This window comes from Carnobacterium sp. FSL E2-0243, assembly GCF_038003605.1.
Classification (GTDB): Bacteria; Bacillota; Bacilli; order Lactobacillales; family Carnobacteriaceae; genus Carnobacterium; species Carnobacterium maltaromaticum.
The window spans coordinates 576,715-634,385 of sequence record NZ_JBBOPM010000001.1 but is presented as its reverse complement, the minus strand read 5'-3'; the positions used below and the strand labels follow the sequence as shown (position 1 = coordinate 634,385).

General features: G+C 34.9%; 51 protein-coding genes (2 of these 51 only partly in view). 12 read left to right on the top strand and 39 right to left on the bottom strand.

From position 1 onward, the window contains the following. Both MHI00_RS02860 and MHI00_RS02855 read left to right on the top strand, forming a co-directional pair. Window positions 1-377, top strand: the final stretch of a protein-coding gene (locus tag MHI00_RS02860) for a helix-turn-helix domain-containing protein (protein ID WP_015077414.1). 1,135 nt of this gene lie to the left of the window's left edge; only the last 377 of its 1,512 coding nucleotides appear in the window; the start codon falls outside the window, past its left edge; the stop codon is at window positions 375-377. Between the two features lie 318 nt (window positions 378-695). Then, window positions 696-2,300 (top strand): IS1634 family transposase, encoded by a 1,605-nt coding sequence (locus MHI00_RS02855; RefSeq protein WP_034558278.1) that lies wholly within the window; start codon window positions 696-698, stop codon window positions 2,298-2,300. A 185-nt stretch (window positions 2,301-2,485) separates the two neighbouring features. Here MHI00_RS02855 and MHI00_RS02850 read toward each other — a convergent pair whose 3' ends face one another. Next, window positions 2,486-3,436: an EndoS/ChiA family endoglycosidase gene (locus MHI00_RS02850; protein WP_015077415.1), complete on the bottom strand. Its 951-nt coding sequence runs from the start codon at window positions 3,434-3,436 to the stop codon at window positions 2,486-2,488. Between the two features lie 343 nt (window positions 3,437-3,779). Here MHI00_RS02850 and MHI00_RS02845 point away from each other — a divergent pair, with 343 nt between their 5' ends. Genes MHI00_RS02845 through MHI00_RS02835 form a run of 3 tightly spaced genes read left to right on the top strand, consistent with a single transcriptional unit; the run spans window position 3,780 to window position 7,137 of the window. Beyond that, complete coding sequence (locus MHI00_RS02845) at window positions 3,780-5,000, top strand: GNAT family N-acetyltransferase (protein WP_010054560.1); 1,221 nt, start codon at window positions 3,780-3,782, stop codon at window positions 4,998-5,000. 26 nt (window positions 5,001-5,026) lie between these two features. After that, window positions 5,027-5,845 carry a glutamate 5-kinase gene (gene proB / locus MHI00_RS02840; protein WP_010054559.1) on the top strand — a complete coding sequence of 273 codons (819 nt, stop codon included), beginning with the start codon at window positions 5,027-5,029 and terminating at the stop codon, window positions 5,843-5,845. Between the two features lie 47 nt (window positions 5,846-5,892). After that, window positions 5,893-7,137, top strand: coding sequence for a glutamate-5-semialdehyde dehydrogenase (locus MHI00_RS02835; RefSeq protein WP_341110922.1), 1,245 nt, complete (start codon window positions 5,893-5,895; stop codon window positions 7,135-7,137). Window positions 7,138-7,178: 41 nt separating this feature from the next. Here the strand turns inward: MHI00_RS02835 and MHI00_RS02830 are convergent, their stop codons facing one another. From MHI00_RS02830 to MHI00_RS02735, 20 genes are all read right to left on the bottom strand, one after another. Continuing rightward, window positions 7,179-8,798: a hypothetical protein gene (locus MHI00_RS02830; RefSeq protein WP_341110920.1), complete on the bottom strand. Its 1,620-nt coding sequence runs from the start codon at window positions 8,796-8,798 to the stop codon at window positions 7,179-7,181. A 174-nt stretch (window positions 8,799-8,972) separates the two neighbouring features. Next, window positions 8,973-9,254, bottom strand: coding sequence for a hypothetical protein (locus MHI00_RS02825; protein WP_010054555.1), 282 nt, complete (start codon window positions 9,252-9,254; stop codon window positions 8,973-8,975). A 21-nt stretch (window positions 9,255-9,275) separates the two neighbouring features. Then, window positions 9,276-10,217 (bottom strand): MBL fold metallo-hydrolase, encoded by a 942-nt coding sequence (locus tag MHI00_RS02820; protein ID WP_016356613.1) that lies wholly within the window; start codon window positions 10,215-10,217, stop codon window positions 9,276-9,278. 303 nt (window positions 10,218-10,520) lie between these two features. Continuing rightward, window positions 10,521-11,816 (bottom strand): sensor histidine kinase, encoded by a 1,296-nt coding sequence (locus MHI00_RS02815; protein WP_341110916.1) that lies wholly within the window; start codon window positions 11,814-11,816, stop codon window positions 10,521-10,523. After that, window positions 11,813-12,496 carry a response regulator transcription factor gene (locus tag MHI00_RS02810; RefSeq protein WP_317913088.1) on the bottom strand — a complete coding sequence of 228 codons (684 nt, stop codon included), beginning with the start codon at window positions 12,494-12,496 and terminating at the stop codon, window positions 11,813-11,815. Before MHI00_RS02810 ends, MHI00_RS02815 begins: the two co-directional genes overlap by 4 nt. Window positions 12,497-12,654: 158 nt before the next feature. Further along, window positions 12,655-13,668, bottom strand: coding sequence for a sugar kinase (locus tag MHI00_RS02805; protein WP_229251689.1), 1,014 nt, complete (start codon window positions 13,666-13,668; stop codon window positions 12,655-12,657). A gap of 104 nt (window positions 13,669-13,772) precedes the next feature. Further along, window positions 13,773-14,513, bottom strand: a complete 741-nt coding sequence (dagF, locus tag MHI00_RS02800) for a 2-dehydro-3-deoxy-phosphogluconate aldolase (RefSeq protein WP_010054550.1) — start codon at window positions 14,511-14,513, stop codon at window positions 13,773-13,775. 68 nt (window positions 14,514-14,581) lie between these two features. Continuing rightward, a complete protein-coding gene (locus tag MHI00_RS02795) occupies window positions 14,582-15,679 on the bottom strand; it encodes a DgaE family pyridoxal phosphate-dependent ammonia lyase (RefSeq protein ID WP_341110913.1) in 1,098 nt (365 codons plus the stop codon). Between the two features lie 44 nt (window positions 15,680-15,723). Then, window positions 15,724-16,830 carry an amidohydrolase/deacetylase family metallohydrolase gene (locus tag MHI00_RS02790; RefSeq protein ID WP_341110911.1) on the bottom strand — a complete coding sequence of 369 codons (1,107 nt, stop codon included), beginning with the start codon at window positions 16,828-16,830 and terminating at the stop codon, window positions 15,724-15,726. 10 nt (window positions 16,831-16,840) lie between these two features. After that, window positions 16,841-17,929 (bottom strand): DUF871 domain-containing protein, encoded by a 1,089-nt coding sequence (locus MHI00_RS02785; protein ID WP_341110909.1) that lies wholly within the window; start codon window positions 17,927-17,929, stop codon window positions 16,841-16,843. Beyond that, the gene (locus tag MHI00_RS02780; protein ID WP_015077427.1) at window positions 17,926-18,087 is read right to left on the bottom strand and encodes a hypothetical protein; all 162 of its coding nucleotides are present in this window, start codon (window positions 18,085-18,087) and stop codon (window positions 17,926-17,928) included. The genes MHI00_RS02785 and MHI00_RS02780 overlap by 4 nt, the downstream gene beginning before the upstream one ends. A 192-nt stretch (window positions 18,088-18,279) precedes the next feature. Next, a complete protein-coding gene (locus tag MHI00_RS02775) occupies window positions 18,280-19,587 on the bottom strand; it encodes a PTS sugar transporter subunit IIC (protein WP_010054544.1) in 1,308 nt (435 codons plus the stop codon). Between the two features lie 147 nt (window positions 19,588-19,734). Then, window positions 19,735-20,388: a DUF4310 family protein gene (locus tag MHI00_RS02770; RefSeq protein ID WP_015077430.1), complete on the bottom strand. Its 654-nt coding sequence runs from the start codon at window positions 20,386-20,388 to the stop codon at window positions 19,735-19,737. Between the two features lie 20 nt (window positions 20,389-20,408). After that, a complete protein-coding gene (locus MHI00_RS02765; RefSeq protein ID WP_016356615.1) occupies window positions 20,409-21,191 on the bottom strand; it encodes a DUF4311 domain-containing protein in 783 nt (260 codons plus the stop codon). Further along, a complete protein-coding gene (locus tag MHI00_RS02760) occupies window positions 21,192-21,566 on the bottom strand; it encodes a DUF4312 family protein (RefSeq protein WP_015077433.1) in 375 nt (124 codons plus the stop codon). It lies immediately after the preceding gene. A 39-nt stretch (window positions 21,567-21,605) separates the two neighbouring features. Next, window positions 21,606-21,959 carry a glycine-rich SFCGS family protein gene (locus MHI00_RS02755; protein WP_010054539.1) on the bottom strand — a complete coding sequence of 118 codons (354 nt, stop codon included), beginning with the start codon at window positions 21,957-21,959 and terminating at the stop codon, window positions 21,606-21,608. A 19-nt stretch (window positions 21,960-21,978) separates the two neighbouring features. Then, window positions 21,979-22,323 carry a transcriptional regulator gene (locus tag MHI00_RS02750; protein ID WP_318589818.1) on the bottom strand — a complete coding sequence of 115 codons (345 nt, stop codon included), beginning with the start codon at window positions 22,321-22,323 and terminating at the stop codon, window positions 21,979-21,981. 377 nt (window positions 22,324-22,700) lie between these two features. Beyond that, a complete protein-coding gene (locus MHI00_RS02745) occupies window positions 22,701-24,572 on the bottom strand; it encodes a BglG family transcription antiterminator (protein ID WP_318589819.1) in 1,872 nt (623 codons plus the stop codon). 394 nt (window positions 24,573-24,966) lie between these two features. Further along, window positions 24,967-25,671 carry a GntR family transcriptional regulator gene (locus MHI00_RS02740; RefSeq protein WP_015077437.1) on the bottom strand — a complete coding sequence of 235 codons (705 nt, stop codon included), beginning with the start codon at window positions 25,669-25,671 and terminating at the stop codon, window positions 24,967-24,969. 67 nt (window positions 25,672-25,738) lie between these two features. After that, entirely contained in the window at window positions 25,739-26,509 is a 771-nt protein-coding gene (locus tag MHI00_RS02735) for a MurR/RpiR family transcriptional regulator (RefSeq protein ID WP_201731447.1), read from the bottom strand. Window positions 26,510-26,714: 205 nt separating this feature from the next. Here MHI00_RS02735 and MHI00_RS02730 point away from each other — a divergent pair, with 205 nt between their 5' ends. The 3 genes from MHI00_RS02730 to MHI00_RS02720 are packed head-to-tail and all read left to right on the top strand — an operon-like array spanning window position 26,715 to window position 29,740. After that, on the top strand, window positions 26,715-28,100 hold the full coding sequence (locus tag MHI00_RS02730) for a glycoside hydrolase family 1 protein (RefSeq protein ID WP_341110895.1): 1,386 nt from the start codon (window positions 26,715-26,717) through the stop codon (window positions 28,098-28,100). 53 nt (window positions 28,101-28,153) lie between these two features. Next, on the top strand, window positions 28,154-29,473 hold the full coding sequence (locus MHI00_RS02725; RefSeq protein WP_010054667.1) for a PTS sugar transporter subunit IIC: 1,320 nt from the start codon (window positions 28,154-28,156) through the stop codon (window positions 29,471-29,473). 6 nt (window positions 29,474-29,479) lie between these two features. After that, entirely contained in the window at window positions 29,480-29,740 is a 261-nt protein-coding gene (locus MHI00_RS02720; RefSeq protein WP_057001429.1) for a hypothetical protein, read from the top strand. Window positions 29,741-29,864: 124 nt separating this feature from the next. Here MHI00_RS02720 and MHI00_RS02715 read toward each other — a convergent pair whose 3' ends face one another. Next, window positions 29,865-32,012 (bottom strand): InlB B-repeat-containing protein, encoded by a 2,148-nt coding sequence (locus tag MHI00_RS02715; protein ID WP_341110890.1) that lies wholly within the window; start codon window positions 32,010-32,012, stop codon window positions 29,865-29,867. 379 nt (window positions 32,013-32,391) lie between these two features. Continuing rightward, window positions 32,392-33,750 (bottom strand): FAD-dependent oxidoreductase, encoded by a 1,359-nt coding sequence (locus MHI00_RS02710; protein WP_332631459.1) that lies wholly within the window; start codon window positions 33,748-33,750, stop codon window positions 32,392-32,394. Window positions 33,751-34,227: 477 nt separating this feature from the next. Here MHI00_RS02710 and MHI00_RS02705 point away from each other — a divergent pair, with 477 nt between their 5' ends. Continuing rightward, window positions 34,228-35,133, top strand: coding sequence for an Rgg/GadR/MutR family transcriptional regulator (locus MHI00_RS02705; protein WP_341110886.1), 906 nt, complete (start codon window positions 34,228-34,230; stop codon window positions 35,131-35,133). Between the two features lie 118 nt (window positions 35,134-35,251). On the opposite strand, the gene MHI00_RS02700 is transcribed toward MHI00_RS02705, so the two are convergent. The 4 genes from MHI00_RS02700 to MHI00_RS02685 form a co-directional block, all read right to left on the bottom strand. Next, a complete protein-coding gene (locus tag MHI00_RS02700; protein WP_057000008.1) occupies window positions 35,252-35,524 on the bottom strand; it encodes a hypothetical protein in 273 nt (90 codons plus the stop codon). Window positions 35,525-35,719: 195 nt separating this feature from the next. Next, entirely contained in the window at window positions 35,720-35,965 is a 246-nt protein-coding gene (locus MHI00_RS02695) for a hypothetical protein (RefSeq protein WP_057000009.1), read from the bottom strand. Between the two features lie 346 nt (window positions 35,966-36,311). Next, window positions 36,312-36,581 carry a zinc ribbon domain-containing protein gene (locus MHI00_RS02690; protein WP_057000010.1) on the bottom strand — a complete coding sequence of 90 codons (270 nt, stop codon included), beginning with the start codon at window positions 36,579-36,581 and terminating at the stop codon, window positions 36,312-36,314. 188 nt (window positions 36,582-36,769) lie between these two features. Beyond that, window positions 36,770-38,779: a KUP/HAK/KT family potassium transporter gene (locus MHI00_RS02685; RefSeq protein WP_010054651.1), complete on the bottom strand. Its 2,010-nt coding sequence runs from the start codon at window positions 38,777-38,779 to the stop codon at window positions 36,770-36,772. 414 nt (window positions 38,780-39,193) lie between these two features. Between MHI00_RS02685 and MHI00_RS02680 the strand changes: the two genes are divergently transcribed. After that, window positions 39,194-41,383, top strand: a complete 2,190-nt coding sequence (locus tag MHI00_RS02680) for a GH92 family glycosyl hydrolase (protein WP_341110880.1) — start codon at window positions 39,194-39,196, stop codon at window positions 41,381-41,383. Window positions 41,384-41,668: 285 nt separating this feature from the next. Here MHI00_RS02680 and MHI00_RS02675 read toward each other — a convergent pair whose 3' ends face one another. The 3 genes from MHI00_RS02675 to MHI00_RS02665 form a co-directional block, all read right to left on the bottom strand. After that, complete coding sequence (locus MHI00_RS02675; protein WP_341110878.1) at window positions 41,669-42,544, bottom strand: ROK family protein; 876 nt, start codon at window positions 42,542-42,544, stop codon at window positions 41,669-41,671. A gap of 242 nt (window positions 42,545-42,786) precedes the next feature. Continuing rightward, a complete protein-coding gene (locus MHI00_RS02670) occupies window positions 42,787-45,465 on the bottom strand; it encodes an alpha-mannosidase (protein WP_341110876.1) in 2,679 nt (892 codons plus the stop codon). A gap of 15 nt (window positions 45,466-45,480) precedes the next feature. After that, a complete protein-coding gene (locus MHI00_RS02665) occupies window positions 45,481-46,767 on the bottom strand; it encodes a glycoside hydrolase family 125 protein (RefSeq protein WP_341110874.1) in 1,287 nt (428 codons plus the stop codon). 497 nt (window positions 46,768-47,264) lie between these two features. Here MHI00_RS02665 and MHI00_RS02660 point away from each other — a divergent pair, with 497 nt between their 5' ends. Further along, entirely contained in the window at window positions 47,265-48,350 is a 1,086-nt protein-coding gene (locus MHI00_RS02660) for a GntR family transcriptional regulator (protein WP_141299763.1), read from the top strand. Between the two features lie 348 nt (window positions 48,351-48,698). On the opposite strand, the gene MHI00_RS02655 is transcribed toward MHI00_RS02660, so the two are convergent. Then, window positions 48,699-48,923: a hypothetical protein gene (locus tag MHI00_RS02655; protein ID WP_332572321.1), complete on the bottom strand. Its 225-nt coding sequence runs from the start codon at window positions 48,921-48,923 to the stop codon at window positions 48,699-48,701. A 153-nt stretch (window positions 48,924-49,076) separates the two neighbouring features. Here MHI00_RS02655 and MHI00_RS02650 point away from each other — a divergent pair, with 153 nt between their 5' ends. Continuing rightward, the gene (locus tag MHI00_RS02650; protein ID WP_317946408.1) at window positions 49,077-50,210 is read left to right on the top strand and encodes a C47 family peptidase; all 1,134 of its coding nucleotides are present in this window, start codon (window positions 49,077-49,079) and stop codon (window positions 50,208-50,210) included. 54 nt (window positions 50,211-50,264) lie between these two features. On the opposite strand, the gene MHI00_RS02645 is transcribed toward MHI00_RS02650, so the two are convergent. The 8 genes from MHI00_RS02645 to MHI00_RS02610 form a co-directional block, all read right to left on the bottom strand. Further along, on the bottom strand, window positions 50,265-50,675 hold the full coding sequence (locus MHI00_RS02645; RefSeq protein ID WP_341110865.1) for a hypothetical protein: 411 nt from the start codon (window positions 50,673-50,675) through the stop codon (window positions 50,265-50,267). A gap of 67 nt (window positions 50,676-50,742) precedes the next feature. Continuing rightward, window positions 50,743-50,913, bottom strand: a complete 171-nt coding sequence (locus MHI00_RS02640) for a hypothetical protein (RefSeq protein WP_317946404.1) — start codon at window positions 50,911-50,913, stop codon at window positions 50,743-50,745. Between the two features lie 233 nt (window positions 50,914-51,146). Then, window positions 51,147-51,446 carry a hypothetical protein gene (locus MHI00_RS02635; protein ID WP_322809024.1) on the bottom strand — a complete coding sequence of 100 codons (300 nt, stop codon included), beginning with the start codon at window positions 51,444-51,446 and terminating at the stop codon, window positions 51,147-51,149. Between the two features lie 148 nt (window positions 51,447-51,594). Next, the gene (locus MHI00_RS02630) at window positions 51,595-51,846 is read right to left on the bottom strand and encodes a helix-turn-helix domain-containing protein (RefSeq protein WP_341110854.1); all 252 of its coding nucleotides are present in this window, start codon (window positions 51,844-51,846) and stop codon (window positions 51,595-51,597) included. A gap of 547 nt (window positions 51,847-52,393) precedes the next feature. After that, window positions 52,394-54,043 (bottom strand): protein O-GlcNAcase, encoded by a 1,650-nt coding sequence (locus MHI00_RS02625; RefSeq protein ID WP_341110852.1) that lies wholly within the window; start codon window positions 54,041-54,043, stop codon window positions 52,394-52,396. Window positions 54,044-54,247: 204 nt separating this feature from the next. Then, the gene (locus MHI00_RS02620; RefSeq protein WP_201730723.1) at window positions 54,248-54,961 is read right to left on the bottom strand and encodes a GntR family transcriptional regulator; all 714 of its coding nucleotides are present in this window, start codon (window positions 54,959-54,961) and stop codon (window positions 54,248-54,250) included. Between the two features lie 91 nt (window positions 54,962-55,052). Beyond that, entirely contained in the window at window positions 55,053-56,480 is a 1,428-nt protein-coding gene (locus MHI00_RS02615) for a 6-phospho-beta-glucosidase (RefSeq protein WP_341110850.1), read from the bottom strand. A 270-nt stretch (window positions 56,481-56,750) separates the two neighbouring features. Then, on the bottom strand, window positions 56,751-57,671 hold the 3' portion of the coding sequence (locus MHI00_RS02610; RefSeq protein WP_201730721.1) for a PTS sugar transporter subunit IIC. It continues 375 nt past the right edge of the window; only the last 921 of its 1,296 coding nucleotides appear in the window; the start codon falls outside the window, past its right edge; its stop codon occupies window positions 56,751-56,753.

Genomic DNA, 57,671 nt, shown 5'->3' with positions numbered 1-57,671 from the left:
CTGAACAAAATTTTGAGAACGGAAAATATCTTCTTTATCGATATACCTTATTATTTAGTATAGTGGAAAAACAAGTTTTTTTTGAACCACCAATTTACCTAAAGTTCATTACAGATCAATCCATGGTTGTCCAAAATTTAGTATGTTCGAAAATAAATTCAATCTTTTCTCATGAATTTAATCTTATTTTTTTATCCTCTTCAGACACTACTCAGGCAGATATCAGTATTTCAACCTCCGTTATTCCTGACCTATTTAACTATTTGGATCGTTTTGAAGCTACTTACATTAGTAATGAGCTATCTTCTAGTGATATTCAAATTCTTCGTACAAAGTTCAACGGGATAGTCTCATCAAAAATGAGTCCGAATAACTAATTTACGTATTAAAACTTATTATATTAGAACACTCTAACCAACTTCGATATTATTCTTTTGGAGACAAAATCAATATAACCACTTATTTAAAAATTAATACTTATTCGATCAAAAAATGAGTTGATTAAACTGCTCTTTTTGACTCACTATGGTTTACTAAGTATGACTTTTTGGGAATTTTACTGTGATATCAAACCTGCATTCCCGAATTGTGTAACGATAATCACTCGAAAAACCGCTATAACGATTGATATATAGCGGTTTTTTTGTAGACTTATAACTCGTTATATAATATAATGTATAACGAGGAGTGTTGATATGGCAGTTATTTTTCAGACAAACAAGAAAACGGGCATTACTTATGCCTATCAGAATGAACCCTACTGGGATAAGGAAAAGCAACAATCACGCGCTAAGAGGACACTGATTGGAAAAGTCGATCCGGTTACAGGTGAAATCGTCCCAACACGTTCGTACAAAAAGAAACCGGCCCCGACTTCATCGGAAGTTAAGCCAGGGCCGATTCCAATGACACAAGTCCGAAGAATCTTCTATGGGGCAGGTTATCTGCTCGATCAAATTGGCAAGCAGACAGGCGTATACGCGGACCTTAAGGCCATCTTCCCGGAGCATTATAAGCAAATTCTGTCGATCGCCTATTACTTGATTCTCGAAGAGAATAACGCCTTGAGTCGTTTTTCCCATTGGCAAAAACTGCATCATCACCCGTATTGCCAGGATATTCCTTCACAACGAAGCAGCGACCTATTCCAAGCAATCGATGAGGAAGGCCGGATGGCCTTCTTTCAGAAACAAGGCAACCGCCGGATGGAAAAGGAGTATTGGGCATTTGACACTACGTCGATATCGAGTTACTCAGAGGTCTTATCGCAAGTGAAGAAGGGACGAAACAAGGAACACGACCGCTTGCCACAAATCAACTTGGCACTCTTGTTTGGGGCGCAATCCGGACTGCCCTTTTATTACCGCAAGCTCTCCGGAAATATCACCGATGTTAAAACGGTTCGGCAACTCATGAAGGAATTTGATGTAATGGGCTACAAAAAGGTCAACGTGATATTTGATCGAGGTTTTTACAGCAAGGATAATATCAACGCCTTGTATAAACACCACCAGAAATTCGTGATAGGAGTGCAACTCAAACTCAAATATGTCAAGGGTGTGTTGGAAGCGGAACGTGAGAACTTGAAACTTTGGTCAAACTTCGAAACACAGTTCACCACCTACGGTGTATGTCGCACAATAAACTGGGAATACGAACAGGAACGTCCGTATAAAGGTGATGTGATAAAATTGGAAAAGCGCGCGTATCTGCATCTGTTCTACAATCCTGAAAAAGCGATTAAAGATCAGGTAGACATGAACGACTATCTGACAGCCCTTCACCAAGATCTGAAGGAAAATACACTAAAAGATTATCGTATGAAAGATTATGATAAGTACTTCGAAGTTACTGAGACACCTAAACGAGGGAAGAAAATCACGCCTAAAGAAGAGGCGATGCGCAATGCGGTTAGAAATTATGGTTACTTCGCCTTGCTTTCTAATGAGGTCAATGATCCGTTTGAAGCGTTGTCTCTTTATCGCAGCAAGGATGTTGTTGAAAAAGCCTTCGGCAATTTAAAAGAGCGCCTCAACTTCAGAAGAATGCAAGTTTCATCCGAATTGTCCCTGAATGGGAAGCTTTTTGTGGAATTCATCGCCTTAATCTACTTATCCTACGTGAAAAAGAAGATGCAGGATGCCGAGCTATTTAACCAATGGACCCTTCAAGGTGTACTGGACGAACTGGACATGATTGAATTATTTGAGGCCCCCGGGCACGGTCGCGTGTTGGGAGAGGTTACGACGAAGCAGAAGGAATTATACGAGGCGTTAGGCGTTGCCCTTCCCTCGTTATAAATTCCGGGAATTCAGGATCAAATGGACAAGGAGATCAAACCTATGGGTATTTTCTTTTTTATGAATTATAAAAGCCTACCATAATGTTTTATGGTAGGCTTTTCTCTATATCTGGAGTCAATAGTTCTTAATAATAGATTGTGCAAAAATAAAATCCTTATCACAATTTAAATTGATTTTCATTGTTATTCTTTCATTGTATCCGTCAAACGTTTCGTCCAACTAAAATCGGTCTTCGTGATTGTATCGTCACCAAATTTCTTACCATCTCGATCAATAGCATAAACAAACATGCCACCTTTTGGTCCCTCTTTTGGATTCCATTTTGCATAAGAATAGGCTCTGCTTGTTTCGTAAGGTTCGATTGTATCATCCCAACGATTCTTATCTTGCTCTTCTGGGAATGAAACTCCTGGTAAAAATTGTTGCGGGCTAATTGTATTTTTATAGGTATCCCAGGTTTTATCTAATAAACTAGGATTTCTGCCATAAGCTTGTAAGAATAGATAATCAGTGTATTGGGCAACTTTTTTATATAAGGAATGGTTGTCTTTATTTGTATCGTAAATCAATAATTTTCCTGTGCCAGAGGTTGGTCCTAATTTCTTGCCTAGCGCTTTAAAGACGCCAGCAGCCATTTCTTCTTGGCTACTCGTTAAAGTCGATTCCATATCAACATCAAGTCCATCTAAATTCCAAGGTGTTAAATTAGTGGCAATCAATTCATCTGCATAACGATCATATTCAGCTTCCGTTGGCTTGGCTCCCACATGTGGGACTTTCAACAGTTCGCTAATATCAATGGTTCGCACGACTTGCGTTCCTCTTTGATGCAATGTTGGCACATAGGTGTCTCTTAGTGTGTTCCAAAATTTCATTTGATCCGTACCTGGTTTTACATAATGAAAGACTGAGACAATATCAAGATTTTCTGGAATATCTGTCATTGCCGTAACATTTGCATCTGGGAGATTAGAATTGGCATCATGTGGCATTGTTACATCGCGCCACGTCCGATAATAGGCCATCATAATTGGTTCTTGTTGGTTGCTTTCGGCTTTTGCACCAATAGGAAAAATAAGACAACTGAATAAAAGTAGACTTGCTAATAATAAAACGTTTGCTTTTTTCGTCATATAAAAGCTCCTTTTTAATTATATTTGTTCGTCTTACAGTTAAAGATAACGCTTTCTAAAAACTCACCACGTTTCACCTTATATAGAACCACCTCCGACTATTTGCCTATGTCTTACTTCAATTTCATTTAAACAAAATTAACTTTAAATGTAAAGGAATATCACAAGAAATCTAATTGTTTTATAATTTTTATTTTTAAAAATGTAAAGAACAAACTTGATTGTGAATCTAGCGTAAAGGATAGTTTTTTCGGATAGAAACTGCTAAAATAGGTATAATAAACTTAGGTATGAAAAAACTGGGAAACTTCCAGGTTTTAACTAAAAAGAGCGAGGGATTTTTATGTCATTAGAGGACCAGACAAAACAATTTAAAATGAAGTCAGTCGATATGCAGCATTTAGAACAATTTAATGAACTTTTGCGTTACGTATTTCAAGTGACGAACCAAGATTTACAGGAAGTTGGCTATGAAGATGATGATTTAGTCAAAGCTAAACGACCCGTATTAAGAAAAGCCGATGTCATTGGCTGGTTTGATGATGAAAAATTAATTTCACAACTAGCTATTTATCCTTGCGAAGTAAATATTCGTGGAAAAATTTTTAAAATGGGCGGACTTACTGGTGTGGGAACATATCCTGAATATGCCAATTTGGGTTTAATGCATCATTTAATGAAAGAAAGTTTAGAAATGATGCGCAAAAATGGACAATGGATTTCTTATCTATTCCCCTACTCTATCCCTTATTATCGTCGTAAGGGTTGGGAAATCATTTCAGATAAAATGACCTTTACTTTTAAAGATACGCAACTTCCCAAAACGGTTCCTGTCACAGGTTATGTTGAGAGACTGGAATTAGATCATCCAGATGTGATTGCGGTTTATGATGCTTTCGCGCGTATTACTCATGGTGCTCTTATTCGTGATGAGTTGGCATGGGAAGAATATTGGCGTTGGGAGAATGAAGGCGAACGAATTGCTGCTGTTTACTATGATGAAAACGACGAGCCAACAGGTTGCCTTTTTTACTGGATTGCAGAAGATGTCTTCCATATGAAAGAAATGTTTTATATTAATCAAGAAGCGCGTAAAGGTCTTTGGAATTTTATCACGGCTCACTTTTCGATGATTGATAAAATTGAAGGACATCTGTACAAGAATGAACCGATTGCTTTTATTTTAGAAGATAGTGAGATTGTAGAGACGATCCAACCTAATTTTATGGCACGAATTGTGGATGTCGCTGAATTTATTAAAGAGTATCCATTTGAAATGGTTTATGTTCCTGATTTTCATTTTGTAGTCGAAGATCCGATGCTCGAATGGAATCAAGGAGTATTTGGGCTTTCCTTTAATGAAGAAGGTTCCTTAACCTTAACAAGTGAGCCAATTGGCAGTCCGGTTAAACTTGATATTCAAACTTTAACGACAATGTTAATGGGTTATCGTCGTCCTTCTTATTTAGCTCGTTTGGAGCGAATAGATACAGATAGCCGCACGTTACGAAGTTTGGAGCAAGTGATTCCACAAGGCGAGCCTTATTTTTCAGATTATTTCTGATCATCAATTACTGGAGGAAACAAATCATGGTTGAACTGAGCCGAGCTCATTTAAATACACTAAAAAGAATTGTGATTAAGGTTGGAACCAGTACGTTAATGTACCCGACTGGCGCGATTAATTTACAACGCATTGAAAAATTAGCTTTTGTTTTAACTGATTTAAAAAATCAAGGAAAAGAAGTTATTTTAGTTTCTTCTGGAGCAATTGGAGTTGGTTGCCACCGTTTAAAATTAACGGAGCGACCAACTACTATTCCCCAACAACAAGCTGTTGCTGCCGTTGGACAAAGTGAATTAATGAGTCTCTATAGTAACTTTTTTAATAATTACAGCCAAGTTGTCGGGCAAGTATTGCTGACGCGAGATGTCATTGAATTTCCAGAAAGTCGTACCAATGTTACCAATACCTTTAATCAATTACTAGCAATGGATATTATTCCGATTGTTAATGAGAATGATACGGTTGCAGTAGATGAGTTAGAGCATCAAACAAAATTTGGTGACAATGATAGCCTTTCAGCATTAGTAACCGAGTTAACACAAGCTGATTTATTGATTATGTTATCCGATATAGATGGTTTTTACGATAAGAACCCGACTGTCCATCAAGATGCCTGCTTGTTTTCTGAGATTAACGAAATCACAGCTGACTTGCTGTCACTTGCTGGTGGAAACGGATCAAAATTCGGAACAGGCGGAATGATTACAAAATTAAATGCTGCAGAACACGTCTTAAACCAAGATAGCCAAATGATTTTAGCAAACGGTGCTGAACCGACTATTATTTTTGAGATTATGCATGGTGAAAACATTGGAACACATTTTTTGAAAAAGAAAAGCTAAGAAATCCTGATTAACTTTGAATGAAAAATAGGAAAAGGAGTGATTGAATGGACACATTAATTCAGCTTGGAGAGCAAGCTAAAAAAGCTTCTCGTTATCAAGCACAAGCCAGTACACAAGAAAAAAATGCAGCTTTAAGAACAATGAGCGCAGCTTTACTGGCGCATAGCGCTGAAATTATTGCAGCAAACCATTTGGATATCGAACAAGCTCAGGCAAACGGGATTCCTGAACCGATGATTGATCGTCTCCTTTTAACTAAAGAACGCATTCAAGACATGGCAAAAGGTATTTTAGAAATTGCTGAATTACCTGATCCAATCGGTGAAGTCAATGGCATGTGGAAAAATGAAGCTGGTTTAATGATTGGCCAACAAAGAGTGCCTTTAGGAGTGATTGGGATTATTTATGAATCTCGTCCTAATGTGACAACGGATGCTGGTGCACTTTGCTTTAAATCTGGCAATGCTGTTATTTTGCGAGGTGGTAAAGAAGCGATTCACTCCAACCAAATCTTAGTAACAATCTTGCAAAATGCTTTAGCAACTACTGCTTTCCCACCAGAAGCAATTCAATTAGTGACAGATACCTCTAGGGAAACTGCTCGTGAATTGATGCGCCTAAATCGATATCTAGATGTCTTAATTCCACGCGGCGGAGCTCGTCTAATTCAAACGGTTTTAGAAACAGCAACCGTTCCTGTGATTGAAACAGGAACCGGAAACTGCCATGTATATGTAGATTCTGCTGCTCAGTTAAAAATGGCAACGGATATTATTGTGAATGGAAAATGCACTCGCCCTTCTGTTTGTAACGCTTTGGAAACTTTGGTGATTCATGAATCTGTAGCGGCTGAATTTTTACCAGTGATTGAAAAAGCTTTAGTCGAATATAATGTCGAATTACGAGCCGATGAACGAGCATTAGCTCTTTTAGAAACAGCCATTCCTGCTACTGAAAGTGATTGGGAAACTGAATTTTCTGATTTTATTTTAGCTGTTAAGGTAGTTGATTCTCTTGATGAAGCGATTCAACATATTAATCATTATAGTACGGGTCATTCAGAAGCGATTGTCACAGATAACTATTTCCATGGTCAACAATTTCATCGTGAAATTGATTCGGCTGCTGTTTATATCAATGCTTCGACACGCTTTACAGACGGTTTTGAGTTTGGTTTTGGTGCGGAAATTGGCATCAGTACACAAAAACTTCATGCCAGAGGACCAATGGGACTAACAGAACTTACTTCAACAAAATATATTATTTTTGGTGAAGGTCAAATTAGATAATGAAAAACGACTTGACTAAAAATAGCCAAGTCGTTTTTTAGTTATGATTGATTTTTATAAAAATCGGGTGCATTTTGTTTATAGTACTCATGCATTCTTCTAACATAACGATTGCGGATAGGGTATGAGAACATACTTATACCTAGTAAACAGAGAATACAATACAGAAAGAAGCTAGCTAATGTTCCTGTTAAAACGACTGCTCCAATCAGATAGAAATATAATAACACGCACACTAATTTTACTAATGGCTTTCTTTTTAAATAAAGAGGCAGAAAAGAAATGAGCGAGTAAAAACGTAATTCTTGTTTATATCTATTCTTTTTTGTTTTGCTCTGTTCTTGTTTTTTCAATTTTCTAATCGCTTTTGTTATTCTTTTTCGACTATATGCTTCTCGGTAATCATCCAGCTTTAGCAACCAATTATATGCTTCTTGATAAGAATGTCTTTCAACTGCTAACCAACCTAAAATATAATTTTTTTCAAAAAAATCACATTCTTCTGCTGCGTTTAGATAAGTAAGATCTTCTTTATTCACGGTAAATTTAAGAGAAGTTTTGAAATAAGCACGATAAATTCGGGCTACTGGATTCGTTGGATCTAGTTTAATAATTTTATTTAAAATTAAAATAGTTGGTAAATAAGCCATAAATTTTATTAACCATACATATCCATTTTTACTATCTTTAATCTGAAAATAAGTTTTCATTAAAAGAAGTTCAGTATCAGAATCAAAGTAACGTTGTGCTTCTGAAATCTTTCTCTCTCCTAAAACAAATTGCCCCTTTTCTATATAGAAATAAGCAACTAATCTTGCTTCTAGAAACTTTTGTCGAACTTTTTCTTCTAAATCAACAAGAAGGTCAAATGAAAAGTTCGGTAATTTTTTTATTTGCTCTATTCTATCAGTTATTTCCCCATGACTGTAACTTTTCATGGAAATACTTGTATATTCTTCTAAGTAAAAAGTCTTCCATAAAAAACTAACAACGGGTTGAGGTAAATAATAATAGTTCGTTAGTAAAAAATCAGTAAAAAATGCTTGTTGCTCTTCATAGTCTTTAGTCAATCGAATAATTTTATTTTCAAAAAGTTTTTCCCAGTTTTCTAGTTTAATACGACGTTTAAAATCACCATATAATTTATTAACCTCATAGTAGACTAATTCTAGTTGCACTTCATCCACTACTTCTTCTGATTGAAAAATTAGCTTCTCCAATTGCTTTGAAAGAAGAATTTCTTTTTGATCCCCACTCATAAATAGCCATTTAGTTAAGCCTTTCATCAATATGAATTCACTTAATTGAGTAACTAAATTATTTTTGATTACGTTATTTTGACTAGAATTTAAATTAAAATCAAACCAATAAGCTTTTTTACTATCAATCCACTCAGATAATTCTTTTTGGTTTTCAGCTGATAATTTATATTCCATACTATCAGCATCATTATTGTATAAAGCTTCTTTTTTTATATAGTTAGTGTTCTCTTCTTTTTGATTTTTTGTCCAATTAATCGCTCGATCAAATGCTTCTTTTAGTTCTTGAAAGCTAGCAACATCTTCTTCTCTATTCATTTTTTTCAACTTTTTTGCATATGCTTTTTTTATTGCTTTTTTGTCATTTGTTTGTTCAATTTCTAATATTTCCCAGCTAGTCATTTAAACATATACCTTTCTTGAAACTAGTTTGTCTGAATTTTAACTAAATTGATTTTTGATGTATTTCTTATCTTTATTATTACAAGAACTCAATTTAAATACAAGAGATATTTAAAAGTATAAACATTGAGCCTTGATTAAAGAAATAAAAAAGGTTAAGAACAAGAAATGTCCTTAACCTCTAGCATCTGCTTTTTCTAAATGTATCTCTTCTAACCATTGATTTAATCTTTTTTTGGAAAATATTTTTTCTGTTAAGGCAAAGAACGTTCCTTGAATACCGTGTTCCGTTCCATCTTTTAAAAAGCTAGCTTTTTCTGTTATCAAATGACTATAGGCAGCTACCAATGTTACTTCTCGTGTGTTTGAATCCATTCCCCAATTGACAAAAATCACCATTTCCGGCCAATTTTTGGTTTTCTCTATTAAATAATTTAGAGCTTCACTTCCATCCATTATAACACCAACTTTCTTTTATTAATCTACTTTTCGCCACCATTTATTCGTGACATTTTCTGCATGAATTTTATATTGTTGTCCAATCATTGGTGTATCCATTTGAATACCCTGTTTAACTGCTTCTTGGCTTGCTTTTTCAACGGGTTCTTGCCAAGGATGGAAAGATAGTGCAAAACCTGCCCAGTGAATTGGTATAAATTTCTTAGCTTGGCTATCGATTACTGCTGAAACTGTTTCATCAGGAAACATATGGGACTCTTTCCATTTTGGATTATATTGACCGCACTCCATTAAAGCTAAATCAAAAGGTCCATACTGGTTCCCGATTTCCTTAAAATGGTCTGCATAAGAACTATCTCCAGAAAGAAATAAGCTGGTTTTTGGACTTTTCAAAACCCAAGAGTTAGCTTGGCTTTTATTTTGATCAAATAAGCCGCGACCTGTAGAATGTTGCGTTGGAGTTGCTGTAATGGTTAATTCATCAAGTAAAACGTCTTGATTCCAAGAAATCTCTTTGACTCTTTTAGGAGCTATTCCCCAACGAACTAGGGTATTTTTCATTCCTACAGGGACTAAAAATAATTCAACTTTATTTTTTATTTTTAAAATACTCGATTTGTCTAAATGATCATAATGATTGTGAGTGAATAAAACCAAATCAATCCATTCAAATTCTGCTAAATCTAATGGTCGCTGTCCCTCAAAACGTGGGTAAGCAATAGGTAATGGAGAGGCATGTTTGCCTAACATAGGATCTAACAAAATGACTTTTTGATTTAAAATAAGGAGCGCTGCCGAGTGCCCTAACCAAAAAACTTGGTCTGTTGCTAAATCCAGTTTTTTTACATCAATTGTTTCAGCTGGAAGTGGGTTTCTAGGCTTTAATTTATTTTCTCCTTTGATTTTCTTTTTGAGTATATAGATTCCTGTATCAACTAACGATATTTTTTCTTGACTCAAAATGGTTCATCCCTTTCATTAAACTACTACCATTATACTCCTTTATTATAGTCCAAGCATAAGCTTGTCCACAGACTTATCTATTCTTTAATAATTTTACCTGTTTTTTAAGTCTTTTTCATAGTTACCCACAACTTGTGGATAAAAAATTTTTATATCCACAGAGTTATCCACCGCTATTGTGCATAACCTGTTAAAAACAAATGAATAACACCTTTTTCTAATTCATATTTAAAAGGATATACACCGATTCCAAAAGTTATCCCCAAAAACCAGTGGATAACTTTTTAAGTTTTACACATTTTACTTTATTGGTATTTTCACTCTGAAGATCGTTCCTTTAGGAAGATTGTCCAAAATCTCAATTTTTCCTTTGTGCAAATCAACAATCCATTTAGCAATGGCTAATCCTAATCCAGTTCCACCAGTCTCTCGATTTCTTGATTTTTCTTCACGATAAAATCGTTCAAAAACTTTTTCTCGATTTTCTTCTGGAATTCCTTGGCCAGTATCACGAACTTCAACAATCCAATAATGGTCTTTAACTTCTGTCGTAATTCCGATACTATCACCTGCTTGACTATACTTTAAACTATTATCTAACAGGATAACCAACAATTGTTGAATTCTGATTGGGTCGATTTTACTGACACGATTGCTATCTAATTGAGTCCAAATTGTCATTTCTTTGCTCTCTGCAATTTCTTTATAGGGGGCTATCACTTCTGTCACAAAGCGATTTAAATCCACCATTTCTTCTGATAATACAGTCGCATTAGAATCTGCACGAGACAACAATAATAAGTCACTTGTCATTTTACTTAAATGCCTAATCTCACTAAGAGATAGAGCAATGGGCTCCATTTGATCAATAATCCGATCGTTTGGTTTGGTTAATAAAAGTTCTAGCTTATTTTGAATGATGGTTAATGGCGTTCGTAGTTCATGGGAAGCATTGGCAACAAATTCTGTCTGCTTGCGCCAAGAGGCTAAAACTGGACTCATGGCTTTTTGTGAAAGGTAATAACTAGCAAAAATAGACAGTATCCAAGATCCGATGGAACAAATAATTAGAATGCGTCCAAAATTTTCAGCTAATTGTTTTTCAGCATCTACACGACTAATAAACTGTAGATACGTTACGTCACTACTATTTGAACTGGGAGCTTTATAAACGACATAACGAAAAGAACTTCCACTATCCAGAGTAACAGAGTGAACTGTCTCTAATTTCGATGTAGCTAGCTTAAAACCAGTGCTTAACTCATCATAAAGTTGAGTCCCAATCGCTTCTTTATTTAAAATATTCCCTTCGCTGTCCCATTCAATCGGGACAAAACGCCCTTGACCTTTTAGTGTTACATCTTTATCTGGTAGCCGTGATAACTCCCCTGGTGGTGCTCCGCTAAATGCACCATTTGGTTCAAATGAACCACGTAGTTCAGCCTGCTTTAATAAATCTTCATCCACTCTAGAATAGAGTGACGTTTGCACTTGAAAAAAGATAATAAAACCAAAAGCGATAAAGATTAAAGCAAAGGCAACCATATTGTATATAAAAAAGCGACGCTGTTGTTTTTTCTCAATTTTATTTTTCATACGCTCGTCACAGCTGTTAGCATATAGCCGACATTTCTCAAGGTTTTAATCCCTTCGTCATATCCATAAGGTTTTAGCTTTTTGCGTAAATTACTCATATAAACTTCTACAACACTTAAGGATGTTTCAGAATCAAAGCCCCAGATACGATCAAAAATTTGTTCTTTCGTCACAATCATTTCTGGGTTTTGAATAAAGTACTCTAATAAATCAAATTCTTTGCCATTTAACACAAGAATTTTTTCGCCAATCTTCGCTGTTTTATTTTGTAGATTTAAAACTAATTCCTGATGGTTAATTTGATTTTCCATAAACCCACTATGATTGCGTTTTAGCAATGCTTTCAGACGCATAATTAATTCTTCACGATGAAATGGTTTTACTAAATAATCATCTGCGCCGACTTCAAATCCTTGAATCTTATCATCTAAGCCATCTTTGGCTGTTAAAATTAACACAGGTGTTTCAACTTTACGCCTCCGCAGCTCTTTTAATACTTCATACCCATTCATCTCAGGCATCATTAAATCTAATATAATCACATCATAGATATTTTGTTCTGCCTGATAAAGACCGTCTGCTCCATCATATGCTTGATCTCCTTTTAAAAAGTCTTCTGTCATTTCAATAATATTTGCAGACAATCGTTCGTCATCTTCCACTACTAATAAACGTAACAGAATAATCCCCCCATTTCAGTTCCTGATTTCTCACTTTAAATTCATCATACCTGATAAATTTGAATAAATAAATTAGGAACTATGAAGATTTAAAGAAATCTAAAAAAATTTACCTAATAAGAATATATGCTAACTTCTTAGGTAAATTTTTTTATTTTTTAGCGAATGACATCGCCTAATATTCCCTGGCTAAAACCTTCCACAATTTCTTTACGTACAAGCGGACTATCACCAAATGTTGTATGGGTTAATACGGCATTACTCGTCGCAAAGGTGACCGTTTTTTGACTATCCCACTCTTCAATTAAACCAGTAATAATCCCAGCACCATAGGCATCTCCTGTGCCAATTCGATCGTAAATTGCTAAATCAAAAACTGAACTAACGGAAAATTGCTCATTTCGGCGTAAGAAACCTCGAATACCAAGATTCTTGCCCTCTTTTTCACGGATGGTACCAGCAAAATCTCGAATCTCATACTTTTCAATAAACCTGAGACTGACTTCTTCCAGTCGTTCAATTTCAGTCGCTGTTGCCACCGCATCAGGTAGATCTAACAGCTCGACTAAATCACGAATTCCACCAATAACTAGGTCACAATGTGGCAATATTCGTTCAAATTGCGCTTTAACCCACTCATGACCATTGGTTTCGTTTAAGCTTGGGCGATAATTGAAATCAAAACAAACTTTTTTCCCCAACTGATGCGCTTTTTCTGCTAAGGCGAAAGCTACTTCCCTTGTACCCTCAGAAAGCATTAAAGCAATACCACAAATATGGACAATTTCAGCATGGTTAAGGGCTTTATCTAAATCATAATCCACTATCGTACTTTCTCCAAAAGAGCTAGCTAAGCGATTTAAATACGTCACCTCAGCAGGGCGATTGCCATAGCCCATTTCTAAAAAGTAAAGGCCAATATGATTGCCTTGATAACCAATTAGATGATCTCGAATGCCTAGTTTCCGTAAACTACCAGCCGCTGCGCGTCCAACTTGATTCGCTGGCAAAGTTGTTAGTAAAGTTGTCTCATATCCAAAATGAGCCAAGCTGCTAAGTAAATTGACTCCACTTCCCGTGAAAGATAAATCAACTGTATCAGTTTGTTCAATTAATTTATAGTGTGGCGGTGTTAAACGCATCATCACTTCACCAAAGGCTAAAATATTCATTTTCGACTTAAACTCCCTTTCATCTGAAAAAGCATCAAACCCTATTTAATCTGCTTCAAAAAAAAACAGACTAAACAGGGATGAACTTTTATGATTTTTACAAATTAAGCTAACGTTTTTTTGATTAAACTTAACAATGTTTTGACATCCTCAGGACGCGTATCTCCAGTTTCAGGATCAATAATAGAGCTATATACATGAGGAATAATTTTTTTAACGCCTGCGTCAACTGCGATTTGAACGATTTCTTCAAAGTTTTCTAAATCGATTCCACCTGTTGGCTCTAGATAGAAGTCATTTTCTGCACAAGCTTTAGCAACGGCTTTATACTCTTCAATATGAGCTAAACCTTTCATATTAAAGAATTTAATTGAACTTCCACCCATATCTTTTAATAGTGCAATGGCTGTCTCAATTGAAACTTCACCAGCTGGTTCTTGACTACTTAAAGGACCTGTAGCAATATTAACCAATCCGACTTTACCTGTTGGAGATACAAGTCCATTCACAATCGTATCATCTTGTCCAACCAAAGCACGGCTCGCGCCAACACCAGTAAAAACTTGATTAATATGTTGTGGTTGCAATTTAGCTGAAATACGACTAACCATTTGACTTTGATTTGGATCTCCAGCACCTAAACCAACAGATAACGCATTTTCAGTAGCGGCTTGATACAACTCCATATCACGAATAGCTTCTTCGTCTGTTGGATAATTTTTTGATAAAACGCCTAAAACGACATGTTTGTCAGCAGCTTTATAACAATCAATTGCGTTTTGAACTGAATTTGCTAAAACATTTAGACAAATTCTATCTTCTAAATAATTGGGTGTTTTTTTCATTGGAAATTCCTCTTCTCTTTTTAATTAATGTAGCTATGCTATGGTTTTTCACTCTTATGTCTATGTCGTTACCCTAGTAACGTTTGAAGTGCTGAGACTATTTTTTCCATCTCTGCTTTATTTACAGCACGAATATCAAATTCAATAATGCCATTATTCGCACGATAATCACGCGTATAAATCGCTGGATTGCCTTGCTTTAATCCAACAACTAATTCTTTAGCCGTTAATGGTGCTGAATCCGCAATTGTTATTTTAGCACGATAGATTTCTCTTCCAGCGGCATCTTGTTCACAGCTAGCAACTATGTGTGGCACTTGATTTAAATCCGTTAAAAACGGAGCTAGACGTGTTTTCATAGCCTCACCAGACTCACTGCCTTCAGCAACATACTGTTCAATTGCGGCTGTTAAGCCTAGAATATTTTCTTTGCCAACTTTCATTGCACGTCCAATCCCTTTGCCTTGCAGACGAACCCAGTCAATAAATTGACGATTCCCAATCACTAAACCTGAACTTGGTCCTTCTAAAGCTTTTGCCCCACTATAAATGACAAGGTCGGCACCTTCGTCTAGATACTTCACTAAATTTTCTTCAGCTGCGGCATCAACAATTAATGGCAATTGGTGCTCTGCTGCTACTTTTGCTGCTTCGCTAACTGTTAACATACTTTTTTGAACCGTATGATGACTCTTAATATACAAAATTGCTGCAGTATTTTCAGTTACCATCATTGCTAGATGCTCTGGCGTACACATATTGGCATATCCAGCCTCAATAACCTCACCACCACCTAATTCTACCATCACTTCAACTGGTGTTCCATAATCAACATTATGGCCTTTAGGTAAGATAATCTCACGTTTTTTAATCCTATTTGTAAAAGGATGATAGGCATGGTAGTTGTCCCCAGCGCCGATAAAAGCGGCGACTGATTGAGCAATTCCAGCGGAAGCGGAAGAAACGACAATCGCGTCTTCTGCACCAATTAACTGTGCAATTGCTTTCCCAGTTTTCAAGGTAAGTTCTGACATTTCAAAAAAATGTTGTCCACCAAACTTTTGCGCAGCTAAAACTTCTTCTGACACTTTAGATACTCCTAAAATAGTCATTTTCCCACTAGCATTGATAACTTCTTTTAAGTCATATTTTTTATATAAATCCAACTTTTTCCCTCCTTCTAGGCTTTTGCCAAAAAAGTTCCTCAGCCTTAAGCTAATTCATGAACTTTTCCACCAACAATTGCATAGGTTGGTTGAATTTGTTCTCTAGTTTCCCGAGTAAAACCATTAGAATCGGTTAATTCCTTAACGCCAGTCTGCATTTTAAATATCGTCACATCGCCATCAAACCCAATTTCTAATTGGCCTTTATTAGTCAATTTAAAAGCTGCCGCTGGATTTTTAGTAATCATCGGAATAATCTCTTCTAAAGAATAACCTAAGACTAACATTTTTTCTAGCGTAGTTGCTAAATCATAGACGGGCCCAGCTTCGCGGTTACGATGATAAATATCTGTACTAATCGTTTCACAGATCAATCCGGCTGCTTTCGCTGTTTCTGCTACCTTAAAATTAAAACTATCTGTGCCGTGACCAATATCAAAAATTACACCACGACGATAGGCATCCCAAACAAAGTCTTTAATCTTGCCTGAAGAATCTAAAATACCATTAGGTTTGCCATTATAACAATGAGTGACAATATCCCCCTGTTCCAACTGATCTAAGACTTGATCTAGCCTTGGTGGGGCAGAACCGATATGCACCATTAAAGGTAGCTGGTTCGATCGTTGCATTTTTTTCGCCAATTCTAACGGAATGATATCATTATCACCAACGACCGTTTTACTCATCCGAGCTTTCATTCCAACAATAAAATCTGGATATTTATCAATAGCAGCAGCAATCAAGTCTTCTTTGATTTTCTTTAAATCGGCCAATTCATCTTGCTCAACAATTCCCCATTTGGAAATATTAACTAAAGCAAAAACATTGGTTTCAGCTTTTTCTGCTAGTGAATAAAAATCGCCAATATTTTCAGCACCCGTTGTGCCTGCATCAATCACCGTTGTGACACCTTTTTTAATGCCAATTTCATCAGGATAATCATAGTACAATGTCATCTTTTCGAAACAATGAACATGGTCATCAATCCAACCTGCTGAAACGTAAGATTCGCCCATCAAATCAATTGTTTTTGCTGCATTTGAGATGTTTAAGGTTTCAGCAACCTCCACAATTTTTCCATCGTTAATTGCAATGTCAATTTTAGTTCCGGCGACGGTTTTGCCATTTTTAATATATAGATCTATCATTGGAGATTCCTCACTTTTCTTCGAATTTAAATTTACTCCATGGATAGATAAAGTCTAATAAGATTTTTTCAGCTTCAGTGACTGTTCCAACTAAATTTTTCCGCTCATCTGTATGAGACTCTAGCACCACTTGTAATTCATTTTTATATTTTCCAAAGCCGTCATTTCCAATAACAATATCACCACGTTTGAATTCGTGAGTATTATCATGAGCTGGATTGGCTTCTGCTTTATATCGTTTACGAACTTCGGTAGAGCGTACTACTTGTGAAGTGATATCGCCACGTCTAAAATGTTGTACTGTTGTAACAATTTCTTTTTCAACTGGATTAGCATCTGAAACAAACTCAACTGCTAATTCTACTTGGTAACGATTGACTTTAGATAAAGCCATTAATTCAGCATCTGATGCATATGCATTTCCAATAATCACATCATCAATCTGATTAGTTGCAAATAAATGCTTCGCTTGAACCTCAATAGGTAAATTGCGGTGCATTTCTAATGTTGGTAAGCCGTCATTAATATCCCACGGTCCAATTTCCCCAACTTGGGAATTGATAAATGCTGCTGTTCTTAACCCTTGCTTTTTAAAACGCTCATTGCATTTCATAAAGAAATCAAAAGGTAAGGCCGTTCCATTTTGTGGATAAAAATTATGACAGCCATATAAAAATGGACGATTGGCTTGGTAGGTTAAAATATTATCTAAATAAGCGACATCATTACTCATGTTTAACTCAATAATCATATTGTAAGGGTTAAAAGAAATCATCGCTTCTTTATTCCCATCAAAGCCGACATCTAAACGAATCCCATCCGCACCTAATTGATGGAAAAAGGCTAGATCATCATAAGATATCCCTAAATCATCAAAAATAGTCGGTGCAATATCTAACATGACTTCAAAGCCTAAGTTCTTACCAAATTGGATAATGTGAGTAAATTTTTCTGCAACAGCTTCTTTGCCTTCTGTCACTTCTAGCATACTCATAAATATTCTTGAAAAACCATATTTAGCTGCTTTAGTTAAATACTCTTCATCTATTTTTACATCACTATGATCTGGATAAATTGAAACGCCTAATCTTCTCATCATACTTTTTTCCCCGCTTCCATTTTTGTAAATACTTTACGAAATTTAGCTGCAATGACGCTAGCTACAAATAACGTTACTGTCGTTACTAATAATACTGCAATATGCAACAGAAGACCAATCACGACACTGGCTAAGATTGCCAAAATGCCATATAACATGATTTTAAAGGCTCCTAATTGTAACAGTTTTTTAGGCAGTTTTTCTTTTTCAACCACGTATTGACAGAATATAAAATAGAGAATGAATCCCACGAAATAACTGATATTTAACATTTTATGGCACCAAAGAGGTTAGCTAAATTGCTCTAACCTCTCTTATCCTTTCTAGTAGTTGTTTAACTTTTCTACTTGCTATTCTGCAGCTTCAGCCGCTTTTGCTTCTAATTCACGATCAATTTGTTGTTTTTCAAAAATTTTAAAGAACGGATAGTAGATAGCTACAGCGATAAAGAAGTTAATCACAACCAGAACTCCAGCCATAATACTCCAATTGGTACTCATCCAAGCAGCAATTGGTGAAATCGTTGTAAAAGGCATTCGTGCCATCATCATGGGTACAACCCCGGTAACGGTTAAGAAATAAGATAGTGTAGTTGTAACTAATGGAGCTAAAATAAATGGAATCCCTAAAATTGGGTTCATTACAATCGGTGCTCCAAAGATAATCGGTTCATTGATATTGAATAAGCCCGGTAAGAATGATAAACGACCTAAACTCTTCAAGTATTCAGATTTAGAAAAAAGGAATAAAACAACTAACGCTAACGTAGTTCCAGCTCCACCAATCCAAACAAACCATTGTAAAAATTGTTCTGTAAAAATATTTGGTAAATGGTTCGCATCAACACCTGCCACAAAAGCATCTGTATTTTCAGCAATTGAAATATCCCAAAATGGACGGATAACAGGTCCCATAATTGCTGGACCATGAATTCCTAAAACCCAGAAGAAAGTAATCAAGAAGACTGTTATTAATCCCCCAAATAAACTATTACCAGCTAATGTATTTTTTAATGGCATTAAGACTGTACTTAGTGCGCTACTAATATCAAATCCAAGCATATGACGAATCACCCAGAAAAGAATTAAGATAACTGCTGCCGGCAACAACGCCACAAAAGAGTTCGATACCTCTGGTGGTACGCCATCTGGCATTTTGACCGTAATATTTTTTTCTTTCATAAATCGATAAATTTCAACAGATACAATCGATGTGACAATTGCACCAAATAAAGAGGCTGAACTTAATGAAGCTATATTAATGTAACGACCAGCTGTGATGACACCATCAATTGGATCTACCACTTGTACAGGAACTACAGTTGAGACTAAAAAGGCTAAAACGGCTAAAATACCATTTGTTAAGCTATCTAACTTGTAACTCTTTGCTAAAGATGAGGCAATCCCAAATGCAGCATACAAAGATAATATACCAATTGTAAAACGAAACGGAATATCTAAAATAGCTTTGTAGGGTTCAATCATAAGTGCAAGTGAGGCGATAGGTGGATTTAATAAAATAGTAAAAAACGATCCAACAATAGTTAGTGGCATAGTAGCAATGATTCCTTTTCTAATCGCCGTCATATGGCGCTGAGAACCGATTTTCGTTGCTACTGGTAAAACTTTTGACTCCAAAATATCAACAAATTTATCCAACTTTTTTCCCCCTAAAAATATAATGTTTTTAAATACAAGTTCAATATAACATTATAACCTTTAGTTGTAAACGGATTCTTGGTTTTTTTTGCACTAATTAATAATTTAATCTGCACTATCTACTGTTTATCACCCTTCTATGATATGTTAGGTTAATGCAATTGGGAAAATAGCTCCTAAAATCATTGCCCCTAAAATAGCTCCACCAGCAATTGGTTTTTTCCATAAATAAAAGATAACTGCACCGATTGTTGCTCCAATCCCAATTGGAATAGACGCGCCACAAGCACTTAAAATAATTAAAGGTCCTAAGAAACGCCCAGAAGCATTTCCAGCTCCCATCATAACATCCGCACCAAAAGTTGAGTTTGATTGATTGATTGTGAATTTACGGATTAAGATAATCACTCCACCAACCAATAAACCTAAGATTAGTCCAGTTACAATTGCTAATGCAAAGTTTTCAACAGGAGCAACCATTCCCATGCTCAAGAAAATAGCTGGAATTCCAATTCCTATCCCTGTTAAAATTGCTCCACCTAAATCTAAAATCCCAACTAATGAGCCTTCTAAAATACGAGCAAATAAGAAACTTGCTCCAAAGGCTGCAGCTGCTCCATAAGAACCGCCATCCATTCCCGCTTTTAACATGGCAACTATGGCAACTTCGTTAAAGGCACCGACTCCATAAACATAATACATGTGTGTTCCAGCAAATACTCCTGCTGCTAGCAATCCAACAAAAATTGGAAATGACCAATCAGCATACCAAAAATTTGGTTTTTCTAATTTTTCAGACATAATTTCCCCTCTTCCCTTGTTTATGCGCCTAGATTAAAGACACCATGAATGCTTTCTAACCATTGTGGAATTTGTAAACGGAAGCTTTCAAGCATCTCTAGATCAAAGCCTCGGAAAAAGGCACTAAAGATAAATAATAAAGCAATAGCTACCATCATACTTTTCGTTACACGATTCCAACCAATTTCATCGACACCTTTACCAATTAAAATACCTAGGACAACACCTGGTGTCGCATTTCCCATAATCATTGCTGAAAGTCCACCAAAAATCGTGCCCCATAAACCTGAACGTTTTCCTGCATCAATTGCTGCTAACCAAAATAGAACGGGCATAACAGTATTAATTAACAAATTCGCTGCTGGTACTAAGACTGCTACAGCCGTAACTTGTAAAGCAGGTGGAATAGCAGATGCAGTTGTATTTAAGAAAGCAACTAAGACCATCCCAATTGCAGCGCCAGCAATCCCCATTTTTTTAGGGTTATGCATCGTTTCTTCAACGTTTTTATTTTTAATCATCAATGCTGCAGTTGCCCAATTTGGAATTACTCGATGGGTAATATCTTGCGTAAATGCTCCTGCTCCCACAGTTGATGCCCATGCATTGAAGAAAAAACCTAAACCGAATGAAAAATGAGAAGCTGCATCCCCTTCACAGGCGTTCATCTCACCTAAGGTTCTAAAAGCTCCTAAACCTTGTGTTGTTGGAGCATGAAACATACGAGCTGCTCCAGCGCCTGCTGCAAATCCAACCAGTCCTCCAATCAGTAAAGATTTTAACAAAATAATCATAATTGTCATTTATATTTCCTCCTTTTGAAGCCATTTTTTCTTAAATAGCGGAGTCGGAACATGATCAGGGCCTTGTGTGTGCGTAGTGACAAACTGGACGCTTTCTACTGGGATCCATGAAATTTCTACTTCAACATCCATGATCACTTTGTAAGTAATACGTGTACGTTTCAGAAAGAAAAATAAAAATTTTTCTACATAACTTTCTTCTTCCGCCAAGACTATTGCTGTATGCAAAGGCTCGATACGTAAAATTACATCATCTGACTCTTTTAGCACTTTCCCATGAATTTGATTTAAAGCATTGGAGAAGGCTTGGTTCTTCTTTTCAGCTTTGCCTTCTACGCGGACAATTTGTCGTTTCTTCTGTTTCACATCCGTCACTTGAACCACTCCTTTTCTCTTAACGTTGTACATCTTTAATTACGCATTTTTCTTTACGTAAGCTTCTACTAAACGTTTTCCTAACTCTTCTTGATCCATAAATCCAAAACCTAATACTGTTTTTCCATCATTAATAGCTGTAATACCTTCTTCAACTGAACGCATGCCATGGCGCTCTGGGTAACCATATTTTGTTGCCGCAGTTAAAGCGCCCGCTCCACCACTGCCACAAAAGGAAATGCCTAAATCCGCGTTTTCTTGTTGCATCACATCACCAAGACGCATATCTGCACCCATTCCTGGAACAACAACGGCTCTACCACCTGCTGCTTCAACTCCTTTGGCAACATTTTGCCCTTTACCTAAACGATCTGCAATGACTACTGTTAACATAATTTTTTCCTCCAATAAGTTAGTTATTTTGTTTTGCTGTCTCAAAATGAATCGATAAAACATATTTTTCATCATCGGCTAAATTGCCAATTTCTTGTGTAATCGCTTCTGAAATTGCTAATGCTTCAATTGAAACTTCATTAAACATATCTGGATCTATTTTCATAATCGCTTCGCCTTCTTTAGATCGACGGACCATCTCACCTAAGTGATTTGTCAGAACGACTAATTGAACTTCTGTTGGATAAATTGCTTTTTCTTCCATTTTTGCTAAAGCAGAATACAAAATTTTTTCTGTTGCAACTGGATCTTGTGACTCGACTAGAATCCCTTTAACAGCCTCTGTTATCAGTTTATGTTCCAACCTATTTCCTCCTAAATAAAAAGTTTGTTGTGCCGGTTAGACCTGGCAGAAAAATAGGAAATTCCAAGAAAAGTGTCCCTTTACTTTTTTGGGAATTTATCTTTTTTCCGAAGGACTGGCTCATAAGAACTAGCCTAAATAAAAAGTTTGTTGAGTTCACTTAGACTCGATTGAAGAATAAGGGAATTTGATGTGACGTTTTTTGTCACCTCGAAATTTCCTCTTTCTTCCGAGAGGCTAACTCATAAAAGCTAACCTAAATTAAAAGTTTGTTGAGCCGCTTAACTCTGGTAAGAAAATAGGAAAAATTGATATGGCGCTTTTTGCCATCTCGAATTTTTATCTTTTTCTCGAGGAGTTGGCTCATAAAAACTAGCCTAACTACTGATGTATTGTACTAATGCTGTAATTTCAGCTTTATTAATACTTAATTCGTTTTTAGCAAAAATTTCTTTAATTAAACGAACGTCTTCTTTAAAGTCATCTAACGTATCTAAAGCGACGTTGCCTTCATTTTCATACTGAGAATCATAAAAAATACGATGAACCATCATGAATACATGTAATAAAAAGGCTTCTTCGTATCCTACTTGTAGTTTTAAGCCCAACTGTTTTTTTAATTCTTCATAGACAACAAAGCCTTTTAAAATTAGTTCACGACTTTGTTCTTCATCATTATTTTTCATTGGTGTTTGGCGTCTTGCAACTAATTTAGGAAATTTAGTTGAACCCGTTAGCTGGTTACTTACAATCTCGGCTACAACTTTTTTTATGGCTTGAATATCCGATTTTGTGGGAATTGGGTTAACTTTAATAAAAGGAACTTCTAATTCCTCAATCGGAAAAATGCTCACCACTAAATCTGGGTTTTCTAGCTGAATAATTTCTTTTGCTTTTAAGACTGAAGCAAAACTAGCAATTTCAACATTGGCTACTTCTTCCATAATTCGTTGCTGAATCAAACTTGTAACACCAAGCCCTGTTGAACAAACATAAACGATTCGTGCTACACTTCTGTTCATACTTAATTTTTCATACGATACTAAAAAGTGCAACGCGATGTAGGCAATAAATGAATCATTTGTAATTGAAATGGATTTAGAAATTTCATTAGCAGATGCCTCTTCAATGCTCCTAAAAAGAACTGGATAACGCGATTTAATATCTTCAATAAACGGATTATACTCATTTACAAATAAATACTTTTTGTGCAACTTTAAAGACAGATGGGCAAATAAATTGGTGAAAAGTTGCTTGTCTTCATTAAAAGCAATTTTTTCTTTTTCACTAACAAATTCAATGATATTGCGAGTAAGCTCTGCAATATTTTTTTCTTCATAAACCATCAAAATATCACTAAAAATATAGATATATTCATCTTCTAGGATTGGAAAATGATAGGATTCAAAAACTTGTTTCATCAATAAGTAAGGAAGTTCTTGGCTTTTAGTTAATAAGTCTTGATTTGAAAGAATTTTATAGCTATTAATTGTGCGATTAATGCTCATGCGCGCTGTCGCTATCGTCACTCGCAAGATAATTGCTAAGATTTCACTGTAATTAAATTGTTCCATCATTTTCTGATTCATAATTTTTGATACCGTATAGACTGTCTTTTGATAAATCTGCAACATTTCTGGCTGCATCGCTAATTTTAAACTACGATAATCCCCAGCACTTTTATCTGTAATGTAGTTCATAATGCTATAAATATCATAGTCTGTAATTTCTTTTTGGATAATTGCTTCCAATAATAATCGAATTTGATGTTCCGATCCTTCAATCGTATAACCAAAATAGTTTTTACGAATTAAGTTTAATTGATAAGCACCCACAAATTGCTCCACTTTTTCTAAATCCGCCACAATTGTATTTTTACTGACATGTAAGCTTTCAGCTAATTCAATTGTTGTACTAAATTCAGTGCGTAAACAAAGTAAAGTAATAATTTGATGAATCCGAATTTCTTGATCAGGATACAGTTCATATCGTTCTACCTGAAGGACTTCGTTTTTCAATTCAATGCGCATCGAGTCGGTTAATTCTAACCAAAAACCTTTGTTACGTTGAGCTAGTAATGGCGTCCCATGTTGCTCGAACCAAATTTTAACGTTGTCTAAATCATATTTAATCGTGCGTACACTTACTTGAAATTCTGCGGCTAATTCTTTTGTCGTTGTCGTAGAGGCTTCATTATTCAATAATGTTAGAATTAATTTAATTTCACGTTTTGATAATTGCACTTGCATGATGTTTCATCCTTTCTATCCATTCTTTCAAGATTGCATTGTTTGAAACCTCTTACAAACCTAATATAGCTAGTTTTCAGAGTTATTACAATACTATCTTCTTGCACTTTAATAAGTGCAGTTGTTTAATAAATGCTTTGTTTTACTTGCATGAACTCGCTGATTTTTTAGTGACCTTTCTATTATCATATAAAGAAAACAAATACGCATTACTAATTGATAGTGTTTATCTTCTATTCGTTTTCTATATTTCCTTAGTTGCCAAAAAAAGGAAACAAAAAAGCTATGAATCCAAGAGAGACCTTGGATTAATAGCTTTTTAAATGACTGTTTAATTCTTTAGAATATGAACAGAATATGACAACTTTTAAACTCTAGCCCTTGCTTTAGTTGGCTAAATTTCATATTCAATCAGATAAGGGAATTTGTCTGTATCATATTGCGCATGAGAAATCTCAATAATCTCTTCTGATTGGCTATAAGATGTCCGGATACGTTTTAATAAATAAGGGCTTTGTGTATTTAATAGCTTTTGAATAGCTGCTTCAGCTGGCGCAACCGCAAACGTATCTTGGAATTTCCCAACTACTTTTTGATAGCTAGCTAACCATTTATAGAGTGAGAGTTTTTCCATTTGTTCTAAGGAAGATTCATCCCCTAAAACAGGTAAATAATGTTCAAAATAAATATATGGTTCATAGTCCAAACGATATAGACGCGTTAATTTATACGCTTCTTTGCCAAAGGCAGCCGCAATTTCTGGTGTAGTCGAGTTTGTTTTTATTTTTTCAATGGCTAAGATTTCTTTTGATAGGTGATGGCCTCGCTCTTCGATCATAGCTGAAAAAGAGGCTGCCTTAGATAACTTATTAAATAGACGATCACTAAGCACAGTTGTCCCTTTGCCACTTTTCTTTTCTAAATAACCTTCATTTGCTAGAATTTCAATTGCTTTTCGAACAGTTATTTTACTCACAGAAAATTTTACTTCTAATTCATTTTCAGTTGGTATTTGCGTCCCAACAGGATAAATACCTTCTAAAATATCTTTTTTTAAGGTTTCAGCGATTTCAATATACAATAGTCCTTTTGGTTTCATGGCGGATCCTTTCATTGTTCATTTTATTAAGCATATGAAACTATCTATAAATAGTCAATCGAAAAGATTAACTTTCTGCAACTAAAGTTTTCCGAACAGCTTTTGCAATGGCTTCAATTGTATATACCGCTGGTAATTGTGAGGTTAATTCTAAGGTTTTTTCAGGGTGGTTCTGGTCTTTTTTTACGGTTTCACGATTGATGTAATACGGAATATTCACATCTGACAACTGGGCAATCGTTGAATTTTCACTATTTGTAATGGAAATGACTTGGCAGTGGCTTGTATTTAGATGCTTTAAATAATTAATCACTTCTTGCGTTTCTCCTGAAACAGATAGTGCAATTAGACAGATTTTATTTGAAAATTTCTTTGCTAAAAATTCAATTGGATAATTAGAAGGGTCCTCAATTCTCAAAGCCAAAGTAAATAAATTTGAAAAATAAGTTGATCCATACTGAGCGATACTTTCGGAAGAACCCGAACCTAGAAAAACGACTAACTCTTTATCCTTTAATAAATCCACTGCTTCTTGAATTTTTTTCTTAAATGAACTCTGTCTAGCTCTAGTTAAAAAGTCCATATAACTCATTTCATCAACATCTGCTACAGGTTCTATCGGTTTTTCTGCTAGTGATAGTTGCAACTTCACTTTAAATTCTGAAAATCCACTACACTTCATTTTTTTACAAAAGCGCAAAATACTAGCGGTGCTTGTATGAGTCGCTGCAGCTAAATCACGGATACGCATGTAAATAACCTGATCGCTATGGTCTAAGATATATTTATAAATGTGTAAATCAAAAGAACTAAGCTCAGCTGTATTGTCTAAAAACATAGTGAAATCTTCCTCTCTTTTTTAGTTACAGGGTGTAACTGAATTGGTACAAATATCTTTTTTTCAAACATATGTCCCATTTGTTGAAAACTCTTTTTTATTTAGGGGCTAACGTTATAATCATAATAGCTAAGAAAACGCTTTTATGCAAGGCGTATTCTTAGTCAATAGCATTTATAATCTAACAGAGAAAGTAGGAAATCATATGACAAAAAATTATTCATTTCCCCCACACTTTTTTTGGGGCGCTTCAACTAGTGCAACACAATCTGAAGGACGAGTAGCAGATGACGGAAAAGGCGAAAATATTTGGGACTTCGCTTCAAATGAGTACAATCATCGTTTTTATGAAGGGGTTACTACCGAAAAGACTTCACGATTCTATGAAGATTACCAAACAGACATCGGCTTAATGGCTGAGCTTAATTTTAATTCTTTTCGAACCTCAATTTCCTGGTCGCGACTGATTCCAAATGGCATTGGTCCCGTGAATGAGCAAGCTGTTACTTTTTATAATCAGGTGATTGATGAATTAATTGCTAAAGGCATTGAACCTTTTATTAATCTGTATCACTTTGATATGCCCTTAGAATTACAAAAAATCGGAGGATTTGAAAATAAAGTCGTTGTTCAGTACTTTAAACAGTATGCAGAAACTTGTTTTGATTTGTTTGGGGATCGTGTGAAGTATTGGTTTACCTTTAATGAACCGATGATTCCTGCTGAAGCTGGTTACTTACATGATCGACATTATCCTTACGTGGTTGATTTTAAACGAGCGGCAACAGTTTTACACCATATTGTCTTAGCACATTGTGAAGCAATAAAATCCTTTAGAGAACGAAATCTGGCTAGTAAAATCGGGATTATTATGGATATTATTCCAGTCTATCCTCGTAGTCAACATCCAGCTGATTTAAAAGCCGCAGAAATGGCCGATTTATTTTATACGCGTAGTATCAATGAGCCCCTTTTATTAGGTCGTTATCCGGCAGAATTAGTTGGAATTTTGACTGAATATGGGCAAATGCCTGTCGTTACTAATGCTGATTTGGCATTGATTGCTGAAACTAAAGTCGATATTTTAGGGATTAACTACTATAAGCCACGACGGGTCAAAGCCTTAGATTATGAACCAAATAGAAGTGGAGTTTTCAGTCCTGAATGGTTCTTTGCCAACTATGAAATGCCTGGACGCCGCATGAACACTTCGCGCGGAATAGAAATTTATCCGCAAGGCATCTACGATATTGCGAAAATGATTCAAGCTAAGTACGGCAATATTGATTGGTTTGTTTCTGAAAATGGAATTGGCATCCAAGGCGAAGAGCAATTTATGGAAAACGGGATGGTAATGGACGACTATCGTATAGATTTTCTTAAAGAGCATTTGATTTGGCTTCACAAAGCCATGGCAGAAGGCAGTAATTGTCTCGGCTATCATATGTGGACTTTTGTTGATTGTTGGTCATGGATTAATGCTTACAAAAATCGTTATGGCTTTTACCGTTTAGATTTAGCAACTGGAGAAAAAACAGTTAAGAAATCTGGTTTATGGTTTAAAGATGTGATTAAAGAGCATGGCTTTTAATTTTGACCTTCACTACTTGCTTAAACTCTTTTAGATAGAAAGGAATGAATTACATGGAAAAATTATTAGAACGGTTTGCTTTGAAAATACTCCCAATTGCCAATGCCATCGGTCAACAACGTCATTTACAAGCTGTCAGAAATGGACTTATCTCAATTTTACCCCTGACAATTATTGGTTCATTTTTTGTCATCCTTTTAAATGTGCCGATTGCAGGCTACGCAGAAATGATTGCGCCCTATAGCGCTGCATTAGATATCCCATTTCGTTATACAGTTGGAATTATGGCCCTCTATTCAGCTTTTACAATTGGATCTTTTTTAGGGAAATCATATAAGTTAGATGGAGTTACTAGCGGCTTTCTTTCGATGCTTGCCACAATTTTAATGGTCGTTCCAATTAACTTGAAGGAAGGTATTGATACTGCAGGAAATGCCGTCAACGCTGGGCGCTACATTCCTATCGCTCCACTAAGCTCTCAAGGACTTTTTGGCGCAATTGTCGCCTCTTTACTTGCAGTTGAAATTTATCGTTTTACAAAGGAACGAAAATTGGAAATAAAAATGCCTGATGGCGTTCCACCTGTCGTTTCAAGCTCTTTCGCAGCTTTACTTCCAACACTTTTTATTGTCTTAGTTTTTTGGATTCCACGTCACTTTTTTGATTTCGATTTAAATGGTGTTTTAACCGTTCTCATTTCACCATTAAAAACTTTTTTAACAGGAAATAATTTATTGGGCGGTGTCTTAACTCAGTTTATGATTTGCTTGTTCTGGGCAATGGGTATTCATGGTCATGCCGTTCTTGGACCCATTATCCGTCCATTTTGGGATCAAGCCATTATTGAAAACGCCGATCTATTTCAAGGAGGTATGAGCGCTTTCCAATTGCCAAATATCTTCACAGAACAATTTTATCAATGGTACGCTCAAATGGGTGGAACGGGAGCAACCTTAGCGTTATGTTTCTTATTCCTTTTTTCAAAATCTAGTTACTTAAAACAGTTAGGTAAACTATCTATTTTACCAGGAATTTTCAACATCAATGAGCCTCTGATTTTCGGTGCACCAATTGTGATGAATCCATTATTAGCTGTTCCATTTATTTTAGTACCCATTGTAAATACTATTTTGATTTACATTGTCACGATTCTGGGTTGGATGCCACGCATGATGGTCAAACCGCCTTTCACACTCCCTGCTCCGTTTGGTGCTCTGGTTACATCTAACTGGAACATTGTAGCATTCATTATGGTTTTCGTTTGCTTTATCGCTTCTCTCGCAATTTACTATCCATTCTTTAAATTATTTGAAAAAAATCAATTAAAACAAGAAGCAGATACTGTAGCACAAGCTAACATGACGGAGGTGTAAAATAAGATGGAAATTTTATTATTAAGTTTAGTTGTTGGAACAATTTTCATGACCCATTTAACCTTGAAGAATAATCAATGGATTGCAACTAGCTCTTTACTAAAATTAATTTGTTTAGGTATTTTAACAATTGGATTTAGTATTGTTTTAGCAAGTCTTCTGGGGAATTTTTATCTGTTAGTTATTCTAACAACACTTGTGTGGGCTTCTATTTTACAGATTCGCTTTCAGCAAAGGGTTACTCATTATAATGAACAAGGAAACTAACCACTAATATCAGGTTCAGCTTTTCTTTCTTAAGTAATTAAAAAAGAGAGTTTTTGATGAAATTATCAGAAACTCTCTTTCTTTTTAATATTTAAAAATAGATAAATTTCCTCTGAACATAGTGTTAGATTTTATATTTACTTGGGTATAAGCCAATAGCTAGACAACCGATTAGTAGTAATCCCAACGTAGTCATTAGACTGGATTTTTCCCCAGTTTTTGGGAATGCTGAATTTTTAGCTGATGGTTTATTTTCCATTTTCGAAATACCACTACCCTCTGAGTCTGTTGAGTTAGAACTCAGCTTTTTCCAATTGGCAACTAATTTAAGCTCCCTATCAGGCATAGTCATTTTTCTAAAATCCCATAAATTATTCGCTTCATTATACCAACCAATGAAGGTATAGCCCTGTCGTGTTGGTGCAGGATTTGGCTCTTTTAAAGTGGCTCCAAAAACGATACTTTGTGACGGGTATTCTGCACCTTCTCCTCCATTTGAATCAAAAATGACAGTATACGTGTTTATTTGCCACTGTGCATACAACAATAAATCATTATCAGGCATTCTATTTGTTGAAAAATCCCAAACGATTCCTGATCCCGTTATACTGCTATTCCAACCACTAAAGGTATAGCCTGGACGAGTAGGAGTTGGTGTTGGTTCCATTACTGGAGCTCCAACCGCTACATTTTGTGCAGGAGGAATCACGCTTGTCCCACCATTTAAATCAAAATGAATAGTGCGGGTATTTACCTGCCATTGTGCATATAATGTTAGATCATTACTAGGTATTGATGTTGTGGTGAAATCCCATGTTGCTCCTGACCCATCTAAGCTTGTATTCCAGCCAATAAAAGTATAACCTGGACGTGTTGGCTTCGGTGTTGGCTCTTTGAGAATATCTCTAACAGCTAAATTTTGTGCTGGTGGAGTCACACTTGTTCCTCCATTTAAATCAAAGGCTACATTCGTAAAAAAGTTGTTATTCTCTTGAAAAAAGTTAAAACCAATATCTGTATCTAACGTTGCCAACCCGAAAAGAAAGGTTGAATAATCGATCCCTTGAATTGAGTTAGCTTTCCAAGTAGGATCTTCGATACTATATCGCCAAAGAATTTCTTTAGACTTATCGGATTGCAACTGGTAGATACCTTTTTTATTTGCGTATAAATCTAACAAATCTTGAGAACCACTAGGATTAACAGGTAAAAAACCCGAAATAATATGCGGCGAAATTATTATTGGCTGATTGTTATTGATTGCATCAGCATGATATCCATATCCTTCTGAGGATGCGCCAGCGCCATTTCCCCATTCGTAAGGATTCGTTTTATTCGTGAGTTCACTCCATAGTTTATCTGCTTGATAAGCATTTTCTATATATGGTTTGTATTCATCTGATTTAGAAAACATATTTACCATATAGTATGGGAATAGAAAAGTGAAGGAGGACAAATAATGATCTGAATTATCCGTTAACAGGTTGATATCATGAAAAGGTTTAGTTAACAGATTTTTTGGTGTCTCGTAATGCTTTTTCCATAGCTTGACTGCTTTGCTTTCTGGATTCCCACGATTTTGGTTGTAAGCAAACCACGCCACGATAATATATTCGTTATAAGGCAATGTAATTGAATTTGAAACACCCGTCCCGTCTTGATTCATCGTCAGATAAATTCCACCTGTGTCACTATCAGCAAGTGCTGCTTCAAAGTCAATCGAATGATAAAGTTTAGCAACAGCTTCACTAAGTTCTGCATCATTAAAATATTTTTCAGCAAATAATGCACCTGCTAAAAATATGGCAGTATCAATCGTGCTATATTCAGAATTCCACTCTTGCGCCCCTGTTTCCATATTGATAAAATGCCTGTAAAAACCATTTGCTGTTCTATCAGCAGAAAAACCTACTAGTTGATCTGTCATTGTAGCCACAGTTTGTTTAGCTTTTTCCAGTCCACCTTCTTCCCAATTTTTTTTATCGGCAATAGTTAATGACATTAAACCGACGCCAGTTGACGCAACAGATGAAGGATGATAATTTTCACCTGGTTCCAGTAATATACTATCTCTATAGACCCCTAAATCATTTCTTAAATCTCTAAAAACTTCATAACTATTTGCAAACAATCTATCTAATGTTTCTTTTTCAGTAGCTTGTACTTCTAACCCTTCTTTTTTGTTATCCCCTTGTGCAAATGCAGTAGTAGTAAAGGCTATTAAAAGCCCCAGTATAAAAAGTAACGTAACCAATTTTATTCTTATTTTCACACACAAAACCCCTTTTATAGTCTATCGAAACGTTTCTACAACATTCTACAACAGCTCTATCACGATTGCAAACGTTTACTTTTTAGAGGTTTGGTATTTTTCTTTTATTGTGTTATTTTAAAAATTTACTTAATGAAATGATATTTTTATTTAATAGTAACTTTTTAAGCTACTATTATTAATAACACTATGTAAAAATAATTATACTGAAAAACACGATTACAATATCAAATAATCCATAATATAAGCTCTATATTTAGTTATTTAATTATTTACAAACAAAAAACAGTTTGAGGATTTCCCTCAAACTGCCCTTATTGAATCTGACCTTTATTTTCTTAAAAATAACCAATCGGAACTATTTGACATAGCGTCAACTTTAAAATTTAGTTTCGCCTAAAGCCGATTGAGCTGCTAGATTTAACAAGCTCCATTGACGGTCAAAACCTGGTTGGAAGAAGAAGTCAGCTTCAGCTAAATCTTCTAATGTTAAGCCAGTTTTAATGGCAAGCGCCAGTGTATTGATGTGGGCAGTAATATCATATGTTGATAAGACTTGTCCACCAAGTATTTTATGCGATTTTTCATCAAAATTAAGTTTCACATAAACTTCAGTATTCCCATCATTTTTAACAAATGTTGGGCGCAACGTATCTTTGTAAAAGTTCCCTTTGATTTGTACTTCTGAGCGACTAGCTGAAAATTCATTTAAACCAGTCATAGCTAAATTGTATCCAAATACAGCTAAAGCACTTGTTCCAAGTACACCTTGGAATTTTTCAGTAGGTTGATCTTTTATTAGATTACGAATGACATATCTAGCTTCACGACGAGCCGTTGTCGCCAATGCTACAGGCGCGTGTTTTTGGCTTGCTACATTTAATGGCAAGATTGCGTCTCCAACAGCATAAACATCTTTGGCAGATGTACGTAAATACTCATCAACTTTAATTTGTCCACGCTCTTCTAAATCAACTAAACCTTCAAGCCAGCTAGTATTTGGTGTTACCCCAGCCGCTACAATGACTAAATCAGCATCCACAACACCATTTTGATGTTCAACACCTGTAACTTGTTTTTCACCAACAAAACCTTTTATTTGTGCCCCAAGTTCAAGGTTCACACCATTTTCTTTAAAAACTGGTGCTAAAATATCTGTCATCTCTTGATCTAAATAGTTTCCTAGGACATTATCAATCATATCAATGATTGTGACATTTTTACCAGCTTTAGCAAAAACTTCTGCCGCCTCAACACCAATATAGCCGCTACCAATCACGGCAACATTTTTAACTTTATCATCAGAAAGCTTGTCTTTGATTTTAAGAGCCCAAGCACGACCACGCATAAAGAAAATATTCTCTAAATCAGCATTTGGAACTGGTAATGCTGCCGGAGTAACTCCAGAAGCTAAAATAAGTTTGTCATATGTGTCAACCAACAGTTCACCTGTTGCTAAATTTTTAATGGTCACTTCTTTTTTGTCTGCATCAAAAGTTAAAACTTCGTGCTGACTCTTCACTTTCCCACCACGTTTTTCAATATCTTCAGGCTTGAAATTTCGTACATCATCAACTTGAGTAACCTTATCTTCCAGATACAACTGCATTCCGCATGATAAAAATGAGACAAAATCGCCTTTCTCATAAATCGTTACATCGGCACCTTCATATCTGTCTAAAATTTCTAACGCCGATTGATGTCCACCGTGACTTGCTCCTACAATTATTACTTTCATATAATCCCCCTTAGTTTTAGCTATTGCCAGCCTACTATGTACATAAGCTCACAATATACTTTAATAGTTAGTACTTTTTGGTACTATAACCATGATAGCACACTAAAGTTTATGATTGTATTATTTTGCTTTGCTAAAAAAGAGTTTAGTTTGCTATAGCGTTATTTTATGCTAGAACTTTTTTTGTAGGATACTAGGTTATCTATAACACGAGCCGCTATCTGTTTAGTACCTATGCTCTTCAACTATAACCATTCTTCTAGAAATAGATTCTTTTAAAAAGTGGCTTGTTTTGAAAGTTCTTAAATGAATCCATGCTATTTCCATAAGTTAAGATTTATTTTAACTTAATTTATTTCATATATTTTTAATAGAAAAGCATGTATAATAAATCGATAAATAAGCAATCTGCCAAAAATTAAAGTTACTTTGTAATAGGTTTTCTTATATATATTTATCTATAGAGGAGGCATTTATGTGAGAAAATACGGTGAAACAATTAGAAAAATCAGAGTGGGAAAAGGAATTAAACAAAGTGAGCTTTATAAAGACTTAATCTCCAAAAGCTATGCTATTAATTTTGAACAAGGCAAGCATGATATTTCCTTTAGTTTGTTAGAGGAGATATTAGATCGACTTTTAGTTTCTGTTGATGAATTTCAATATATTGACCGAGACTATAACCCAAATCATATTAACCACTTTTTTTCGTTATTTTCAAATTATGCAAATTCAAATAATATTGAAAAATTAGAAGAACTTTTGCTTGAAAGTGAACCTTACGAAGACAAACTCTCTTTAATAAAAACAGCTTTGGTAAAATCTAGGATTAGCCAAATGAAGGTATTCAATGAAACTGGAAGTCTAGTTAAAGCTCAAATAAGTCGGCACAATCAAGAAGTCATCCTTAACTATTTATCCTCTATTCAAACATGGACATATTTTGAAATAATCCTATTTACGAATACAGTAGAATATATGAACTCTAAAGAAAAAAATACTTATTTTGAGTTAATTTCTCGCTTTGTAAGCAAATATAAACACTATGAGTCTGCACATTCTTGTCTATGTACTCTCTATGTAAACTCGATTTATGATTTATTAACAGAATCTTCTATTACTCAGTCTAGATCTGTTTTAGATCTTTTAATGCGTGAGCTTAAAGAGTTATCCCAGAATCCAACCTATGGTTTTCATAGAATTATTTATAACTATTATGAAGGAATAATCCTAATGAATGATGCGAAAAATAATCGTCCTAATTTCGACAAAGGTGAACATAAATCACGCTTTGCTATTCAAATGTTGCAAGAACTTGAACAAACATTTATAGCTAGTATTTTTGAAACTACTTTAACTAATTTTTTAGATTCTCATCATTAAAACTAACTATTTGGAATAAATACTAGTAAAAAAGTAAGAGAAAAAACTGTAAAGGTATAAAACTAATCAGTATATGACTGATTAGCCTTATATCTTTAACAATCTATATTTTCTGTTTCTATTTTAAAACGTGACTAATCATGTTAAAAAGGTACAATAACAGAAACGAGACAAACCACATAATAAAAACAACAAGTAGTAACCATTCTCCGCCAGTTCTAGGTACTAAATTATTCTTATACTCTTTCTCTTTGACCCTCTTCTTTGAATCTGCTTCACTGAGTGAGTTATTTACATTTAATTGCACATCTTCAGTTTTTGCTGGAATTGACTCCATCATAAATATCCCAAACAAAAATACGTTAAAAAAAATAGTGAATTTTAATTTCATTTTTCTACCCTCCTTCCCTAATTTAATTACTATTTTAACTAAAATTAACTTCAACTAAATGTGTACGTATAGTGTTGCAGATATTTAATTTGTGGGAATCATGAAATATTCTTCTGAATTTATATGGTATTCCTGCTTTATATTACTATGTCCATTTTCTGAGCCCTATTCACTTTTTACGCAAGACTATACTTTTCAAAGTATAATTTGATTGCTACCATTTTTCATATCAAAATAATCATTCATGAGTAAGACTTCATTCACTTCTTCAATGCAAATAATTTTTTTAACACGAGTAAATCTTTGGACTACCATGGCTTTCACTTGCTCTATCTCAAAAGTAGCTGGTACAATAATTACTTTCCTAACAATCATTCCAGTTGTAGCTTCAAATTCGATATAATATTCTAAACCGTCATTCCAATGTTCTTCAATCAACATATACTTATCCTCATTTCTGTATTTCCTTCATTTATAAAATTACAATGGCCAGCATTTATTCATATTCTTTATATTCACTCGCCTTATGTGTATTTATTAACAAATATTTACAAGTTTTTTCTCACTAAACTTTAGTGTTAACTAGCCCTTAAAAATACTATACTCCTCCATTTTTCTTTTTGTAAAAAAGTAGTATATATAATACCCATTGCATTTCACATTAAAGGATTGATTAAAAAGTTATCATTATAAACGTTACTTTTTTAATCAATAAAATAGCCACCAACATGTACGTTGGTGACTACTCAAACTACTAATCATTATTTTATTTTTTTAAATGCCTACTTTAATTCCATCTTTCTAGTTTTTTCATGAATTTTTTTGTATACATCTTATTCAAAAAGAACTTTTCAATTTTATTCATATCGGATTCTTGGAATTTCTTTAAATTATAAGCATACATGCCGTCAAAATCTAAATCTGTTTTTGTCCATTCGCCATCTTGGTAACACTTCTCACAATACTTAGTTGATAATGTTCCATCTTTTTCAGTTCCAAAATCCGTCTCATCTTTTAAAGGCATGCCACAGCTTTGACATAGATTTGTTTTTGCCACTCTTCTTCCAACTTTCTATTTTTATTTACTTCATATTTTATGGGTACTACACTGGTACGTATAGCCTCACTCTATTATACCGCATATCTGAATGAATCACTTAATCTCAGCATTTTTAAATGATAAAAAAAGCTGCTAACTAAGAATCTGACTTCTTAAGCTAACAGCTTTTACTATTTATTCTCTATTTATTTATCGACACGTTTTAGAACTCGTGCTCGTTTCTTCCCTAAGAACAGCGGTACATTTTCAATTTCCACATCACTAGCATTAAGACCAAACCATTTTTCTGGTGAAACCGTATGACGTTTCAAGAAAAGTTTTGCCTGCATAATAAAGGTTTCATAACCACTTAGTTCCATTTCCATTGAAAGTTGTTCTTGGATAATGATAAAGCGGAAATCGCCAACTTTACGATCTGGCATCGTAGTGTAGTTTCGTGATTGAATATCTACTTCACCATTTTCAACAAGTTCAGTAACAATCTGGCGCAAGAAAACATTCAATTTTTGGCTGACACGGAAACCTAATTTCAATTGGACTTTAATCATATAGTCTGTTCCACCAATATTATCAACGGTGTACTCCGCTGTATAAGGTTCATCGGTTACCACGACGTTAACGAACCAATAAACATCGGCACGTTTTGGACGCTTATCTAAAATAGAATACATAATTTTAGACTCGACTTCACCTTTTTCTCGACTGTTTGTTAAATATACTAAGTTTGTTGCATATTTTTGACGGTCACCATCTTCACACAATTGCCCTAATTGATCACGATAATCTGCCAATGGTACATATTCCAAAAGGCGCATCTTAATCGAATGACTCTTATTACAAATATACATAACAAACAGAATCGCAACAGCAATCAAGACGGTAATATATCCGCCGTGCATAAATTTGACGGCACTTGAGATAAAGAAGGACATTTCAAACGCTCCAAAGAAAAGCAACATGGTTACTGCCAACCACATCGGCGTTTTACGTTTGATTAAATAGTTAAACAACAAAATCGTTGTCATTAACATTGTTACAGTAATCGCTAAACCATAAGCGGCTTCCATTCGATCTGAACTTCTAAAATGTAGCACAACTCCGATACAGACTGCCCATAAAATTGTATTAACCGCAGGAATATACACTTGTCCTTTTGACGTTGAGGGATACAAACTGTGTAGTCTCGGCATTAAGTTTAATTTAATTGCTTCTGAAACTAATGTGTAAGATCCTGAAATCAATGACTGGGAAGCTATAATTGCAGCTAAAGTGGCAATGATGACACCGTAGATTAGAAACGGTTTCGGCATCATTTGGAAAAAAGGATTCATATCTTGCATGGCTACCATTTTAGGATCATTTTTTGCTTCTAAAATCCAAGCGGCTTGCCCAAAATAATTTAAAATCAAGCTGAATTTAACAAATCCCCAAGTCGCATAAATATTTTTACGACCGGCATGTCCTAAGTCAGAATATAACGCTTCTGCCCCTGTTGTTGCTAGGAATACGCCTCCTAATATAAAGAAGCCCATTTTATTTTCATCACTGAATAAAACAGCAATTGCATAATGTGGCGATAGTGCACGAATCAAGGTGACATCTTTGACAATATTAACTAGGCCAAAAATTCCTAATGTTGTAAACCATAGTAGCATCACTGGACCAAATATTCGTCCAACGGCTTCCGTTCCAAAACGTTGAATTAAAAAAAGTGCACTAATAATCGTAATAACAATAATAATGATGACATGTTGATTTGCACCAAAAAATTCTCTGAAGACAGGAATTTCTCTTAATCCTTCAACTGCTGACGTTACGGTTACTGCTGGGGTTAACATCCCATCTGCTAGTAAAGTCGCACCACCAATCATGGCCGGTATTATTAACCATTTAGATTGCTTCCTTACCAAAGTATAAAGTGAAAAAATTCCACCTTCACCATGGTTATCTGCTTTTAAGGTAATCATGACATACTTGATGGTTGTCAAAATGGTAATTGTCCAAAAAACTAAAGATACGGCTCCTAAAATAAAATCTTCTGAAACGCCAGCTAAACCGCCATTCCCTTTTACAATTGCCTTCATTACATAAAGTGGTGATGTTCCGATATCCCCGTATACAACACCTAAGGCAACTAAAATCCCACCCATCGTAACTTTATTAAGATGATTTTGTCTATTATGATTTGCTTCCATACTCATTCCCTCTTGTAATTTAGTCTTTTTATTTTCATTATTTTTTGCCTATTATATCGTAGGAATAAAGACTTTTTTATCCGTTATACCCATGTCGATACTAAGAATGATTATACCAAATTTAAAAATAATAACAATGATATAAACGAAGATAATTTAAGATTTAATAAATGACTTATTTTCCAATAGAAATGTTTCATTTACTTCTATCATAAAGTCTTGATGACCAATCGTTACAATCCTTATAAACCAAGAAAATGATATATCATTATTTCAGTACAATCAATACTATTTACACTAAAACCTTAAATATCTAACTATACACGGTAACTCATTATGTTAAAATATACATATTGATATATCATTAAAAAAATCACTACTAAAAGTGAAATCCATTAAAAGCGAGGACTAATTATGTTACAGTATGTTGACACACGTCAAGGAACAAACAATGCTCACTCTTATTCTAACGGAAATACGCTCCCTTATACAACTGTTCCCTTCGGTATGAACCACTATGTTGTTCAAACAAATCATGAAGGCAGCTGGTTTTTCAATCCCAATCATCGTGTTTTTCAAGGTATTCGGGTTTCTCACCAACCGAGTCCGTGGATGGGAGACTTTGCTTCTTTCTTAATGACACCGATTGCAGGTTTCCATATGAAAGGTGATATCTTTAGTTACCAAAGTTCATATCGACCTGAAGAAGCTATTTATCAACCCCATTATTTAAAAATCAAACAAGCTCGCTACAATATTACCACTGAATTAACAGCAACTGAACGTGGTGGCCAGATGCGAATGACTTATGCAACAAAGGAACAACCAGGCTTTATTTTAAATGCTAAAGGTAATAGTTGGTATAAGTTGGATTCAGAAACATCGACTTTAACTGGTTTTATTAATAATTTTTCAGGCTGTTTAGATGAAAAATTCGGCATTTATTTCACACTAACTTTTGATCATAAAATTGATCTAAGTCAAACTGGCTATTTTTCTGAAAATGAATTTTTAACAGCTTCTGAAATGACTGGTGCAGATCAACACTTTATTATTCGTTTTCTAGATGCTACTGAGAAAACAGTTATCGCGAATTTTTCAACTTCTTATATTAGTATTGAACAAGCAGAACTTAATTTTAGTCGTGAAAATCAGCTAGGATTTAACGAGATGAAAGAGCAAGCAGCCAATCGTTGGAATCACTATTTAACGAAAATTATCGTGACGGATTCCGATACAGAAAAGGTTAAAACATTTTATACTTGCCTGTATCGAATGTTTCTTTTTCCACAAAAATTTTATGAATTAGATGAAAATAACGACCCAATTCATTACAATACAACTGCTAAAAAGGTTGATAAAGGGATTCTTTATACCAATAACGGTTTCTGGGATACTTATCGAACTGTTTATCCATTATATTCCTTAATTGCACCTGATGAATATAGAGAAATGTTAGAAGGTTTCTTAACCTCTTATCATGAAGCTGGGTATTTACCAAAATGGTTATCTCCAGATGAACGAGGTATGATGCCAGGAACATTGATTGATGCTGTAATTGCTGATGCAGCTGTTAAAGGTGTTATTTCCCGGGAAATGACAGAGTCTTTATTAGAGGCGATGTTAAAAGCTGCTACGAAACAAAGCACCTCTTCCATCTATGGTCGACAAGGAACCGCAGATTACTTGAAATATGGGTATGTTCCAACAACACATCATGAAAGTGTTAATCATACACAAGATTATGCTTACAGTGATTACTGTATTAGCCAAGTTGCAGATGTTTTAGGTAAAAGAGAATTGGCTAATACTTATCGGAAAAGCGCCTTGAATTATCGGAATATTTTTGATGCTAACACAGGATTTATGCGTGGAAAAGATGTGGATGGAAACTTCCGCAGTGAATTTAATTTATTGGATTGGGGTTTAGATTATACTGAAGGAAGTGCATGGCAGAACAGTTTTGCTGTTTACCAAGATTTCCAAGGGTTGATTAATGAGTATGGTTCAAAAGAAGCCTTCACAAAAAAAATAACTGAACTTTGCAACACTGAACCACGCTTTGATGTGCTTGGTTATGGTTTTGAAATTCATGAAATGAGCGAAATGGCTGCTGTGGATTATGGACAAGTTGCGATTTCAAATCAACCAAGCTTCCATATTCCTTATCTCTTTAACTATGCAGGTGAGCCCGCTTCTACACAAGTAGTAGTCAAACAAATTATGTCCCGCTTATTTAATAGTGGTTTTGATGGCTATCCAGGAGATGAAGATAATGGTAGTATGGCTGGTTGGTTTGTCTTTAGCTCAATGGGCTTTTACCCAGTGACTCCTGGTAGTGGTGAATATGTTAGAGGAATCCCGTTATTTGACTCTGTTGAAATCCAGTTAGCTAACGGAAAACAAGTTAGCATTACGACGGAAAATAACAATCCACAATCCAATTTTGTGGCTGATTTTAAATTAAATCAGTCTGAGTATCAAAAATTATTTATTACTCATGACGATTTAATGGCTGGAGCAACTCTTGATATTAGACTTGGCTTAGCTCCTGTTTACCGCGAGTATTCAAAAGATGAGTTGCCTTTTTCTATTCAGAAATAAAAGACGGGCTAGTTCTATACTTTTTGTTTAACATAAAGCCGTATAAAATCTACTTTTCTCAATGCAGATTTTATACGGCTTTATTTATTTAGTTTTAAATTAGTAAAATATATGCGCTATGCTTAGAATACGAACTGAAAGCCATTCAAAATAATAAAAAACATAAAATCGCTATTTATGAAAATGGATTTCATGCTATTTTGTCCATTTTAAAGATTTTGTCCTAGCCTCTTCTTGGATTCAGTCATTCATTTATCAAGAACGATAATTATTTTATTCAAAAACTTAACCAATTGCAGGATGTTTTTCTTTAAATACAGCCACTGCACCGACTAAGTTGGCATCATTCTTATGCGTACATGGAACAATTACTGGTAAAAAGTCCTTTAATTCTTTTTCCTCAAATCGAGTTTGAATGCGTTGGTTAATTTCTTTAAACAACTCTTCTTTTTCAGAAATCCCACCGCCAATCACAATCATTTCAGGATCTAACGTAAATTGAAGATTGAATAAACCTAAACTTAAATAATGGTAAAATTCATGGACGGCTTCAACCGCATCTGCCTCACCTTTTTCAGCTAAATCAAAAACTTCTTTGCCTGTAAAAATAGAACCTTTATGTTCGGAATAACGTTTTGCCATATTGGCTGCTGTTCCTAAATCACTGAAGCTGCGCCCATCATCCAACACCATAATGCCAAATTCGCCACCATACAAATGTTTGCCTTTATGAAGTTTTCCATCAACAATCACTGCGCCGCCAATTCCTGTACCAATCACAACAAATAAAATATCCTTTTTGCCTTTTGCTGCTCCTTGCCAAATCTCTGCTAAAGCAGCACAATTCGCATCATTTTCGATTGTAACAGGCAACTCCAATAGTTCTTCAAAAGCAAGTTGGATTGGAAAATGATGAATATATGGGATAGCACTAATTCCGCCTATTTCCCCTTTCTCCGTATCTACTGACCCAGGTGCGCTAATGCCTACACCTGTCAGTGTAAATTCATTTCGTAAGGTATTTTTCACCTCTAGTAATTTTGCTTGTAATTGTTCCCAAGTATCTGGGGTTGGAAAATTACTTTGTGCCATTAACTCTCCATCCGACCACACACCGTATTTAACTGCTGTTCCACCCATATCAAATGCTAAAATAGCCATGTTCGAAACCTCCTTCGTTTAATCAACAAGTTCATTTTAATTATAGCTTTTTTATAGTGAATGCGCTATCTTTTAGTAGATAAATAAATGAAACTATTTTCAAAGTTCTTTATCTATAATCAAGAAAATACAAAATAACTAATCAATTTAAGAAATCAAATTGGATATTTGACAAAAATTCTAGGCAACTTTATATTCGTTGCCTAGAATTTATTTTGCTACTCTTCTATTTAGGTTTAACCTTATTTCCAACGATAACTAATAATCTCATACGGCAAGGCTGTTGACTTCACCTCACCAGTGATTGGTTCTTCTAACAAATTACATAATTCAGCTGTTTGATTGGCAATTGCTAATCTAAACTCAGCAGGTTCACCGGTTAAATTATATACTCGTGTGACAATATCTGTCCCATTTTCTTTGCGTTTAAAGGCAGTTAATGCTACATCCTCACCGGCTACAACAGCATACTGATGATTTGTTGGTAAGTCACCTGTATGCAACGTTGTTTGATAGCTACTAAATGGAACTTGTGCTGCCATCGCTTCGTGGTAAGTTCTTGTACTATCTTTGGCACCATGGAAAGAAACCCCATATTGAACAACTGATTCTCCCAAACATTGGGCTTCTGGCGTTGGGAAGTAGCCCCAATCACCTAATTCTCCAACGGCTCTTAGCAGTGTCACTGCAATAGTTGTTCTGTCATTTAAAATTTCATATTCATTTAGACCAAAGTTTGCAACTGTGACGCCAGCATTTTCATTATGGACGTTAACAAAAGCATGTTGATGTTGTGGATTGGTAGGATTTTGCCAAGCTGGATCTACTTTATTTGGTCGTTCTGCCACTTCGTATATACTATCAGCATAATGAACAGCGGTCTCAATACCCGTTGGAAATAAAACACGTAAACGGTGGTCACGCATTTGGTTATCAAAGCTTGTTGTAAATTTTAATTGCTGACTTCCTTTTTCTAATAAAACTTTAGTTTTCAGCTGAAGTGTCGCCGTTTCTTTTGAACGTTCTGCTTGGCGGTATCTAAACTCAATCACCGCTTTTTGTTCCTCAAGTAGCAAATCTTCCATTGCTACAGGGATTTCTAGCTCATGGGTGATTTCAATTTCTCCATAATTAGCCGAATTATGCAAGATTTTTACTTTTGCTTGGCCATCTTTAGAGAAAATTCCTTGATCATGGTTCGGTTTTTTAAAGATATATTCATTGCCTAGGTCGCCCACATCTTCAAAGTTCAATAAATCAACGTAGGTTTCTTCTGTCACTTTGTCAAGAACGGTTAGTAAACCATTTTTAGCAACTTTAACGTCTAAATAGTCATTTTCTAATTGATAACCATTGTCAGAAATGATTGGTTTTTCAGTTGTATCGGATGTTTCGCCATAAACTAGTGCGAAGGTTTCCCATGATAGTGGCGCCATCTGCTCCATTATTAACTGTACGGTTACGTATCGAGCCATGAAAGGTTGTCTGAATTTATCTTTTGGTAAATCGTAGCCGAATTCTACTCCTTCATCGATGATTTCTGCTGAAACCTCTTCGCCAGCAGCATTTTTCACGATAAAGTTTGGTAGTGTCTCTGTTTTTAATTGGTGATAGAGTTCATCTGGCTTTCCTTCACTAAAAGGCAGGCGTTTAATTTCTAAACGGACGTCCATCAAACCGGTCTTCTTAGAACCACTTGTATTAAAGACTACAAATGGAATAGCTTCTTTGTCTGAAAATTCGGCTGTTTGGATTGAACGAACTAATTTTTCAGCGGCTTCGTCAGCCACATATTTTCCAACTTCATGGGCTTTCTCAAATCGTGTCACCATTTCACGATGGACCTCATCGACACTGCAACCACAGATACTATCATGAGGATGGTTCTGCATCAATGTTTTCCAGGCATAATTTAATGTATCATGAGGATACTCTCCGACGGATTCATATGCCATCGTAGCCAAAGGTTCAGCAATATTTTCTAGTTGGCGTGAAACTAAGGTGTTCCATTGTTTTAAATAAATGCGTGCAGATGCCGTATTCGCTAGTGTGTACCAACCTTCTGTTTCTTGTGAGGTAAGTTCTCCAGTTACGGTACTTAAATCTGCTGGTAAATCAGCACGCATTGCTGATATATATTCGTCAAAACCAGTTTGGACAAATTCAATATCTGGATAAAGTTCATTAGCAGTTCGGATTGCTGCAGATAGATTTTTTTGCACAGGCTGATGATCGCATCCGTTCATCATCAATAGATGATCGGTGGAGGCATAGGCTTCGGCATCTTTTAACTTCCAATCCCAGAATTTTTTAGCGGCTTCTTTTTCAACTGGGATTTCATTACCATTACTGTACCAATTAGCAAATAATAATCCTAGAATTTTAGAGCCATCTGGACCTTCCCACCACATTTCTGAATATTGTGAAGCATATTTTTCATCATTGATCACGACATTATTGAAGCCTGTTGGTTTAACACCGCGTCCAAAGGCTGCCACATCAAAGCCAGCTTGTAACATCATTTGTGGTGTTTGTCCCATATTGCCAAAGGTATCTGGGAAGTAACCTAATTGAACTGGCACACCCCATTTTTTACTTTCTTCCATCCCGACTAACATATTGCGGGTATTAGATTCACTACTAGTTAAGAAAGAATCTTGTAGAATGTAAAATGGTCCGATACGCAATTTACCTGCTGTAATATATTTTTGTAAAAGATCACGTTTTTCAGGGCGAACTTGTAAATAATCGTCTAAAATAATCGTTTGACCATCTAAATGAAAACTATCGAAATCTGGATCTGTTTCAAATAATTCTAACAAATCATCCATCAATTCCACTAAACGCATGTGGTGTTGCTCGTAGGCCATATACCATTCACGATCCCAATGGCTATGGGCAATAATACTTACTTTTTTCATTTTATTACTCCTCTACTATTTTTCTATTTTTATATCAAAGTAGTCCATAACTAATTCACAAAACATCATGTTCGCCCAAGAAAACCATTCTCTAGTATAATTGTCTGGATTATTCACATCAAAGCCTTCGTGCATCAAGTTTGTGCCTGCATCAGTTGCCACTAGTGTATTTAAAATACGCTCTTTAGTTGCTTTATCATTAGTCGTTAAGCCTTCCATTGCCATGGCAATTGGCCAAACATAGTTTTCTGGTGTATGTGAACTTCCAATCCCCTTCGCAAATTCACCTTCATAGTAGAACGGATTTTCTTTGCTTAACAAGGTCTTTCTAGTCGCTAAATAGGTTTCTTCTTCTTTCGAACAGTAGCCTAAATACGGTGCTGCAATTAGGTTAGGCACATTAGAATCGTCCATAATACTATAGTTTCCTAGTCCATCTACTTCATAGGCATAAATTGTTTCACCTGCTTTATTTTTAACTAGCGCGTATTTTTCAATGCCTGTCTGAATTTCTGCTCTTAGTTTTTCAATTCTTGGAACTAGCGTTTCTTCTTTTAAAATGTCGGTGTAAATTTCTTTTAAGTAGTCTAATACAACGACCGCAAACATATTTGATGGAACTAAATAGTGATAAATACAACGGTCATCGCTTGGTCTAAATCCTGACCAGGTCATACCTGTGACCGCAATTGGCGAACCCTGACCCTCACGAACAAGTGTATCTTCTTCACGAGTTGTATCTCGTACAAATTGATAGTCAGACTGTTCATGGTTTTGTTCTGTTTCCCAAACTTCTAAGACATTTTTAACGGCTTCGTCAAAGATTTGATTAAATTGTTCTGTCCGTCCAGTCGCTTTCCATAATAGGTAGCTTAATTGAAGCGGATAGCACAGAGAATCAATTTCATATTTTCGTTCCCAAATCCAAGGATTCATTTTTGTATGATCGTCTTGGTGCCCAGCATTATTGGCTTCTTCATTAAATGCATTTGCATAGGGATCTAAATTGATATAACTCAATTGTTTTTCAACTAAGCCAGCAATCATGTCGCCGATGTCACTATCTTCTTTAGCAACAACTAAGTAAGGTCGCACTTGTGCAGTTGAATCTCGTAGCCACATAGCCGGAATATCTCCTGTTAAAACAAAAGTTGTTCCATCTTGATGACGGTTGACGGTTGTTAACAATGTATTGGCAAAGCAGGCATTGAAATTTTCAGCCCAACGTGGATAAGTCTCGCACTTTTCTGTAATCGTATTCATTAATTTTTGGACGGATGTTGGTATTTCTGTATAAACCATAGTATTCGCTCCCCTAAATAATTATTTTTAATAGCTCATTTTAAATTACAAAGCAATTATATGATATACCATTTTGAAATGCTATACTTTTTTCTTTTTTCTATTTTTTATCCTTATTTACCTCTAATTTGTTACTACCTAGACTAGATACATCCGCGATATTTACTGAATTTAATGTCTATATCACTTTTAATCATTCGGAATAAATGGTATATTTAAATATATAACTATATCATTTGAATAGGCCAGTTCTTTTGAGCCAACTCCTCGAGAAAAAGATAAAAATTCGAGAGGACAAAAAGCGTCCTATCAATTTTTCCTATTTTCTTGCCGGAGCTAAACAGCTCAACAAACTTTTTATTAGGCCAGTTCTTTTGAGCCAACTCCTCGAGAAAAAGATGAAAATTCGAGAGGACAAAAAGCGTCCTATCAATTTTTCCTATTTTCTTGCCGGAGCTAAATGGCTCAACAAACTTTTTATTAAGGAGTCGAATGAAATGAAAAAAGAACCACTTTATCAACTTATATATGAGCATTTGAAACAAGATATTCTTAATCAACGATACCCATTTGGGAGTCAAGTTCCAACAGAAAAAGAATTAACGGCTACCTATCAAGTCAGCCGAATCACTGCGAAAAGAGCCTTAACTGAATTAGAAAGTGATGGGTTTATTCAAAGAACGCCTGGTAAAGGGAGTTTTGTCAGCTATCAAAACCAGCTCATTCCGACAACCTATGAGATTGCCTTTATGTTGCCTTTCTCTCAAGCTGCGGGTCTCGAGCGCTATGTACAAGGAGCAACGGATTATTTAGATAGCACACCTTATAGATTAACCATTCATTCAACTGAAGGAAATCGACAACGACAACGCGAATTACTCGCTAGTTTAACCAAAGAAAAATGGGATGGTTTAATTATTTATCCTGAAAATCTTGGAAATTCACTTGATTTAGTCGTTCAATTACAATTAGATGCATTTCCGATTGTCCTATTGGATAAAAAATTAGAAGGAACGACCATTCCTACTGTGACTTCAGATAACTTTTCTGGTGGTTTTTTAGCGGCACAACATGCAATTGCCTTAGGACATACAAAGATTACGTATTTATCCACAGTGGATTTATTAGAAAACACCTCTGTTCGAGACCGTTATTTGGGCTATTTAAACGCCTTACATGAACAGCGTTTACAAGATTATTCGGCTAATTTTGGTGGTCAACCGCTGTTACGTTCGCTTGAGACTGTTGCTGTTCAAGAATATTTAAAAGAAGTAAAGCGATCTGGCGTTACTTGTATTATTGCCGAAAATGATGTTGTTGCTTTGCGCCTTTTATCTGAAGCAAAGAAATTAAAGGTGAACATTCCTGAGGATATTTCGCTGATTGGGTTTGATAATATTCAAATGACGGATTTGGTTTCTCCACAGCTAACTACTATTCAACAAGATTTTTATCAAATCGGCTATTTAGCAGCTGAGTCCTTGTTGACTCAAATAAATCAACAACAAAATAGTGGAAAACATTTATCTAAAATTGTACCTATTGAGTTGATTATTCGTGAATCGGTTAAGGACTGTCTGTGAACCTTTAATCTTTTCATTAAATAATAAGAAACCATCTTCAAAGTCGTTGAAACTTGCTTCTATTAAATTTTTATCGTCCGCTTTTTACTATGCTGGAAAATCTAAATGAATGATATTTCCATTTTTTGATAAATTATCTTTCTAACGTTTGTTTTCGCATAAAATTCAGCTTTATTTTATTATAATATCCATGTCAATTATGTATAAAAATTGTGGTTTAAATAAAAACAAATAAAAGGATCAACATATGCGACAGCATAGTTGATCCTTTTATTTGTTTTTATTGTTATATAGTTATCTTTCATATAGTATCCTATTAAATTATCTTTTGTGCTATTCAAGATGCTTCTAGTACATAAAGTGAGACACGTTATAAAGCTTCATAACACTTGATACTGTTTCAGTTTCAATCACTTCATTATTTTTATTTATCATGGCCATTGCTGCTGCAAAGAAGTGAAATTTTTCAGCTTCAGTAACTTGTGCTAATTGTTGCAAGTTATAAGCCTTCTCATACATTAAATATTCCAGTCCATTCATACTATCATTCAATTGCTGCAGAGCGATCCCCATTGAACTTAAACTCACAGCTTTTTCATATGAAAATGTTGAATATACAAAAATTAATTTGACACGTTATAGAAAAGGTGTTATTATATAAAAATATCGAGATAGCGCTAACAAAAATAGAGTTTTATAAAAATTATAATAAAAGGAGTTGTTTTAATGAAAAAGATTATTTTAACCTTAGTTTTCAGTTCGTTATTACTGTTTGGAGGAACAGTGTACGCTGAATCAGAGAACTCTTTGATTATAGAAAGTCAAAGTATACCTCTTACCGCAGATAACTATGCTACAGAAAAATTAGGTATGTACCTAAGTGCTACACTTGGTATTGAAAATGAAAAAACTAATATTACTGATTATCAACTCGGTACACCTTTTAAAATGATAAATGAAGAAAATGAAGAAGAAGGAACGGCTTTATATCCAGTAATGTATCAAGATACAATACGCTTTGTATTCTATGTTCGAAAAACCGATGGTGAATATTCAGGAACATTGTCAAAATTTTTAGCGGATGAATTACAGTTTATTAAAGACCAAGGTATTAGCACTATTGAAAATCCAATCACATTTCATGAAAAAAACAAAGATATATTTTATGAATCAAATGGGACTATTCATAAAATATATACGTCTCCAATCAGGCCTGAAAATGAAGAAGCTGTCACTGACACTGTTCTTATCGACAGCAAAAAAGAGATTAGTAACTTGGAAACTATTAACACTTTGGAAGAAATAGAATTTACCGTAAATAATACTGATAGTAATAAACCGCTAGGCAGGTCTACTTTAATAGATAAAGCTAACAATAGGATTAATTGGTCTGTTACTGAAACTCAAGGGTCAAGCAGCTGGTGTTCTGCGTATGCAGCTGCTATGATTTTAAATAATAAAAATGACAAACGACCAACAAGCGTTGCTCAAATAGTAAGTTGGGGTAAAAAACCTTCTGATAAAGGATTTAGTGATGATGAGATTATCAAATATGCAAATACTAGAGGTGTATACCCTTATAAAGTTAATAGAATTATGAATTGGAACGAAGTAGTTACAGAGGTAAGAAAAAGTAATGCTATCTGGGGTGCTTGGAGAGGTACTGGAAACTACAAAGGAGCTTATCATGCTATAGATGTAATTGGGACTTATTATGAAAATACTTTTGGTGAGTTTAAAGGTTACTGGGTTTGGAATCCTTGGTATAAGAGTATAGATTTAGTTGAAGCAAAAAGTAGTGTGGTATACTCAGTTCCAAATGGTTCGTTTATTTGGGAACGATCTGTAACAAATTGGTAAAAAATAATTCAAAAAAAAGACTTATGCTGAAAATTAAATAGCATAAGTCTTTTTTTATTGAATTATTTTTTTCATTTTTATTGGTTTTGAAGTTCCAGTTATATCTTTTTCAATTGTGTTAAATAAAAAAGTTACATTCTCATCATCTTCAAAGTTAAAAGTGTATTCCAAATCCTTATTATCAGATTTAAACACATATAGATTTTCATTTGGATTACTTAGCGTGGCATCGTCTGCATTTAAATCAGTAGCATTACTATCTTCACCACTGAACTTTAATTTATATATATTTTTTTTATTGGTATTTGCTATTTCCACTATAAAGTTATCCTCAATAGACTCCCACTCTCCTAATAACCTATCAATATCAGTTATAGAATTATTTTCATTTTTTTTATCCTTTAATTCAGCTTTACCACAACCTATTAAAATAAATAAAATCAACAGCATTAGTATTTTTTTCAAGTTAGCACACTCCAATTATAATTTCTCAATTTAAAAAAATTAGATTTCACCTTATTTCGTGAACTTTTTACCAATATTTATAACTTTCTAACTTAAATTCTTTCATATCTTCTTTAATTACTTTAATAACAAGCTCATAATTAGTTATTTTAGCAAATGTCACTGCGTGAAAATAATTTTCTTCCGCTTCTTCTACACTACCTAGTTTAAATAAATTAAATACTTTTTCATAATACAAACGATCTAATTCATAGATTATATTGTAAGCTAATAGCTATAGTAAAAATTAATACTGCTTTCTCATATTTTTTAATAAGTGGTCCCCAGCACGCTTGGGATCCCCTTCTAGTAAATAGAGTGAGAAACGTTATAAAGCTTCATACCACTTGTTACTGTTTCAATCACTTCATTATTTTTATTTATCATGGCCATTGCTGCTGCAAAGAAGTAAAACTTTTCAGCTTCAGTAACTTATGCTAATTGTTGCAAGTTATAAGCCTTCTCATACATTAAATATTCCAATCCATTCATACTATCATTCAATTGCTGCAGAGAGAACCCCATTGGACTTAAACTCACAGCTTTTTCATAGTTTTTCGTTTTAAAATATATTTTTGCAGAGTTAAAATAGGTTCTTACTATATCATTCGTATCACTTTTTTCATAGCCTACAGCTATAAACTCATCAAGAATACTTAACGTTCGTTCTGTGTATCCCAGGTCTTTATCATCCTCATCATTCATCGAGTAAGCAATTGAAACTCCGCTCAATCCTAAATCTATATCACTTTCTCCTTGAGTGTTATTAGACAAGTTAAAGTAAAAGAGTGCATCTGAGAAATTATTGAATGCCACTAAACTTGTAATGGATTTATAGGAATAAAATTCCTTTTTCTCGTTGATGGTTTTTAGTTCTGCTTCATTGATTTCTTTTAAGCATAACTGCTGCTTCTTTGTGGTTTGATTGACTACATAAAACTTTAACTTTTTTCATTATCTTACCATTTTTAGAGGTATTTTCGCTCATTAAATAATAAAGCTTATCAATATCAATATCCAAACGATCCGCAATCGCTAAAAGCAAGGTGATTGCTGGAACCTTACCAGCTTTTTCTATATTACTGATTGTTGCCTGCGTACAAATACCTACAGCTAATTCTTTTTGAGTCATATTTTTTTCAATCGACCAGCTTTAATAGCTTCCCCTAAACTTTTCAATTCCCCCCCCCTTATTGTTTACATCTCCTTGCCTAATTGTAGCTTATGTTTTATTATTAGGAAAGAGAAATGTTTTTTTATTTAAAAAGGAGGGTAATATTATGATTATTGATGAATTGATTCTTACTCCACCACCTATCTCCACATTTGGAAATACAGGGCACTGGTAAGAGATTTAAGCCATGTAAACAAGAAAAAGGTCTGCTCTTGATAGCTTAACATCAAGGTACACTTTTTATTTTCCCTAGGTTACTCTCAAATTAAATCTAACAAAATAAATTCAAATTTAGTTTTGTTATAAATGTTAGATAAACCCACTTAACAATAAAGCTAATATCCATTTTGATACTAATAATAAAATGGATATTTTTAGAAAGTTATGAATTAATAGGAGTATTACTTGATATTTTTTAACGAGTAAAAAAAGGAATTATTTATTAAGAAGAACGACTGAAAAAACAGTTACAATCCAGAATTGGCTTACTAGTTAGAAATAAAACCTAGTCTACTAACCCCCACAGTAAAGCTGCGGTTAACGGTAGATTCGTTCCAATTCGAACCTTTGCGCCTTTTAATTCAGTTCCTAATTTTCTGACTAGTTCGTGATCTTCTGCTAAAATGGCTTGCCATAATTGATAATCTTGTTCCATACGTTTAAACCATGGCGCAATTTCTTTTTGAAAAGTCTTATTTGGGAGTGTTTTTAATTTTTCAACAGCTTGATTTAATTCAGTTAAACTTTGATTGAGATAGTTTTTGTCACGCATTTCTAAGGCCTTTTTCAAGTCTAGAGGTAAGGGCTGAATCATTCTCTTATTTTCATTATGACTAGTGAATACTTCCAAGCTTTCTACATACTCACTACCTGCATAATCTGCTAACGTTTCTTGCCATGAAGTTGTTAAATCAAAACCTGGCGCATTCCACATAAATTGTGCCATATTGCCAATAGTTAATTTAGAAAGCTCCCATTGAGACATTGGATTCGCAACAATTCCAACTACACCAAACTGATTTAAACGGTACGAACGATTGTAGTAAGGAGATAAAAATAGAAGTTCTTTGTCATCTTCAAAGTCATTAACTGGCGTATTATCCCAAATGATAGTTGGATGATGAAAGATTTCTGACATTTTTGCTATATCACTAGTTGGTATTTCATGAGCTAGTGTTTCTGGACCTGTCCAAAATATCTGAACCTCTGGGGGCAGATTATCTGATAGTTCATGTAAATAAACAGAATCATAGCGTGTATCATACTCGGTTGGGCAAATGACTAACTGACAATGAGCTAACTCGTTTTTTAAATAGCTATAAATTTGTTTGATTAGATACGCATGAGCTAAACCTGGTGTGCCAAATTTTTGCTTGGCCTCCCCTTTTAAATAATAATCAATATCGTCTAGCAATAAACCAAAATGGCTGACTCCTATTTCAATCATTTGCTTTAATTTTTGTTGTAAGACCCCTACTTCATCTTCTTTGGTATACACAATATCATTCCCAGGACTAATCATATAATAAAAATCCACCAATGCATTTTGGCTGGCTACTAAAAGTTCTTCAAAATCTTCTATTTTTTCTGCTGGGTATTTTTCACGCCATAATTTCCTTTGGAGTTCATCGTCTTTTGGTGCATACATGTAGGTATTCATCTGATGCTTTCCTAGGAAATGAATACAATCTAACCGACTATCATGAGTCCACGGAATTCCATAAAACCCTTCAATAACCCCACGAATCGGAAAACTAGGCTCATGATGTATCGTCAACTCTGGCACAACGACTTGTTGATTACTTGAGTAAATAGCTTTTTCTAAAGCTTCCATACCGTATTTAAGTCCTCGTTCATTACTAGCTGTTAACTCAACCCCGGTTCCTTTCGTTATAACTAAGTGAAAAGCATCTTTTTTTAAGTTGCGATCATAGCGATGTGTAATAGCTATATCCGTTTGCTCTACTGTATCTGATGGTAACAATTCCAACAACTCTCTCTTAGCAAAGCCGCCTCCTGCAACTTCATTCGGTTGTCCGTAGCGAGTGTATTGACTATGAAATTTACCTTTTATTTTTGATTTTTGGAAAACACTATTCTCTCCTAAGTAATAGACTTCTTGATAATTTTTCAATCGTTTAAAGACTGAATTCATTTTATTTTCTCCTCCTTTATTCTATTTAATAAAAAGCTCGTTGAGTCGGCCTGATAGTAAACGCTTTCTTTCCACCTTATCATACTATACTCTCTGATTCCCTAGCTAGGGAAAAGTTAAACGAATCTATGTACAAACTATAGTCAATTTCCATTCAAAAAAGCTGAAACCAACTAATCGAAAGTCGGTTCCAGCTTTTCTAAGTTATTTCATCGTAGCATGCATAAAAAATTCAGAATTTTCATAATGATAATAGAGCTTTGAATAATTGAAAAGAGCGCCATTGGAAAGATACGCTTCATCAATAATCACTAAAGTCGGATCATCTTTTTTTAATTCTAGTAATGTCGCTACTTCTTGAGTTAATTTTTCTGTTCGAATAATTTTATCTGCAAAGCCAAATTTCAGCTTAACGACTTCTTTTAAGTAATGGAAAATAGATTGCTCCACAATTTCATGATTTAAATATGGAACTAAACTTTTAATATAATAGGAATGCTCCACTACAAAAGGTTTGCCGTCTAACAAACGCAATCGTTTAACAAAATAAAGAATCGTTTCAGGTGACAGTGATAAACCTTCAGGTACAAAGGCTACATCTTTAAATTGAATTTCTTCTAAACTGACAACTTTAGTTTCAACATTTTGATTGATACCACGGGACTCTGATGTAATGCCTTGGGTGTCATCTAAATTAAAATAGCCTTTTTTTGCTCTGCGCCTTAAATAAATACCGCTACCTTGAACTTGATATAGCTGTCCTCGTTCAACTAAAAAAGCAATGGCTTTACGCAACGTGTAGCGTGTTACTTGATAGGATTCAATCAGCACATCCTCAGAAGGTAATTTGCCATCTTGATCGTATCGTCCATTATTTATATCCTGTTCAAGCAATTCCACAAAAGCTTCATACTTCATTTTAACGCATCCTTTTTTATCATTGCTTTCATTTTACCATACTCTTTAGTTGAAACAAATACTCCTTTACAACGGTAGTTTAGTTCTATTTTTAAAGTATTTCACCATTACTTGAAATGACTTTTTTATACCACTCGAAGGATTTTTTCTTGGTGCGTTTCAATGTTCCTTGACCTTGATTATCTTTATCCACATGAATAAAACCATACCGTTTTTCCATCTCGCCAGTCCCAAAGCTGACAATATCAATCACACCCCAAGGGGTATAACCCAGTAAATCAACACCATCTTCATCCACCGCTTTTTTCATTTCAGTAATATGCGCTTTTAAATAGTCGATTCGATAATCATCATTGATTGTGCCATCTGCGGCAATTTTATCGTATGCACCAAAGCCATTTTCAACAATAAATAAAGGCAAATTGTAACGCTGATAGACCGTTGTTAAGACATAGCGCAAACCAATTGGATCGATTTGCCAGCCCCAATCACTTGCTTTCACATAGGGGTTTGTCACAATCTTTTCAGGTCCAGTTTCTGTTAATTTATGCCCTGCAATTTCTTCCAGCGTTGTAATAGCTGCAGACATATAATAACTAAAGCCAATATAATCAACAGTTCCTTCTTTTAAAGCTTTTAAATCTTCTGGAGTATACTCGATATGATAGCCTTTTGCTTCCCACTCTTTCAAAGTGTACGTTGGAATTTCTCCTCGAGCATGAATATCATTATAAAAATAACGTTGCTCCATACCTTTTACCGAAGCCATCATATCCGCTGGATTACAAGAATAAGAATAAATTGGCACATAAGCCATCATGCACCCAATTTTAAATTCGGGATTAATTTGATGCCCTAATTTGACAACTTTAGCGCTAGCAATCAATTCATAAAGAGCCGCTTGATAAATCACTTCTTCTGGATTTTCACCAGCTTCGATTTTCACAGCAGAATTGGTCCAGTTATGAATTTCTTCATGCCCACCTGCTTGATTATTAATCTCATTAAAAGTCATCCAATACGTCACTTTATCTTTATAACGATTCATCACAACATCTGCATACTTCACAAAAAAATCAATCAGCTTTTTATTTCGAAAACCACCATACTCTGTATATAAATGATAAGGAAATTCAAAATGAGACAGCGTGATAATCGGTTCAATATCATATTTTAAGAGCTCATCAATTAAGTCATCATAAAATTGTAACCCCGCTTCATTGGGCTCTAAATCATCTCCATTTGGAAAAATACGACTCCAAGCGATCGATGTTCTAAAACATTTCATGCCCATTTCTGCAAATAGCGCAATATCTTCCTTGTAATGATGATAAAAGTCAATTGCTTCATGATTTGGATAATTTTTCCCAGGAATAACGCCATTGGTAATTTCGCGAAGAACACCGTTGGCACCGGCTGTCATAACATCAGCGATGCTAACACCTTTACCGCCTTGATCCCAACCACCTTCAATTTGATGAGCGGCAACTGCACCACCCCATAAAAAATCTTTTTTCATGTTTTCCCTCTCCTTATATAAAAAGTTTGTTGAGCCGGTTAGCTCCGGCAAGAAAATAGTAAAAATTGATAGGACGTTTTTTGTCCTTTCGAATTTTTATCTTTTTCTCGAGGAGTTGGCTCATAAGAACTAGCCTAATAAAAAGTTTGTTGAACCGATTAGACTCGGCAGAAAAATAGGGGAATTTGATGTGACGCTTTTTGTCACCTCAAAATTCCTTCTTTTTCTCGAAAAGTTGGCTTATAAGAACTAAGATTTACGTTTTATTGCTTACTTTTCTTCTGCTTCAGCTAGTAAGTTCTGTTGATCTTGCTTCTTCATAAATGGGAAGTAAATAACAACAGAAAGAACTAAAATAATGACTTGAATCAAAGCTCCCTTAAATCCACCTAAAATAAAGCCAGAAATAATCGGTGGTGTTGTCCAAGGAACTTGTACATTATTAAAAGGTGTTAAAAAGCCAATTGTAATCGCCCCGTAAGTAATAATTAACCCGATCAAAGGGACAAGAATAAAGGGAATTAACATGATTGGATTAAACACAATCGGTAAACCGAAAATAACTGGTTCGTTAATATTAAAGAAGCCTGGTACAATTGATAGCTTGGAGATTTCTTTCATTTGTTTTGACTTTGCAGCTAATAAAGCCGCAATCAGTAAGCCTAACGTAATCCCTGTGCCACCAAATTTAACAAAATTATCAATTAATTGTGGCGTCATTACTCTAGCACCATTGGCCATCGTCAATGCTTTTCCTGATTCAACAATGCCTTGATTGGCAATTGAGTTGGCTGTCAAAATCGGTGCCATTACCCCCATAATTATATTGGGTCCATGCAAACCAGCCCAGAATAAGACAGACATTAAGAGCACAATTAGAATACCGCCCACCCATGTGTCCGTTAAATTTTGCATAGGCGTTTGTAGAACTTTAAAGATTAATTCCGTTAAGGATAAGTTGGCAATCATCATGCAAAGTTGATAGACAACCATTGAAATAAGAATAATAACAAAACCTGGAATTAAAGCTGCAAATGAATTGGCGACACCGACTGGAACTCCAGCAGGCATTTTAATCGTGATGTTGCGCTTCATAAAGAAACAGAATATTTTCCCAACAAAAATCCCGACTAATATTGCTGCAATAACACCATTTCCGCCTGTCCAAGCACGAGGGATAATGCCTGTCAC

Coding starts and splice junctions, on each gene's coding strand:
- MHI00_RS02855 (WP_034558278.1), top strand. CDS start 696: ATGGCAGTTATTTTTCAGACAAACAAGAAAACGGGCATTACTTATGCC.
- MHI00_RS02850 (WP_015077415.1), bottom strand. CDS start 3,436: ATGACGAAAAAAGCAAACGTTTTATTATTAGCAAGTCTACTTTTATTC.
- MHI00_RS02845 (WP_010054560.1), top strand. CDS start 3,780: ATGTCATTAGAGGACCAGACAAAACAATTTAAAATGAAGTCAGTCGAT.
- proB (WP_010054559.1), top strand. CDS start 5,027: ATGGTTGAACTGAGCCGAGCTCATTTAAATACACTAAAAAGAATTGTG.
- MHI00_RS02835 (WP_341110922.1), top strand. CDS start 5,893: ATGGACACATTAATTCAGCTTGGAGAGCAAGCTAAAAAAGCTTCTCGT.
- MHI00_RS02830 (WP_341110920.1), bottom strand. CDS start 8,798: ATGACTAGCTGGGAAATATTAGAAATTGAACAAACAAATGACAAAAAA.
- MHI00_RS02825 (WP_010054555.1), bottom strand. CDS start 9,254: ATGGATGGAAGTGAAGCTCTAAATTATTTAATAGAGAAAACCAAAAAT.
- MHI00_RS02815 (WP_341110916.1), bottom strand. CDS start 11,816: ATGAAAAATAAAATTGAGAAAAAACAACAGCGTCGCTTTTTTATATAC.
- MHI00_RS02805 (WP_229251689.1), bottom strand. CDS start 13,668: ATGAATATTTTAGCCTTTGGTGAAGTGATGATGCGTTTAACACCGCCA.
- dagF (WP_010054550.1), bottom strand. CDS start 14,513: ATGAAAAAAACACCCAATTATTTAGAAGATAGAATTTGTCTAAATGTT.
- MHI00_RS02790 (WP_341110911.1), bottom strand. CDS start 16,830: ATGATAGATCTATATATTAAAAATGGCAAAACCGTCGCCGGAACTAAA.
- MHI00_RS02785 (WP_341110909.1), bottom strand. CDS start 17,929: ATGATGAGAAGATTAGGCGTTTCAATTTATCCAGATCATAGTGATGTA.
- MHI00_RS02780 (WP_015077427.1), bottom strand. CDS start 18,087: ATGTTATATGGCATTTTGGCAATCTTAGCCAGTGTCGTGATTGGTCTT.
- MHI00_RS02770 (WP_015077430.1), bottom strand. CDS start 20,388: ATGTCTGAAAAATTAGAAAAACCAAATTTTTGGTATGCTGATTGGTCA.
- MHI00_RS02765 (WP_016356615.1), bottom strand. CDS start 21,191: ATGACAATTATGATTATTTTGTTAAAATCTTTACTGATTGGAGGACTG.
- MHI00_RS02755 (WP_010054539.1), bottom strand. CDS start 21,959: ATGTTAACAGTAGTCATTGCAGATCGTTTAGGTAAAGGGCAAAATGTT.
- MHI00_RS02745 (WP_318589819.1), bottom strand. CDS start 24,572: ATGCAAGTGCAATTATCAAAACGTGAAATTAAATTAATTCTAACATTA.
- MHI00_RS02740 (WP_015077437.1), bottom strand. CDS start 25,671: ATGAAACCAAAAGGACTATTGTATATTGAAATCGCTGAAACCTTAAAA.
- MHI00_RS02735 (WP_201731447.1), bottom strand. CDS start 26,509: ATGTTTTTAGACAATACAGCTGAGCTTAGTTCTTTTGATTTACACATT.
- MHI00_RS02730 (WP_341110895.1), top strand. CDS start 26,715: ATGACAAAAAATTATTCATTTCCCCCACACTTTTTTTGGGGCGCTTCA.
- MHI00_RS02725 (WP_010054667.1), top strand. CDS start 28,154: ATGGAAAAATTATTAGAACGGTTTGCTTTGAAAATACTCCCAATTGCC.
- MHI00_RS02720 (WP_057001429.1), top strand. CDS start 29,480: ATGGAAATTTTATTATTAAGTTTAGTTGTTGGAACAATTTTCATGACC.
- MHI00_RS02710 (WP_332631459.1), bottom strand. CDS start 33,750: ATGAAAGTAATAATTGTAGGAGCAAGTCACGGTGGACATCAATCGGCG.
- MHI00_RS02700 (WP_057000008.1), bottom strand. CDS start 35,524: ATGAAATTAAAATTCACTATTTTTTTTAACGTATTTTTGTTTGGGATA.
- MHI00_RS02695 (WP_057000009.1), bottom strand. CDS start 35,965: ATGTTGATTGAAGAACATTGGAATGACGGTTTAGAATATTATATCGAA.
- MHI00_RS02685 (WP_010054651.1), bottom strand. CDS start 38,779: ATGGAAGCAAATCATAATAGACAAAATCATCTTAATAAAGTTACGATG.
- MHI00_RS02680 (WP_341110880.1), top strand. CDS start 39,194: ATGTTACAGTATGTTGACACACGTCAAGGAACAAACAATGCTCACTCT.
- MHI00_RS02675 (WP_341110878.1), bottom strand. CDS start 42,544: ATGGCTATTTTAGCATTTGATATGGGTGGAACAGCAGTTAAATACGGT.
- MHI00_RS02670 (WP_341110876.1), bottom strand. CDS start 45,465: ATGAAAAAAGTAAGTATTATTGCCCATAGCCATTGGGATCGTGAATGG.
- MHI00_RS02665 (WP_341110874.1), bottom strand. CDS start 46,767: ATGGTTTATACAGAAATACCAACATCCGTCCAAAAATTAATGAATACG.
- MHI00_RS02660 (WP_141299763.1), top strand. CDS start 47,265: ATGAAAAAAGAACCACTTTATCAACTTATATATGAGCATTTGAAACAA.
- MHI00_RS02655 (WP_332572321.1), bottom strand. CDS start 48,923: ATGGGGATCGCTCTGCAGCAATTGAATGATAGTATGAATGGACTGGAA.
- MHI00_RS02650 (WP_317946408.1), top strand. CDS start 49,077: ATGAAAAAGATTATTTTAACCTTAGTTTTCAGTTCGTTATTACTGTTT.
- MHI00_RS02630 (WP_341110854.1), bottom strand. CDS start 51,846: ATGACTCAAAAAGAATTAGCTGTAGGTATTTGTACGCAGGCAACAATC.
- MHI00_RS02625 (WP_341110852.1), bottom strand. CDS start 54,043: ATGAATTCAGTCTTTAAACGATTGAAAAATTATCAAGAAGTCTATTAC.
- MHI00_RS02620 (WP_201730723.1), bottom strand. CDS start 54,961: ATGAAGTATGAAGCTTTTGTGGAATTGCTTGAACAGGATATAAATAAT.
- MHI00_RS02615 (WP_341110850.1), bottom strand. CDS start 56,480: ATGAAAAAAGATTTTTTATGGGGTGGTGCAGTTGCCGCTCATCAAATT.